This is a genomic window from Geobacillus thermopakistaniensis (genome assembly GCF_000498995.1).
GTDB lineage: Bacteria > Bacillota > Bacilli > Bacillales > Anoxybacillaceae > Geobacillus > Geobacillus thermoleovorans.
On sequence record NZ_AYSF01000029.1, the window covers coordinates 1 to 56,715 of the forward strand.

Here is a 56,715-nt window from a genome sequence, read left to right on the forward strand (position 1 = left end):
TGAAAATCATGAAAAAGCAGGCCGAAAAAGCGCTGCACATCGCTGTGCTCGAACCGGGCCGGCCAGCGTTAAAAGGAACAGACAGCGTTTGGCTCTTTGTCCTGTACGCGGCGCTTGCCGCTGGCGTGTTTGAAGAACTTGGCCGCTATGTCGGGTTCCGTTGGCTGCTAAAGCAACATCGCGGATATGGCGATGGTTTATCATTCGGGCTTGGGCACGGCGGGACGGAAGCGGTATTGCTCGGGGTGGTTGGCGCGGTCAACGTCATCGTGCTTGCGAGCCTGATTCAATCCGGATCATTCGACAAAACGATCGCCCCATCGCTTCCGGCAGGACAGGCGGAGCTGATCAAGGAGCAAGTGTTGCACACGCCGTTTGCGATGTACGTGTTAGGCGGCTTGGAACGGCTGTTTGCGCTTACAGTGCACGTGGCGCTGTCGCTCCTCGTTTTGCTCGGCGTGCGCCAGCGGCAGTTCCGTTATGTCCTGTACGCGATTTTGCTTCACACGGCGATGGACGTCTTGCCCGCGCTTTATCAAGCGAAAGTGGTCAAAAACATTTGGGTGGTCGAGGGAGTGCTGCTCATTTGGGCGGTTGCTGCGGTTTCGTTCATCCGCCGGATCAAACCGGCATTCGAACAGGGAGGAGAGGAACGATGATTCGTGTAAAACGGCTTGACCATGTGCAAATTTGCATTCCGTTTGGCGCCGAAGACGAAGCGCGCGCCTTTTACACCGGTGTGCTTGGTTTTCAAGAAATCGAAAAGCCGGAATCGCTGAAAGGAAACGGTGGACTTTGGTACAAAGTCGGCGATATCGAGCTCCATATCGGAGCAGAAAACCGCGACGGCTACAACAGCAAAAGCCACCCGGCGTTTGAAGTGGAAGATGTCGAAGCCGCGCGCCGCTATTTGGAATCACAAGGCGTCGTGACGCAAGACGAAAAACCGATTCCAGGGGTGAAGCGGTTTTCCTTTCGCGATCCGTTTCACAATCGGATCGAGTTGTTAGAAAAAGGATAAGATCGTTTCATAAGCCGTCCGATCGGGCAGTGCTCTTTTGCTCCTTCGCGATAGTAACCTCTTGTCATTCAGGGCATGCTAGAGACGAAGGAGGAATCGAGATGGAGAGAAAAGCGAACAACAAGCGCAACGACAAATCTGTCCGCACCGCTGATGCCCGGACGGCAGGCCGAGCAGCGATGAAGGAACAAACGGTGCAAGAGGCCTACAAGCAACGGGAAGAGCTGACGGCCGATTAAATCAAAAAGCGGGAGAAAGGACGCGTCCTTTCTCTCGCTTTTTTCGTTACGAATGCTCCTCTAAGCTTGCGACCGGCACGCTTTGCTTTTGATTCGGGTTGTCAAGCGGGTGAATCGTTGCTACACCTTTTTGCTGGTCGACATGCTCAATGTAAATGCGCTGGCCGTTGTACGTGACGTTTGCCATCACCGGCGACGACGCGATTTCTTGCGCCCGACGGACATCCATTTCCAACACCTCCTTTTTGCCGATAACACGTATAGTATGACATTTTTGCGATTTGACTATGCATGCGGTCGAGGGTGGAAATGAATAATTCACAGAACCATGTGCTAAATAATCAATAAACGAAACTGATCATCTTTTCCTAGCCGATTTGCGGATTTTAATGTAAACTATTTTTTATGAACGGTTTACATAAAAGGGGGATAGGGATGAAAACCGAACTGACCGTCAAACTGCACGAATGGGAACAAAAAGCGCAAAAACGCCAGCTGCGCCGGGCAGAGGCTTCAGGCGCTACGGTCATCCTGAACGGAAAGCCGATGTTGAATTTAGCGTCCAATAATTATTTAGGGTTGGCGGATGATAGGCGGCTCATCGAAGCGGGCTGCGAGGCGATGAGGGCATATGGGGCCGGAGCGGGCGCGTCGCGGCTCGTCGTCGGCAATCATCCGCTCTATGAGCGGGCGGAAGCCGCGTTGAAACAGTGGAAAAAAGCAGAGGCGGCTCTTATTTTCAACAGCGGCTACACGGCCAACATCGGCGTGTTGACAGCTTTAATTGGCCGAGATGATCTTGTCTTTAGCGATAAGTTGAACCATGCGAGTTTAATTGATGGCATCCGCTTGAGCAAAGCCGCCTGTTTCCGCTATCGACATCATGACATCGATCAGCTGGAATCATTGTTGAAGCAATCTCCGCCCGCGAAGCGGAAATGGATCGTCACCGATGCCGTCTTCAGCATGGACGGCGATATGGCGCCACTCGAGGAGCTGGTTGAGTTGAAGCGGCGTTACCGTGCCGTTTTGCTCGTTGACGAAGCGCACAGCGGCGGCGTGTTCGGACCGAACGGTGAAGGGCTGCTTCACCATTTCGGGCTTGAGAAGGAAGAGGATGTGATCGCCATCGGCACCTTCAGCAAAGCGCTCGGCAGCTTCGGAGCGTATGTAACGGGAGAGCCGTGGCTGGTCGACTATTTGATCAACAGCGCCCGCAGCTTGATTTTTACAACCGCCTTGCCGCCATCGGTCCTTGCCGCCAATGAGGCTGCCATTCATATTGTCCAAGCTGAGCCAAAGCGGCGCGAGCGGCTGCACGCCCTAAGCGAAAGATTCCGCACCAAGCTGAAGCGGCTTGGGTTTGACACAGGCGGCAGCGAGACGCCGATCGTTCCCGTGATCGTCGGTCCGAACGACCGAGCCGTGGCCATGAGCGAGCAGCTGCAAGAAGCTGGCATCGCGGCCGTCGCCATCCGGCCGCCGACCGTCCCTGAGGGGACAGCGCGCATTCGCTTTTCCATCACCGCCGCGATGACGGAAGAAGACATTGATATGGCCGTTGACTGCATCGCTTTGGCGGGGAAGCGGATTGGACTGATTTCGTAGGAGGAAACAGCATCATAATGATGGAACTGATGGAACGTGGGGGAAGAAAAACAAAAAACCAGCCGAACGTTTTTTCGGCTGGTTTCCTTCGATCGGGATGACAGGATTTGAACCTGCGACCCCACGCACCCCATGCGTGTGCTCTACCAAGCTGAGCTACATCCCGAAATGGATGGTGAGACATTTCCGATTATACAAGAAAAGCAGGACAAAATCAATGGCGAATTTTGCGTTGAGTTGGAAAAGGATGCCGTTGAAAGACTAGCGGCATCCTTGTTGCTGACAAGTCTGTTTTTTTCTGTTTTCATGCTCCTTTGAACGTATCTTCCTCTGTCTACCCGCCCCTGCTTTTGCGACAGAGAATTCGCCATTGATTATACGGCAAAGCATGCAAGATGTCCCGCTAAAGAACTCGTGATTGGAAACGAGTTGTTCAGCAGAGACTCTTTTTAAGTTGAGAAACTTTGCAAAATCGACTCGCCTTCCGCCACAAAAACCGCCGATAGGCCGAAAAGAATTGTTTTCCCGTCTTCTACACGCCTTGGAACACGAGCGCGGTGTCAATCGTTCCGATAACAGAATCGAACGTTTCTCCGCAGGCGATGATCGTCTCGGCGTATCGATCATGTTCGAGTGTGCACTGACGGATCGTTTTGTTGTATGGGTCGGCGATCCAGTATTCTTCCACTCCGTAGGCACAGTACAAATCTTTTTTCAGCGTCACATCGATTTTGTAGGTTGACGGGCTGACAACTTCGATGACGATGAGCGGCCGCCCCTTATAGCCGCCGATGATTTTTTCCGGCCGTTCGCAATAGACAGCGACATCCGGCTGGATAAACTCGTTCATCACTTTTCCGTTCTTTTCGAGTTTCACGGATAAGTTTGAAATCGGTTGACATTGGCTTTTTCCTTTGATCATGGAAACAAGATTGTGGCAAACGATTTGATGTTCCCATGACGGGGACGGGGACATGTTGATGGCTTCTTGCATGCTCCTCACCTCTTTTTCATTTCTTTTTCATTATACTTGAAACCGTTCTCCCTTGCCTACAACAGGTTGTTGAGAAAAAAGAAAACGCTAGGTTGCCGGGCAGCGTTCAAGTATACTAAAAAGAAAAGAGGAAAGGAGGCCGTTTTGATGCCGATGCCGGAAAAAGGGCAGCCGTTCACCTATGCGCAATACATGATGCTCGACGAAGATGTACGATATGAGGTCATTGACGGCCAAGTCTTCAACATGTCTCCCGCNTTTTCGGCGAGGTTTTTTTGATGCCGATGCCGGAAAAAGGGCAGCCGTTCACCTATGCGCAATACATGATGCTCGACGAAGATGTACGATATGAGGTCATTGACGGCCAAGTCTTCAACATGTCTCCCGCTCCGACGCCGAAACATCAGGCAGTGCAACGTGAATTGTTGGTGGAATTTGCGACATATTTGCGGGGGAAAGAATGCACCGTATTTGGCGCTCCGATCGACGTTTGTTTGGCGGAGAGAGATGATCCGGAACAAATTCGCGAATGGGTTGAGCCGGATCTTGTCGTTGTCTGCGACAAAAACAAAATTCGTGAAAAACGAATTGTTGGCGTGCCGGATCTCGTTGTGGAGATTATTTCAAAATCAACGGTGCGCAAGGATAAAATCGTCAAATTTCACCGTTACGAGCGGGCAGGGGTGAAAGAATATTGGATTGTCGATCCGATGAATGAGACGATTGATGTCTATGTGCTCGAAGAAGGGAGATTCCGCCACCAAGGGATGTATGTCCGCGATGATACGATTCCTGTTCGCATGTTTCCCGGATTTGTGATCGAATTGAAAAACGTATTTGCCGAAGAAGAATAAGAAAAACGGCTGCTGTTCAAACAGCAGGTTCAGGCTGTCGTCTTGAAGAGGAGTTGTTTTTCCGGCGGTCCGCTTGGCGAGGCAAAGCGCCCCCGTCGGAAACCTCAGCTGTTTGAAGCGTTTGGGCATAGAAACGGAAAAAATAGGCGATACTAACCATCGGTGATGCTTGTGTACAACCAAGAAGAACTGGTCCGCTTTGTCGAAGAAGCGAAGCAGTACGCCCGCTACGGAAAAGTAGCCGATTACATCCCCGCCTTGGGCAAGGCCGATCCGAACGAGCTGTCCATTGCGATCTACACGCCGGATGGGCGGGTCGTGGATGCTGGCGATGTGACAGTCAAGGTGACGCTGCAAAGCATTTCCAAAATTATTGCGCTCGCCCTTGTGCTCATCGACCGGGGCGAGGATGAGGTGTTCCATAAAGTCGGCATGGAGCCGACGGATTATCCGTTTCATTCCATTGCCAAATTAGAGGAAAAGCCTGCCAAGCCGCTGAATCCGATGATTAACGCCGGCGCGCTTGTCGTCACGTCGATGATTCAAGGCGGCTCGGTGTCCGAACGGCTGGAACGGCTGTTAGCGTTCGTCCGCCGTCTCGCTGGCAACGAACGCATTTCGTACTCCGACGAAGTGGCCCGCTCCGAATTTGAAACAGCGTTTTTAAATCGTTCGCTTTGCTATTTTCTCAAGCAGCATCGTATCATTGATGAAGATGTCGAAGAGCTGATGGAATTGTACACGAAACAGTGCGCCATCGAAATGACGTGCATCGACTTGGCGCGCATCGGCTTGGTGCTCGCGCTTGACGGACGCGATCCGCATTCGAGTGAGCCGCTCATGCCGCTTGATGTCGCCCGCATTTGCAAAACGTTCATGGTCACGTGCGGCATGTACAACTCATCAGGTGAATTTGCCATCAAAGTCGGCATTCCGGCGAAAAGCGGCGTCTCGGGCGGCATTCTCGCTGCCGTGCCCGGGCGGTGCGGCATCGGCGTTTTCGGCCCGGCTCTCGATGATAAAGGGAACAGCTTGACCGGGGTGAAACTGCTCGAGCGGCTGTCAAAAACGTATTCATTAAGCATTTTCTAAGGAGGAAATCACGATGAAAACATTTACGGTCCAGTTTCACCGCGAAGACGACGTCGAAGCGATGAACGTCGGCAAGTTGAGCCAAGAGGATTTTGACAAGGCGACCGAAGGCGGGACGCGGCATCTGTTTGACCTTGACACGAACATCGGCTATTTCGTCTTTTTTGACGCCGAGGACAACGAAGGCAAGGTATCGTATTTAATGCTTCAATACGAAGAAGACAGCGAAGACCCGAGCGCGTGCTACAGCTTTGAGCTGAAAGACTTTTACGAATTAATGGCGCTTTACTTAAATGACCTTGAATTCGCCGACGAAGAAGAAATGGCGGAAGATGGCGAAGAGGAATACGGCCCGATTCACCATTTAGCCCATTTGCTTTATCATATCGTCGAGGAAGGGAAGACGGTGGAGGTGTGAGGCATATCCCAAGCCAAACGGCTTGGGGTTCTTTGTTTATAGGGCAAAAAAAGAATTTGGGGGCTTGACGAACGATTTTACGGCGATGTAAGATGGTTTTGTAATCGATTACATAATAAGCCGACAAAGCGGACAAGGGGCGCGATGCTGATAGACAGGCTGTCTTCATTGAAAAGGAGAAACGTAAAACGATGCCCGCTTTTCGGCTTTTGGCGAGAAAAGGACAGACAAGCGAAAACGAGGATGATTCGCCCATTTGTATGTAATCGATTACAAACAATCGATGCATAGACAAGCAGTGGGGGATGCCAAGTCAAAAGTCAATGGATGTCATGTCCAGGAGGTGATTGGGGCAGTCGAAGCAACCACTATACGCGATGCCATGCGGTGTTTGACAAATCCAAAATTTAAAGGGGGAGAATGACGATGAAAAAGACGTTAAAAACATCGGCTGTTTTGTTAGCGCTTACGATGGGGCTCGCGGCATGCTCCGGCGGCCAAAGCGAGAGCCAGACGGGCAAAGACAGCAAAAACGAAGAAGGGAAAACGAGCCAGTCTGAAAAAGTGAAAATTGTCTATGCCCGCGGCCAAGATTCCACGAAAGCCACTGAAAAAATCATCGAAGCGTTCGAGAAAACGCACCCGAACATCGATGTGGAATTTCGCGAAATGCCGGCTGACACCGGGAAGCAGCATGATGCGTATGTCACGATGTTAAATGCGCAGTCGTCGGAAATCGATGTCATGGATCTCGACGTCATTTGGCCGGCTGAGTTTGCTCAAGCGGGTTATACGCTGCCGCTCGACCGCTTTATTGAGAAAGACGGCATTGACCTCGGCAAATACAACCAAGGGGCGCTTGCGGCCGGCAACTTCAATGGCAAGCAATGGGCGATGCCGAAATTCATTGATGCCGGCATGCTGTTCTATCGCACCGACCTGGTGCCAAAGGACAAAGTGCCGAAAACATGGGATGAACTCTTAAAAGAGGCCAAAGAACTGAAAGGAAAAGGCGGCACGAAATTCGGCTATTTGATGCAGGCCAAACAATATGAAGGATTGGTGTGCAACGCGGTTGAATTTATCGCCTCTTATGGCGGGCAAATCGTCGATAAAAACGGGAATGTCGTGATCAACAGCCCAGAAACGATCAAAGGGCTGAAGAAAATGGTGGAAATCGTCAAGTCCGATGTTGTGCCGAGCAACATCACCACCTTCACTGAACCAGAATCGCATACCGCGTTCATTGAAGGACAATCGCCGTTTATCCGCAACTGGCCTTATCAATACGCGCTAGCGAATGACAAAGAACAATCGAAAATCGTCGGCAAAGTCGGCGTGGCTCCGCTTCCGGCCGGAGACAAAGGTTCGGCTGCCGCGCTGGGCGGCTGGATGACCGCGATCAACAAATATTCGAAACATCCGAAAGAAGCATGGGAATTTGTCAAATTTATGACGGGGCCGGAGGGGCAAAAAATTTCCGCGATTTACGGCGGTTTAGCGCCAACGCTTCCCGAATTGTTTAAAGATCCGGATGTCTTAAAAGCCAATCCGTTCTTTGCGGAAGAAGGATTTGTCAATGCGTTGAACGCCGCTGTGCCGCGCCCGGTCGTCCCGAACTACCCGGAAATTTCGGAAATCATCCAAATTAACGTATCCAAAGCGCTGGCCGGGGAGCTGACGGTCGAACAAGCTGTGGCCAATATGGAAAAAGAAATGAAAGCAGCCTTGAATAAGTAAGGAGAATGACTGGGCCGGCGCGCCGCAGCCGATCCGAATCCGGCTAACGCCGGCCAATGCCCCATCAGCCAAACAAAGAACGCAATTTTGTTTGACCACTTTCGGTTCATTAGCCTTCAGGCCGCCATCTGCCCGGTGCTGAAGGCTAATATCCTTTTCTAAGCAGAAGGGAGAGAACAGCGATGAGGAATGAAAAGCGAATGGAGCGCCTATTAGGCTATTCGCTTGTCGCGCCGGCCATGCTGCTCATTTTGGCGATTGCCATTTGGCCTGTCATCCAGTCCTTTTATTACAGCTTGTTCGACTATCGGCTCAACGACCCGACCAAATCGTCGATTCACTGGAGTTACAGCCTCGATCTGGAAGGATATCTACAAAACTATCCGTTCCTCAAAAGCGCTCTTAAGCAGGAAATGGCGGCTGCGGATGGACAAACGAAACAAACGTTGGCGCAAATCGAACAAAAACTCGCGAAACTGGACGCGGCGATCCGTTCCAACGATCAAGTGGCGAAGCAATATGACAAAGTGAACGAAGTGCTCGACAATTTCGAGACGCCAAGCGATGAGCTGAAGATCGCCGAGCTGGACAAACAGACGGCCGAGCGGCTGACCGACACGGTTCATGATGTCGTAAAGACGCTCAAAGAGATGAAAAAAGCGGGCGAACTGCAGCAGGCGGATAAAGTCGTCGGCTTGGCCGAAGGGCTCGAAGGGGTCGTGATCGAGCCGAACTTTGTCGGCCTCAAGCATTATAAGGACAGCTTCAGCGACATGCGCTTATGGAAAGCGTTATGGAATACGACGTTCTTTACGGTGGTGTCGGTCGCCATTGAGCTGGTGTTAGGGCTCGGAATTGCGTTGCTCATCAATAAGGCCTTTTTTGGCCGCGGGCTTGTGCGGGCGACGATTTTGATTCCGTTTTTCGGCTTGGTTTTACATATGGCGTCNGCCATTGAGCTGGTGTTAGGGCTCGGAATTGCGTTGCTCATCAATAAGGCCTTTTTTGGCCGCGGGCTTGTGCGGGCGACGATTTTGATTCCGTGGGCGATTCCTACCGCCGTATCCGCGCTTATGTGGAAATTTTTATACGATGGACAAAACGGCATTGTCGCCAAATATTTCGAAACGGTCGGCCTTGTCGACCGGATGGGGGATTTGTTGACGACGGAAGCGGGGGCGATGTTTGCGGTCATTTTTGCCGATGTATGGAAGACAACCCCCTATATGGCGCTCTTGCTGCTGGCCGGGCTGCAAACGATCCCGAGTTCGTTGTATGAGGCCGCTTCCATCGACGGAGCCACCAAATGGCAGCAATTCACAAAAATCACGCTGCCGCTGTTAAAATCAAGCATTTTAGTCGCGTTGTTGTTCCGCACGCTCGATGCGTTCCGCGTGTTCGACTTGATTTATGTCTTAACCGGCGGAGGGCCGGCGAACTCGACGGAAACGATTTCCATTTTAGCGTATAAAGTCATGTTCTCGCAGACGAATTTCGGTGCGGGATCGGCGCTCGCTGTCATCGTGTTTCTCTGCGTGGCGGTGATTTCCATGATCTATATTCGCTGGCTTGGGAAAGATTTGTTGTCTGATGGCTCCAGCGTCAAACGATAACGAAGGGGTGAGACGATGCAAAAAAAAGCCGGTCCGTTCTTTTACGTGTTTTTGGCCCTGTTTGTGTTCTTTGTGATGTTTCCGTTTTTATGGGTTTTGCTCAGTTCCATTAAGCCGCTTAGCGAATTGTTTGGCGACAAAGCGTTCGATTGGTTTACGAGCCATCCGACCTTAAAATCCTATGTGTCGGTCTTTGTCAATTACCCGTTTTTGCGCTATTTATGGAACAGCACGGTCGTGGCGACCATTACGACGGTGTATACGGTCTTTGTCGCCGCGTTTGCGGCTTATGCGATTGCGCGCCTTGAATTTAAAGGCAAGACGGTCATTCTCGGCTTGGTGTTGGCTGTATCCATGTTTCCGCAAATTGCCACCATTTCTCCGATTTACATGTTTGTGAAAAAATTCGGGTTGACGAACAGCTACTTGGGATTGATCATTCCGTATACGACGTTTGCCTTGCCGTTGTCGATTTGGCTGTTGGTCACCTTTTTCCGCAAGATTCCGTTTGATTTGGAAGAAGCGGCGAAAATGGACGGGGCGACGCCGATGCAGACGTATTTTAAAATCATTTTGCCGCTCGCTGTGCCAGGGGTGTTTACGACGTCCATTCTCGTCTTCATTGCCGCATGGAACGAATTTTTATTTGCCTTGACGATCAATACGGCGGAAAAATACAAAACCGTTCCGGTCGGCATTGCCATGTTCCAAGGCCAGTATACGATCCCGTGGGGCGAAATTTCCGCGGCCACCGTGATTGTGACGATCCCGCTCGTCATCATGGTGCTGTTGTTCCAGCGCCGCATCGTCTCTGGGCTCACGTCCGGCTCGGTAAAAGAATAAGGAACGAACGTGAAAAAGGATGCCAAGCGAGCATCCTTTTGTTTTTTGGGGTAATGCCCATTTTGAAACACGAAACAGAGGAGGAGCAGTTCTATCCGCTCCACTCCGTTCATATGTTAATGACAGACGGCTAACGGGGAGGGATGCGTAAAGGCCAAAGATGATATGGTTAATATTCAGAATATTAACAAAATGGACGGTGGCAGCCGTGAAAGGGGGTGGAATTTGTTTTTACTCTTTTTTGCACCAATCAAGGGGAGGGGAAGGCGTGCGATTTGACCGTCCGTTTGAACAGTATGCGCTTGGCGAGCGCCACCGTTCGCGCGGGCGAACGATCACCGAAGCTGATATTGTGCAGTTTTCGGCTGCATTTTAGCTTTGAACGCNATGTCATCGCGAAAAACATCGCCGAAAAGGAGATTTTTATCCGCTGCACATGGATGGGGAATACGCCAAGCGGACGCCATTTGGCGAGCGCATCGCCCATGGGATGTTGACGCTGTCGGCGGCGACGGGGCTGTGGATGATGGAGCCGGGAGTGGTCCTGGCGTTTTATGGCATCGATTCACTTCGTTTCGTTCGTCCCGTCAAGATCGGTGATACGATTTACGTGGAATCGGAAGTGAAGCGTTTGACGGAACGGGGCGAGGAAGCCGGGCTCGTCACGGTGCATCAGCGAATCGTCAACCAGCGGGAAGAAACGGTCGTCGATGCCGTTGTGCATGTGCTTGTTGCGCGGGAAGGGAAAGCTCCATGACGGGCTTGTGGAACGGCATTACGGTCTGACAAAGAAACGAGTCCATGACGGTTTGTTTTTGGAAGCGCTAACATTATGTTCGTTTTTTTGCTATCATCCATTTGTTTTTCCGTTTCCATGAGATGCGCGCACTTTGATTGCGTGAAAGGGGTGTTGTGAATGGCTGTAACGATGATGGATGCGGCGGAATTGAAACGCCAAAAAAAGCGGGCGGCGATTTCCAGTGTGGTCGGTACGACGATTGAATGGTACGATTTCTTCCTTTACGGGACGATGGCCGCTCTCGTGTTTCCACAATTATTCTTTCCACAAGGAGATTCGTACGTCGCACTGATGCAATCCTTTACCACCTTTGCTTTAGGATTTATCGCCAGGCCGGTCGGCGCCGCGATTTTCGGCCATTTCGGCGACCGCATCGGGCGGAAGGCGACGTTGGTGGCCACTTTGTTGCTGATGGGGTTGGCGACCGCGCTGATCGGCCTGATGCCGACATATGAGCAAATCGGCCTGTGGGCGCCGGTGCTGGTGACCGCGCTGCGTCTCATTCAAGGCATTGGCGTCGGCGGGGAATGGGGCGGCGCTATTTTGATTGCGATGGAATGGGAAGAAGGCAAACGGCGCGGGCTGATGGCTTCCCTGCCGCAAATGGGCGTGCCGTTCGGGTTGTTGTCCTCTTCCCTTGTGACGACGCTGATGCTTGCGGCGGGCGGCGACAGCTTTTATGCGTGGGGATGGCGCGTTCCGTTTCTCATAAGCTTCCTTCTCATCGCCATCGGGCTGTACATCCGGCTGAAAGTGCTCGAATCGCCGCTGTTCCAAGAAGCGATGAAAAAACAAGAAACGAGCAAGATGCCGGTCGGCGAGGTGCTGGTTAGGCATCCGCGCGAAATTCTATGGTCAGCGCTTGCGCGGGTGATTGAAAACGGGTCATTCTACATTTTTGTCACGTTTATCGTCAGCTATGGGACGACATTTTTGGGGATGGAAAAAAGCATTTTCGTCAATGTGACGATTATCGCGGCCATTATCAATGCGCTTTCGATCGTCTATTCCGGCCATTTATCCGATCGGTGGGGCCGCCGCCGCGTCTACATGACGGGCACGATTTTGTTGATGCTTTGGGCGTTTCCGTATTATTGGCTTGTCAATACGAAAAGTGTCGGGCTGATCTTCTTGGCGACGGTCGTGGCGATGGTGTTCCACGGCATGCTGTATGGCCCGCAGGCGGCCATGATCGCGGAAAACTTCCCGACGCGCTTGCGCTACAGCGGCGCTTCGCTCGGCTACCAGTTGGCATCGATCATCGCCGGCGGCCCAGCGCCGCTCGTGAGCACATGGCTTTTGCACAAATACGGCAGCGCCACGGCCATCTCCTTCTATATCGTCGTCATGGGCTTGATTTCGCTGGCTGGGGTGAAAATGCTTCAAGACCGCGCGCGTCAGGCGATTGATTAGATTAATCAGACTGAACTCCATTATGGGCGCCTTTGCGTTCAGGCAAGGGCGCTTCTTCCTGTCGCCTGCTAAGGATGCCGATGGACGGATATGTTTGCCTTATACGTTCATGCTCATGATTATGGTTTTCTGCTTGAATCCGAATGTTTCATACAGTTTCATCGCTTGATTTCCTGCATATACACGTAAACGAATCTCTGAATATCCATCCTGTTTAAGATGTTCGATGCCAGCTTCTATTAATTTCCTTGCAATTCCCTTTCCCCTAAATTCTTCTAACACAAACAATTCGTAGATAAATCCATATATTTTCTCAGTGAGCGGGTCTTGGCTTGCTCCGATTAAAATCCAACCCATGAGATGATTGCCTTCCGTTGCGATCAAATAATAGCTTCCTTTCTGCAATAATGGCTCAATCAGTTGTTTGGCTTTTTCATCTGACGGTTTTGCCTCGCCTAATGTGCCATCGAATAATGCTTGTGGTGTAAGTGATAAAATCTTTTTATATTCCGAATCGTTTGGTTTTCTAATTTCCATAAAATGACGTTCTCCTCTCCCAATATTTATAAATCCATTGTTTGTTAGGCCTTTTTAAGCACTGGACTTAGATAGAAAGAGGCTTTCATCAGTCATTATAGCAAAGAACGGGGTTACCAACGACAGTGTCTTTAACAGAGTCTAGAGGGATGGTGAAAAACGACCCATTTTCCGAATCCATTCTTTCGGACTGGCAAAGAGGGGCGATCGCACAAGGTTTCTCAAGTTGAGAAGAGGACGACTTTTGCGGTTTTTTCACTAAATCACTGGCCTTCTAGATTTGAACGCTCTCCCACCTACGCTTGCGCTTGGAGGTGGGGGCATCGATTCATCCCATACTTACGCTTATGCGTGGAAGTGGAGGTCTTCCCGGTGCGGGATGATAAAAATCCATTTCTTTATATGAGAAAGGGGCAAACCATGTCTAAGACGGATCGAAAAAACAACGCTTGACAACCGCCCTGTCTTTCATATACGATGAATATGTAATCGATTACATAACTGAGAGGACTATAACGAATGGCAAGCATAAAAGACGTGGCGAAACGGGCGAACGTATCGACGGCCACCGTGTCGCGCGTGCTGCGCAACGCGGGCAACGTCACTGAAGAGACAAGGCAGCGCGTGCTCGAAGCCATTGAAGCGCTGAACTACCAGCCGAACGTGCTCGGCCGGTATTTGCGGCGGATGGAGACCGAGACGGTGCTCGTCGTCGTGCCCGATATTACGAATCCGTTTTTCTCGAAGGTGCTGCGCGGCATTGAAGCGGTCGCCCTCGAGCACGGCTATCAGGTGCTGCTTGGCGATACGCAAAACGATGTCCGGCTTGAGGAGCAGTATTTGAATTTGCTGCCGCAGCGGCAAGTCGACGGGATGATTTTTTTGACCGCCCGCATCGGCAAAGAGCTGGTGGAAGAGATGGCGCGGCAGTTTCCGATCGTCTTGGCGTGCGAGTATTTGGAAGGGGCGGACATCCCGACCGTTTCGATCGACAACATCAGCAGCGCCCGCAAGGCGACAGAACACTTGATCCGTCTCGGCCATCGCCGCATTGCCCACCTGTCCGGGCCAATGAACATCATTTTAAGCCGCGACCGGCTGCGCGGCTACCAACAGGCGTTGGCGCAGCATGAGCTTGAGGCGGACGCCGCGCTCGTGCAGGAAGGCGATTTTACCTATGAGTCCGGATATAATTTAACGTTGAAGCTGCTCGCTCTTGAGAAGCCGCCGACAGCGATTTTCGCCGCCAACGATGAGATGGCGATTGGGGCGATCAAAGCGGTTCGCCATCGAGGCGGACGCGTTCCCGACGATGTGGCCGTTGTCGGATTTGACGACATTCAAATGGCCTCGATTTTTGAACCGAGCCTCACGACGATCGCCCAGCCGATGTTTGAGATCGGGCAAAAGGCGATGGAATTGCTGCTTGCGCTCATTGAAGGAACGAGCGCGCGGCGGCGTCAGCTTGTTCTTCCCGATCGGCTCGTCATTCGCGATTCGTGTGGAGGAGAGCGCTCTGAGCAAAGGGGCTGACAGCGCTCTCTGTTCGGTGCGGGGGAACGGGCGGATTTTTTTGCACGGTGATGTAATCGATTACATCACTTAGAAAACGGACGGCGAATCGGTGGAGCATATGGGACAGAGAAAACAAATGAGCGCAAGGGGGAAAAGGACATGGGAAACACACTTCCAATCCGCCTCGGCTTGATCGGAGCCGGAGGGATTTCCAATGAACACATCAAGGCGGCGCTAAACCTTTCGGAGCGCGCCGTCTTGCAGGCGATTTGCGACGTCAATGAACAAGCGGCCGCGGAAAAAGCGAAAACGTACGGCATCCGCAACGTGTACCGCGACTACAAAGAGCTGCTCGCCTCTCCTGATGTCGATGCCGTCATCATCACGGTGCCGAACTTTTTGCACGCCCAAGTGTCGGTCGACAGTTTGCGGGCCGGAAAACACGTTCTTTGCGAAAAGCCGATGGTGACCAAAGCGGAAGAGGCGGACGCCATCATCCGCGCCCGAGACGAATCAGGCAAGCAGTTTATGGTGGCGCTGAACAACCGCTTCCGCCAAGCGGCGCAATGGCTTCATGAGCGAATCCAATCTGGCGCGTTCGGTGAGATTTATTACGCGAAAACGGGTTGGGTGCGCCGCCGCGGCATTCCCGCATGGGGGGCGTGGTTTTTTGACCGCGAACGCTCCGGCGGCGGCCCGCTCATCGATTTGGGCGTCCATATGCTCGATGTGACGCTTTGGCTGCTCGGGAACCCGAACCCGGTCGCGGTGACGGGGAAAACGTACGCGAAGTTCGGCCCGCGCCGCCAAGGGGCATGGCCGGGAACATCGTTTGCGCCTGATGCCGCCTATACGGTCGAAGATTTCGCCTCGGCGTTCATCCAGCTCGAAAACGACGCGACGGTGCTGCTTGAGACGAGCTGGGCGTCGCATATTGAAGAAGAGCGGGCATATGTCGAGTTTCTTGGCACGGAAGGCGGCGTGCGCTGGGAGTGGAATATCGCCGGAAACCGCCAAGAAGTGAAATGGTTCCGCAACGAACACGGCGTTCCGGCCGATGTCACGCTCCATTTTGATGATCAAAGCGAACGGGTGGCGCTCCTTGACCATTTCTTGACGAGCATCGCCGAGAACACGCCGCCGCTTTGCACCGCTGAACAAGGGCTTACGATCGCCAAAGTGTTAGAAGCGATTTACGAATCGTCCGACCAAGGGCGGCAAGTTCGCATCGAATGGTGAGAAACGCTCCATGAATCGCACTGGCGTCCCAACGAGTCGCGAACATGGGGAAACATTCCAAAAAACACTCGGCCTAGCCGCATACAGGCAGGCCGAAAGAACCAAGGGGGATTCATGAATGACCACACCCATCCGCGTTGTCGTCTGGAACGAATTTCGCCATGAAAAGAAAGATGAACAGGTAAGAGCGATTTATCCGGAAGGAATGCATACCGTCATCGCGAACTACCTAGCCGAAGCAGGGTTTGACGCCGCGACCGCTGTGCTCGACGAACCGGAGCACGGCTTGACCGACGAGGTGCTCGACCGGTGCGACGTCCTCGTCTGGTGGGGGCATATCGCCCATGATGAAGTGAAAGATGAGGTTGTCGAACGCGTCCACCGCCGCGTGCTGGAAGGAATGGGGCTCATTGTCCTTCATTCCGGCCATTTCTCGAAAATTTTCAAAAAGCTGATGGGGACGACATGCAATTTGAAATGGCGCGAAGCCGATGAAAAAGAGCGTCTCTGGGTCGTCGCCCCGGGCCATCCGATCGTCGAAGGGATCGGGCCGTACATCGAGCTTGAGCAGGAAGAAATGTACGGCGAGTTTTTCGACATTCCGGAGCCGGACGAAACGATTTTCATCAGCTGGTTTGAAGGCGGAGAAGTGTTCCGCAGCGGCTGCACGTTTACGCGCGGGAAAGGGAAAATTTTCTACTTCCGCCCTGGCCATGAAACGTACCCGACGTACCATCACCCGGATGTGCTGAAAGTGATCGCCAACGCCGTCCGCTGGGCCGCGCCGGTCAACCGCGGGGAAATCGTCTTCGGCAACGTCAAGCCGCTTGAGCCGATCAAAGCGAAACAAGGAGGAGTGACGCAGTGAAACCGATCAACGTCGGCATTATCGGCACGGGCTTTTCCGCTTCTTCCCATATTGAGGCGCTCCGACGCCTGCCGTTGGTGAACATTGTCGCCATCGCCTCAAGCAGCCAAGAAAAAGCGGAGGAAGCCGCGCGCCGGTTCGGGATTCCGAAAGCATACGGCGACTACCGCGCTTTAATTGACGACCCGGACGTCGAAGCCGTTCACAACTGCACGCGCAACGTTTCGCATTTTCCCATCAACAAGGCGGTGCTTGAGGCGGGAAAACATTTATTGTCGGAAAAGCCGCTCGCCATGGACAGCGAACAGTCGGCGGAATTGAAGCGGCTCGCTGAACAAAGCGAAAGCCTTAGCGCGGTCTGCTTCAACTACCGCCACTACCCGCTCGTTGTCGAGGCGAAAGAGCGGCTTGCCCGTGAGGCGAAGCGTGTCCATTTCGTGTACGGCGGCTATGTGCAAGACTGGCTCTTGTATGACACCGACTACAACTGGCGGCTTGAGCCGGCGCAAAACGGCCCGTCGCGCGCCATCGCCGACATCGGTTCGCACTGGTGCGACACAGTGCAATACGTGCTCGGAAAACGCATCGTCGAAGTGTTCGCCGACTTGCGCACCGTCCATCCGGTTCGCTACAAGCCGAAACAGGAAGGGAGCACGTTTACATCCGGCCACAACCAAGACGCGGAGCCAGTCCAGATTGACACCGAAGACGGCGGCAGCGTAATCGTTCATTTTGACGACGGCACCCACGGGGCGTTTACGATTTCGCAAGTGAGCGCCGGCCGCAAAAACCGGCTCTATTTTGAAATCGCCGCCGATGAGATGACGCTCGCCTGGGACCAAGAGCACCCGAACCGCCTCTGGGTCGGGCGCCGCAGCGGCCCGAACGAAGAAATCGTCCGCGACCCGGCGCTTTTGTCGCCGCCAGCCGCCGCTTACGCCCATTACCCGGGCGGCCATGAAGAAGGCTGGCCGGACGGGCTGAAAAATTTGTTCCGTGATTTTTATGGCGCCATCATCCGGAAACAATGCGGCGAGGCGCTTGGGGAACTGCCGTTTGCGACGATCGCCGACGGCCACCATACGATGTTTTCGGCTCATTTTTCGGCACTTTCGGNGAACAAATTTTTCAGCCGCCGCTTACGCCCATTACCCGGGCGGCCATGAAGAAGGCTGGCCGGACGGGCTGAAAAATTTGTTCCGTGATTTTTATGGCGCCATCATCCGGAAACAATGCGGCGAGGCGCTTGGGGAACTGCCGTTTGCGACGATCGCCGACGGCCACCATACGATGAGGATCGTCGACGCCATTTTGGAAAGTCATCGCACGAAACAATGGGTGCGGGTGGCGGAATAAGCGTGGGAGTTCGTTCGATCCGCTCGTCCGACGAGAAGCAACAACAGCGCGGCGCGGCGGCCGTCCGGCCGTTGCGCGCCGTCAAAAGGGGGAGAATGACAAAATGAAAGTAGGCGTATTCACCGTCTTGTATCAGCAGCTGCCGTTTGAGGAAATGCTCGACAAAGTCGCCGCCATGGGCATCGAAGCCGTTGAGCTTGGCACCGGCAATTACCCGGGCAGCGCCCATTGCGATCCCGACGCGCTGTTGGATCAGCCGGAAAACATCAAAGCGCTGAAAAAAGCTGTCGCCGACCGCGGCCTCGTCATCAGCGCGTTAAGCTGCCATGGCAACCCGCTTCATCCGGACAAAACGTTCGCGAAACAGTCACATGACACGTGGCGGAAAACGGTCAGGCTCGCCGAGCAGCTCGAAGTCCCGGTCATCAACGCCTTCTCCGGCTGCCCGGGCGACCATCCCGGCGCCAAATACCCGAACTGGGTCACATGCTCCTGGCCGCCGGATTACTTGGAAATTTTAAAATGGCAATGGGAAGAAGTCGTCATTCCGTACTGGCGCGAAGAAGCCGCGTTCGCCAAGGAGCACGGCATCACGCAAATCGCTTTTGAAATGCATCCGGGCTTTGTCGTCTACAACCCGGAAACGCTCCTCAAACTGCGCGAACATGTCGGCGACGCGATCGGCGCCAACTTCGACCCGAGCCACCTGCTTTGGCAAGGCATCGACCCGGTTGAGGCGATCAAACTGCTCGGCCGCGAAAAAGCGATTTTCCATGTCCATGCGAAAGACACGTACCTAGACGAAACGAACATCCGCAAAAACGGCGTGCTCGATACGAAACATTACAGCCAAATCCTCGACCGCTCATGGGTGTTCCGCACCGTCGGCTACGGACAAAGCGAAAAAATGTGGCGCGACATCGTCAGCGCCCTGCGCGCCGTCGGCTACGACTACGTGCTGTCGATCGAACATGAAGACATGCTCGCTTCGATCGATGAAGGGCTGTCCAAAGCCGTCGCGCTTTTGAAAAAGGTGCTGTTCAAAGAAGAACTGCCCGAGATGTGGTGGGCGTAAAAAATAGCGGCAAGGGAACACGATCCCTTGCCGCCTGCCGTTTCAGCGTCAAGCGCGAAAAAGATCATCCAACGCCTGCCAAGAGGCGCACCTGCTTTAGACCACTTGCGCCGTCTCGCGGCCTACGCGCCCTTTCATGAACAGCAGCCGGTGCCCGTCCACCGTCAAATCGATCATCGCGCCATCCAACACATCATCGCCTGACTTTTTTCCGTTTGCCTGCAAGTACGCGACCCGGTACCACTTGCGCCCGTACTCAAAATACATGTACCGCCCGCGCCGGAAATCGATCCAAAACTTCACCCGCTCGCCATTTACGTTCTTCCATACATACCCCCACGCCCGGTCTTGGCGGATCGGCGCCATTTTTGGACGCGCGGAATTGATGGCTTCATAATACAGGCGGTGTTTGATGTCAAACAGCACCATCCCGTTTGCCTCCTTTTGGACATGATACTATATGTATAGTGCCAAACGGGCAAAAATAGACATGCTGGCTCACTCATTTCGTCTCAGCATTCGCCCTGCGAGCAACCGAACGGCCAACGTCAACAGAAACATTGTAACGAGTGAGTATTCCCACTTCCAACCATGATATTCGATCAAATCCGTATGCCGTTCAAAGACAACCTCAAGGGCCGTCAGCACCGCCGCATACCCCGCGCATTGCGCCGCCACACCCGGCCAGCGCGCTCGGCGCGAGGTGGCATAGACGTACACACTGACAACCGGATAGAGAAGATATTCAAAAATGACGCTGTTATTTATATAAGAAGCAAAAAAACGGACCGGATACTCGAGGAGCCCGGCCCCCGCTACGATCGAACCGAAAAAACTCGCTGCATACGCATTCAGCAAAAACGACACCCATACATCCCGCGCCGGCAAAAAGCGGAAACTCAACAGCAAAAGCCCCGCCCCGACCGCGACAAGCAGCCAAAGAACGAAACGCTCCATATGATCCTCCACACTCGAATGATGTCGATTTTTCAAAAATCATGTCGATTTTTATTATGACACGCGGGAGGGGGGAGTATGTGAAGTGTTTAATTTATTATTTTGCGATCATTGGTGCCAGCTTTAAATAAGGAGAGAGAAGGGGGAATTGTTTCTATGAAAAGGATGTGGAATTTAGTAAAATAGTAGTATAGCTTTATAAATGGGGGAATGGATATGCCAATATATAACAAACTCGTCCGCGACCGCATCCCAGCCATTATCGAACAAGCAGGGAAAACATTCACAACTCGCATACTTGGCGATGAAGAGTATCGGAAAGAACTGCAGAAAAAAGCGTTTGAAGAACTTGAAGAATACGTCCAAGCAGAAACGGACGAGGCCGCTCTTGAAGAGTTGGCGGATGTGTTGGAAATTATTCATGCTTTGGCCAAATGCCACGGCGCTTCGATCGAACAAGTCGAACAAATCCGGGCGGAAAAGGCAGTGAAACGCGGCGGCTTCCAGGAGAAAATTTTCTTGATTGAGGTCCATGATGAGTAAGGTGGAGTTAATTTCCAGGTATCTCCTCGATAAGCTGCAGGAACAGATAAGCCGCTCGTCAACCATATACATATTGACATCGTTTGCGATGAAGTCCGGGGTGCGCCTCCTAAACGGCGGCCTAAAGGCGGCTGCGGAGCGGGGGGCAGATATAAAAGTTTGCGTCGGTGACTACTTGTTTGTCACTCAACCGGAAGCGTTGCGTGAATTGATTTCGATTCACCCGGACATTGAGGTGCGTTTGTATCGGAGTGAGGGAGTTTCGTTCCATCCGAAGGCGTATTTGTTCGAAGATGCAGAAGGCGGCTATTTTATTGTTGGTTCCTCCAACTTGTCCCGCTCGGCGCTCACTGACGGGGTCGAATGGAACCTTGGGCTGGATAAGAGCGTTGATGAAGGGGTATTTGCGGAAGCGATGGAGCAGTTTTTAAAGCTGTTTTACGCCCCGGAAACCGTGCCGGTCAATGTCGAAACGATCGCTGATTATGAAAAACAATGCCAAGATTACCATCAGCGCCACCCGAACTTGGCGCGTACATGGGTTGAAGCAGAAGAAATCGAACTGATGCTCCCGGCGGAGCAGAAAGAAATAGAGGTGAGCGACGAGTCTCCCGATTTTGTCCGCGAGACAGCGGCGCCGTATGGAACGATTCAGCCCCGCTTCGCCCAGGTGGAGGCACTTCAACGTCTGGAAGCCACCTATGAAGAAGGGTATGACAAAGCGATGGTTGTCATGGCGACCGGGCTCGGAAAGACATACTTGGCCGCCTTTTTTGCCCGCCGTTTTTCACGGGTGCTGTTTATCGCCCACCGCGAAGAAATTCTCCGCCAAGCCAAGCGGTCGTTTGAGCGCGTGATGCCTGACCGGACGGGAGGGCTGTACGATGGCAATCAAAAAGAAGGAAATGCCGACATGGTGTTTGCTTCGATCTTTACATTAAGCATGAAAAAACATTTGCATGCATTCCAGCCGGATTCATTTGACTTGATCGTTGTGGACGAATTCCACCATGCGGCGGCCTCTTCGTATGAGCGGGTTCTCCGCTATTTCCGCCCAAGATTTTTACTCGGCATTACGGCTACCCCGGACCGGAATGACAATAAAGACGTATACGCTCTTTGCGACGGCAATGTCGCGTACCGCATTGATTTTATCGAAGCGGTGCGGCGCGGTTGGTTGGCTCCCTTCCGTTATTACGGAATCTACGATGACATAGACTATTCGCAAATCAAATGGCTCGGCAACCGCTATGATGAGGAACAACTGCTCCAAGCGCAGCTTCGCGAGGAGGTGGCGGAGAAAATTTTGCGAGCGTGGGAGCAGTATAAGAAAACGAGAACACTTGTCTTTTGTTCATCCGTTCGGCAAGCCGATTTTTTGTCCAAGTATTTCCAACGCCATGGCTATCGAACCGTCAGCCTTCACTCAAAACAGAGGTCTATTTCGCGCAAGCAGGCCATTGCCATGTTGGAACGCCGTGAACTGGACGCCATTTTCACCGTCGACTTGTTCAATGAAGGGGTTGATATTCCTTCTGTCGATACACTTTTGTTTGTGCGGCCGACAGAATCGTTAACCGTCTTCACCCAACAAGTCGGGCGCGGGCTGCGGCTGTACGAAGGCAAGGACTATTGCGTGATTATTGATTTAATCGGAAACTATCGGAATGCGGATGTCAAATTGCGCCTGTTCGATACACAGCGGGGCGAAACGAAGAAAAAGGCGCGAGAATCCGTTGTGCCAACAGTTCCGGAAACGTGCGAACTGCATTTCGATGTTCAAGCCATCCATCTTCTCGAGGAGATGCAGAAAAAACGCCAGCCGCGCAAAGAGCGGCTGCTTGCCGATTATCGGCAGTTGAAACAGGAGCTTGGCAGACGGCCGACTTATTTGGAACTGCATCTTCATGGTCGGAGCGAAGCGGCGGAGTATAAATCAGAGTTCGGATCTTACGTCGGGTTTTTATATTGGGCAGACGAGTTGTCCGATCTAGAAAAGGACGTGTTCCGAAAATACGAACCGTGGCTTGTTGAAGTGGAACGTACGGTGATGTCAAAAAGCTACAAAATGGTTGTTCTAAAAGCCATGCTTGAACGTGGACCGTCCGGATGGCACCAACCAATTACACCGCAAGAGGCTGCCCCGTTTTTCCATCGGTACTTAACGGAAAAAGAATACCGAAAGCGCATCGATTTTTCCGACGGAGAAACGAAGCGCCTCTGGGAATATGACCAAGAAAAGGTGAGCCGGTTGATCGCCCGCATGCCGATGACGAAATGGAGCGGCAGTTCGAATGGGCTGATTTCCTTTGCAAACAACGTTTTTGCGCTCCAATTTGCCATTGAGAACGAGCATGAAGAAATATTGCACAACTGGACAAAAGAGATTTGCGAGTATCGGTTGCATGTGTATTTTGAAAGGAAGGGGGGATGAGAAAACTCCTCTCTTTTTTATGGTAGTTTACGGTGATTGCAAGAAAATACTGTCGGGCATCAGATTCGGGCAAGTTAGGCGGCCAGGCATGGATATGATTTATGATTTAGTATAGAAACGATGAGAAAAGAGCGGCTTAGGTTACTCGATAGAGGGACTGTTATCGTTTATTACTGATCCATTTTTGGTGGTTGATGCGAAGGAAAATATTATTCACGTAAACTCTGCAGCAGAACGATGGATAAAGAAATTAGACTTAGAAATGCTAATGAGGTATTCTTTGGCGCACGTGTATCGGGGAACGTGATTTTGGGATAGAAACTAATACCCTTAATCGGAGATCGTGATATTGAATAACCAAGGAGGGAGATTGCGATGACTTTCGCCGCACCAATGAGCTCCAAAGAAGCACGGCAAATGATTCGGAACAATGAATGGGTGAAACCGACAGCGGGTGTCGCAAACGGCTATACACAGGCTAATTTAGTTGTGCTGCCGAAGGAGTTGGCGTTTGAATTTCTTCTGTTTTGCCAGCGCAATCCGAAACCTTGTCCGGTATTAGATGTGACCGAGTCGGGATCATGGGAGCCAAGCATGGTGGCGCCAGGAGCAGATTTGCGTGTAGACTTGCCGAAATATAGGGTTTATCGAAATGGCGAACTGACAGAGGAGCGGACGGATATCATCGATCTTTGGGATAAGGACATGGTCGGCTTTCTGCTCGGGTGCAGCTTTACGTTTGAACATGCCCTGGTGAACAATGGCATCCCGGTTCGCCACATTCAAGAAAATTGCAATGTCCCGATGTATAAAACGAATATCCCGTGTGTAAAAGCGGGAAGATTTGAAGGGCCGATGGTTGTAAGCATGCGCCCGATTCCCCATAAGGATGTTGTCAGGGCGGTTCAAGTCACGAGCCGCTTCCCGTCTGTTCATGGTGCCCCTATTCATATTGGCGACCCGAAACTTATAGGGATTCATGATATTTATAAGCCTGATTTTGGGGATCCGGTCACCATCCGTGAGGGGGAAACCCCGGTATTTTGGGCCTGTGGGGTCACCCCTCAAGCGGTTGCTATGGAAGTAAAGCCGGATATCATGATTACGCATGCCCCAGGACATATGTTTATTACCGATCTGCGCGATGAGCAGCTTGGGGTTTTATAAGCCGAACTACCTGCTCTGGTTGGTGAATATCCGAAGTAGGAAGCTGTGAGGGTGCGGCTGCACGATGGCTTTGCAGCAGCACCTGCTCACCCCACTAGCGGTGAATGCTTCGCGTATGGTTATGCGGTGGACCATTCCTTTTTTAATGTTTTGAAAAATAAAAATTATTGATTGACTTGCTTGCCAAAACGGTTTATGCTGATGTTATGACTTTTAGAAAGCAGAGGAGAGATGAGCGATGAGCGTAGTGCAGGAAAGAAGAGGGTATTTTGGTGAGTTTGGTGGCAGCTTTGTTCCGCCTGAACTGCAGGAAGTGCTTGACTACTTGGAAGAGCAGTTTCTGAAATATAAAGATGACCCGGAATTCAATGAGGAGTTTCGAACCTACTTGCGGGAGTATGTCGGCCGTGAGAGTCCGCTGACGTTTGCGGCGCGGTTGACGGAGCGGCTCGGCGGGGCGAAGATTTATTTGAAGCGTGAGGATTTAAACCATACCGGTTCGCATAAAATCAACAACGTGATTGGGCAAATTTTATTGGCGAAGCGGATGGGCGCGAAGCGGGTCATTGCGGAGACAGGCGCAGGCCAGCACGGGGTGGCGACCGCTACCGCATGCGCCATGTTTGGCATCGATTGTACCATTTATATGGGAGAAGAAGATACGAAGCGCCAGGCGCTCAATGTGTTCCGCATGGAGCTGTTAGGGGCGAAAGTCGTGTCGGTCTCGAAAGGTCAAGGACGATTGAAGGATGCCGTGGACGAGGCGCTGAACGATCTTGTGCAAAACTATAAGACTACATTTTACTTGCTTGGTTCGGCGGTTGGTCCGCATCCGTACCCGTCGATGGTGAAACATTTTCAGTCGGTTATTAGCGAAGAGAGCAAGCGGCAGATTGTAGAGAAGGAAGGACGTCTTCCGGATGCGGTAGTGGCCTGCGTCGGCGGGGGAAGCAACGCCATCGGGGCGTTCGCCCACTACTTGGATGAACCGAGCGTGCGGCTCATCGGTGTCGAGCCGGAGAAGGCAGCGACGCTAACGAAGGGCGTTCCGGCCGTGTTGCATGGATTCAAGTGTTTGGTGCTCCTTGATGAAAATGGAAACCCGCAGCCGACATACTCGATTGCCGCCGGGCTTGATTACCCGGGCATTGGTCCGGAACATAGCTACTTGAAAGTGTCCGGGCGGGCTGAGTATTATACGGTCACGAACGAAGAAGTGCTTGAGGCGTTTCAACTGCTGTCTAAAACAGAAGGAATCATCCCAGCTCTCGAGAGCGCCCATGCGGTGGCGTACGCTATCAAGCTTGCGCCGACGTTAAGCAAAGACCAAATCATCATTGTGAATTTGTCGGGGCGCGGGGATAAGGATGTTGAGCAAGTGTTTTCCATGTTGCAATCGTGAAGAAAGCAGGCGGTTGTTCACGACGGTGTTCGCGTGAAGCCGCCTGCTTATTTGTAATCATCTTCCGCCGAGAAAATCTCGCTTTTACCCGTAAATGTAAGTCGGGATGAATCCGGGCTTCCTTTGCGAATCTCCCTATTGCCCCCAATGGGCAAAAAGTATACAATGGATGTAAATAGAACAAACGTTCTTTTTGAGGAGGGAGGGCTATGCACAAAGCCTATCGCTTTCGGCTGTATCCCACCCGAACACAGGCAAAACTCCTCAACGAGACGATTGGGTGCTGCCGATTTGTGTACAATCACTTTTTGGCCGAGTGGAAGGAGACGTATGAAACCACGGGAAAAGGACTCGGCTACAACGAGTGTTCCAAACGATTGACAGCTTTGAAGAAAACCCTTCCATGGCTGAAAACCCCTGATTCAACCGCCTTGCAAAACGCACTGCAGCAGTTGGCCGAGGCGTTTGACCGGTTCTTCGAGGGAACGGCGAACGCTCCCCGCTTCAAAAGCAAAAAACACCCGAACCAATCGTACACCGCCCAGTGCAACTACCCAAAGAACGGACGCCCTACGATCGAAGTGGACGGCCATCGGTTGAAACTTCCCAAGCTCGGATGGGTGAAGTTCGCCAAAAGCCGCGAGGTGGAAGGCCGCATTCTCTCCGCCACGATTCGTCGAAATCGAGCGGGGAAGTATTTCGTCTCCATTCTCGTGGAAACGGATATTCCCCCATTGCCCCAAACCGACAAGAAAGTGGGCGTCGATTTGGGGTTGAAACAGATCGTAGTGCTTTCCACAGGCGAAACGATCGAACACCCCCGGTATTGGCGCCGGTATGAAGAAAAGCTCGCCTACTGGCAGCGGGTGATGGCTCGTCGAAAGCCAGGCGGTTCGAACTGGGAGAAAGCCCGTTTGAAAGTGGCCAAGCTTCATGAAAAAATCGCCAACTGCCGGAACGATTTCCTGCACAAACTGTCCACCCGCCTCATCCGCGAAAACCAAGTGGTGTGCGTGGAGGACTTGCGTGTTAGGAACATGCAAAAGAATCGCAAGCTGGCTAAATCCATTTCCGATTCCGCGTGGGGGAGTTTTCTTCGCATGCTCGAGTATAAAGCGACATGGTACGGGCGGACGGTGGTTCGTGTTGCGAGCACGTTTCCCTCGAGTCAATTGTGCTCGTGCTGCGGGCATCGGCACGTCGAGGTGAAATCGCTTGGCATTCGCGAGTGGGTGTGCCCCGCCTGCGGAGCCGAACATGACCGGGACCATAACGCTGCCCGGAATATTCTAAATGAAGGGCTTCGACTGCTGTCGTTGTAGGGCGGCTGAACCGTGGGACGCACGGGGATGGCTTGGCGGACATCCTGCCGCGGGGCGGGTGTTCCCAAGAATCTCCCACCTCGAAATGCGGGCGGGAGAGCGTTCAACTGAACGGAGAGGGATTATAAGGCCGCTTGTTTGCAGCGGCCTTAGTTGAGCGCTTCAATGAGCCGCAGCCTTGGTATCACAGTGAGGCGCTAACTAATCGCCACTCCTGCGCTCGCATATCCCGTGACGGAAGCGGCGATTGAAAGGCCGGAAGTGGTGATGAAAAACGCCATGAGCAGCCGGTCGCCAGTATTGACAGGCACGTTTAATCCTGTGATGATGCCGCTGGCGTTTTGGGCTAGGGAGATGGGAAAGGTGATTGATGGCGTTAATGTAATGAGCGTGCCTGGAATAGGCGAAAATACGTTGCTGGATGGAGAAGTGGCGATATACAATTGAGCGCGGATCGTAGCTGTTCCTAAAAGCGCTGTGCCTGTTGTAGCGGAAAAATTGGCTGCGACAGCAGTAATGATTCCTGAACGCGGGATGGTAAAGGAAAAATTCGATGTGCCGCCAAGGTTTATCGTTCCTCCCACTAAACTGATGCTTGAAGCAGCGTTTCCAAATCCGATCAAACTTGTGGTGTCGGCCAACCCGGCTATAGTGGCGGTCAAGACAACCGTTGTTCCTGAAGCGAATGGAATGATGGCTCCTGCTCCAGCCGGTCCCGTCGGCCCTGTGGGTCCTTGAGGTCCTGTGGGTCCAGTCGGCCCTGTAGGTCCTTGAGGTCCTGTGGGTCCGGTCGGCCCTGTAGGTCCTTGAGGTCCTGTGGGTCCTTGAGGTCCGATGGGTCCCGTGGGTCCTTGAGGTCCAGTCGGTCCTGTAGGCCCTGTGGGTCCCGTGGGTCCTGTTGGTCCGGTATAGATTTTTACAATCGGCGGCCATGTTCCGCATAAAGGGGAAAGACATTTTACTCGAATAGGACGTCGGTCAGACAAGCGGCATAACCTCCCTTCATCACGATTCATCGGTTTGGTGGAACGTGCTTTCGGCGGCGAGAATGGATTGCAGCAAACATTCGTTGTGCAAAACCGCGGGATGCTGAGGAACGTATTGTTTGGCTTTTTCGTTATGTTGGTATGCTAACTCGTACTCGCCCATGTAAAAGTGACATACACAAAGCTGCAAGTGGGGAAGCCAAGTCCAACAAGCATGATGAACAAATCCCCAGCTGTCGGAAGGCATTGTGAGCTGAGTGGCTAAATGGTACCAAAATGCGGCAAGACGATATTGCTTGCGCTGAAGAAAGTAATAGCCCAGCCGGCAGCAGCATTCAGCCCGAGGGGTATCGTATTCGAACGATCGGAGCGCATATCGCAATGCCTGTTCTTCATCACCAAGCGCATCAAAACAATCCGCTACCTTTCCGCAGGCGGCGATGCAATCTTCCACCCACCCTTTTTTTGTCTGCAAAAACTGTTCATAATACTGAATGGCCCGCTCGTATTGTTGATGGTCGAACAGTTCGTTGGCAAAGTAAAACAGATCTCTTGGGGAAAATTCTTTTCCTTGTGCCAACTGTTTCTCATAGATTTGCAAATTTCGATCTGAAGCGCAGCGGTTCGGTTGATGAATAATGGTAATATCGCTGTTGAGAATCGTTCCCCATACTTCTAGATATTCATGAACCATCCCATGCCATCGGAAGCCGCTGGATCGTTTGACGAGACGATTTCGGCGGACGCTAGAGATCGTCTTTCCATATTCATCTTGGGCAAGGCTGTAAATCATGGTGACGGAGTCGATGTCAGAAGAAAGGGTGCGCTTCAATGTGAGGAATTTGGTCTGCTCTTCTGCCGGCAAGATGTCGTCTGCGTCCAGCCAAAAAATATAGTCCATGGTGGCGTGGGAAAAGGAGAAGTTTCGCGCCGCCGAGAAATCATTGCTCCAAGGAAAGTCGATGACTCGTGCGGTGTAGGAGCGGGCGATTTCTTTCGTGCGATCCGTTGATCCTGTATCCACAATCACGATTTCGTCTACGAGATGTTGGACGCTGTCCAAACAGCGGGCAAGGACGTCTTCTTCATTTTTGACGATCATGCAAAGACTGATGGTGATCAATTTCCTTGCACCTTCCTTTCGGCCATGTTGCTGTTTCACTATATGCATCATGCGGGAACGTGCTTATGCCAATGCCGCACATGGCGCTGTGAAAATCGAGGAAAAAGGGCGGAGTGAAGAAAATCCCTTCATCCCCGCAATCAATGGGGGATGAAGGGACTGATTTGCTTCGCGGTTGACCTTAGTTGTGAATGAGCGCCCTGCTGTAAGGCGGTGCTCCCGTAATCCTCTTGCTTTGAAACGCCAGCCTCAATCGGGAGGGGTTACACCGCTTCAACAGGAATAAATTCCCATTTATTTACATCAAATAATCCTTGGTCGGTCAGCTTGAGCTCTGGGATGACCGGCAAGGCGAGGAAGGACAATGTGATGAATGGGTTGAACGAGCCATTGGCGCCGATGGCTTTAAGGGCTTTGTCAATCTGCTTCAATCCGCTTAGCACCTCGGTATAGTCTTTTCTTGTCATTAGACCGCCGATCTCAAGCGGCAGGCTGGCAAGCACCGCTCCGTCTTTGATGACCGCCAAGCCGCCGTGCTGCTCGCGGAGCTGTTCGATGGCGGCGGCGAGGTCGCGATCGTTTGTTCCGGCGGCGATGATATGGTGTGAGTCGTGCGCGATCGAAGAAGCGATGGCGCCTGCCTTGAATCCGAAGCCGCGGACGATGCCAAGGCCGATGCCGAGGCCGCGATGGCGTTCGACGACCACAAGCTTCAGCAAATCCCGCTCGATCGACGGGCAGAAAGCCCCTTCCTGGACATCAACGTCCGTGATGAGGTGGTTCGTATGCAAATGGTTCGGGATGATCTCGATGACATGGGCTTTCGTTCCTCTTTTCATCGGGATGCGAAGATCGGTTTCGTCCACTGCTTGGCAACGGATGGAGTGAAGCAATGGCTGTTCAAGGCTTTCTGCCGATCGTTCGGCCGGAAACACCGTCTGTCCATGTTGGGCCACTAGTCTTCCCGCTTTGAAGACGTGGGTGATGTTCAATGTTTCCAAATCCTCAACGAACAAAAAGTCGGCGTCATACCCCGGGGCGACAGCGCCCTTCGTCGACAACCGGTAGCACTCGGCGGCGTTTAACGTGGCCATTTGGATGGCCAGAAGCGGGTCGAGCCCGGCGCGAATGGCGAGCCGCACATTATGGTCGACGCTTCCTTCGAACCATAAGTCATCAAGATGTTTGTCATCCGTGCAAAACAGAAAGCGGCGCGCGTTGTGCTCAGTGACGGCAGGAAGAAGTTTTTCGAGGTCTTTAGCGACTGATCCTTGGCGAATGAGCACGTACATGCCGCGGCGAATGCGTTCAAGCGCTTCGTCGACGGTGACGCATTCATGATCCGTATGGATGCGGGAGCTTCGGTAGACGTTGATGGCGTTGGCATCAAGGCCGGCCAAGTGGCCGTCGATCAGGCGGTTGGCGTTTGCCGCGAGCGCCAGTTTGTCGAGCATCGACGGGTGTTGTTCCCTTAATGACGGATAGTCCATCACTTCCGCCAATCCGAGAACGCGTTCATCGTTGAAAAACGGCGCCAGTTCCGCGGCGGATAAGATGGCTCCGGCATGTTCAAATGAGGCGGCCGGCACGCACGACGGCAACATCATATACACATCGAGCGGCGTCCGTTTCGCATCATCGAGCATAAACTGGATGCCGTGGATGCCGGCGACGTTCGCGATTTCGTGCGGATCGGCGATCACCGTGGTGACCCCATGCGGGAGAACGACGCGGGCGAATTCGCTCGGGGGCACCATTGATGATTCGATATGCACGTGTCCGTCAATCAGCCCCGGGCATACATAACGCCCTTCGGCATCGATCGTTTGCTTTCCCTCATAGCGGCCAATGCCGACGATCATCCCCTCAGCAATGGCGAGATCCCCTTCGATGATTTCGCGCGTAAACACGTTGACGATTTTTCCGTTTTTGATGACGAGATCGGCCTTCGTTTGTTTTGCGGCGGCGGCGATTTGCTTCTGTAATGTCGAATGCATGTGGCTCATTCTCCTTTCTTCATGCTGCTCCTCTGATCGCCGGTGAAAGTTGGTTTCATTGTAATGAGCTAGATGGCAAGTTGTCAACCGCTTTGGTTCGTTTTTTGACATATGTATGGCACTGCTGTTTTCACACTCTTTACAACGTAACAATGTTATGTTACACTTATGGTGGTGAAGGAGGTGAGCAGCTCATGGAACAAGAATTGATTTCGAAAAAAGAACTGCTCGAGCTGACTGGCATTTCGTACGGCCAGCTGTACCGCTGGAAGCGGAAAAAGCTCATTCCGGAAGAATGGTTTATTCGAAAATCGACATTCACCGGGCAAGAGACGTTTTTCCCGAAAGAAAAAATCTTGGCGCGCATTGAGAAAATCAAAGAATTAAAAGATGAGCTGTCGCTTGATGAGTTGGCGGGCATGTTTGCGCCTGACCCGGCAGCGGTCGTCTTGACGAAAGAGGAAGTCATAAAACGTCACATTGTTTCGAATGTTGCGCTGCAATGGTTGAGCGACCAGTTGGGCGATCGCCAGGACGTTTCGTTTGGGCAGCTTCTTTCCCTTTACATCGTTGACCGGCTTCTTCGTTCCGGTGAGATCAGCATAGAAGAAGGAAAGAACATATGGATGATGTTCGAGAGTCATTATCCAAAATTGCAAGGGAAATCATGCGAGCTGGTCGTGCTTCGTAAAATGGGGGTGACGGTCTGCCTTCTGCTGGAAGAAGCGGCCGGCTTGTATGTGGAAAAAGGGGCGAAGCTCGTTGCGCGGCTGCACGTGCCAACGTATATCGAAGAGTTGAAATTGACCATTTCGGAGGGATAAAAAGGATGGAGCGGCGCGATTTAGTTATTGCCGGAACCGGGCATGCGTCCGGCGGGCTGTACAACTTGGTGAAATTGTCGGGGAATGGAAAGCTGTATGGCGACATCGATTGCCTAGAGATGCAAGTGCAAGGAAATGCGACCGTGGAAGGAAGCGTGAAAGCCAACACCGTTCATATTGCCGGGAAAGGCCATGTGACAGGTGGGATCGAGTGCGAGTGGATGAAAGTGAGCGGGAGTGTGAAAATTGGAGAACATGTGCAATGCCAGGAGGCGACGGTTCGCGGCCACGGCTTGGTGAAAGGCTCATGCACGGCGGAGACGGTTCGTGTCCATGGCGAGCTCGACGTTGGCGGTGACTGTTCGGCCGAGCGGATGGAGGTCGAAGGGCATTTCACGGTCGGCGGGCTGTTGAATGCCGGCTATATCGAAGTGAAGCTGTTTGGCCCGAGCCGCGCTAAGGAGATCGGCGGGGAAACGATTATGGTAAAGCGGCAAGGAAGTTCGCTGTTCAAAAAATGGTTTTTCCCAGCTGAGTTGACCGCCGATGTCATTGAAGGGGATATCGTTCATCTCGAGCATACCACGGCGAAAACAGTGCGCGGCAATCGCGTGACGATCGGGCCAGGATGCAACATCGAGCGGGTCGAATACCGAGAGGCATTGGAATGCGATGAAGAGGCGAAAATCGGGACGATAGAGAAAGGATGAGAACGATGGCGGTCAGAAACTTAACGATCAACGGCTCGGCGTTTGCTTCAGGCGGCACGTTCCATCACGTGACGGTCCGCGGCGATGCGACGATTCGGGGCGATGTCGAATGCGATCGCTGTAAAGTGTTTGGCTCGGCAGACATGAAAGGAGCGGTCACCGCCCGCAAGCTTCGCCTGTTTGGCCAAGCGAACATGGACGGTTCAGTGCGTGCGGAGAAAATGGATGTGTTTGGGGAAGCAGACATCCGCGGCCATGCCCATCTGCAGCATCTTCAGTTGCGAGGGATGGTGCAGGTGGAGGGGAGCGTGGAAGCGCATGCGATTCGCGGCTATGGCGAGCTGTCGGTGTCGGGAAGCTGCGAGGCGGAAACCGTTTCGTTGACAGGTGTCGTGCGAATCGGACAGACGTTGAATGCGGAGCAGGTGGAATTGTCGTTGTATTTTGCCGACAGCTCGATCAAGGAAATCGGCGGTCGGACGATTCGCATTAAACGAGGCAAAACATGGAAGGCTGTTCATTGGTTGACACGTCTTTCCCCATTGACCGCTACGTTAGTGGCAGACGCGATTGAAGGCGATGAGATTTATTTGGAACATACAAAAGCCGCGGTCGTCAGGGGCGAGCGGGTGACGATCGGCCCGGGCTGCGAGATTGGGCTTGTTGAATATCGGATGGCGTTTGCCCAAGACGAACATGCCGCGGTGAAAGAAAAAAGACAGAGGTAGAGGAAGATGAAACGGATGGAGAATACGGAAACGAAAACAGGATTGGTCGTGATCGCGCTGTTGCTCGGCATTTTTGTCGCTTCGATGGACAATACGATTGTGGCAACAGCGATGGCGACGATTGTCGCTGATTTAGGCGGGCTCAAGCAGTTTGTTTGGGTGACGTCGGCGTATATGGTGGCCGAGATGGCCGGGATGCCGATTTTTGGGAAACTGTCCGATATGTACGGGAGGAAGCGGTTTTTTCTGTTTGGGATGATTGTGTTTTTGCTTGGATCGGTGTTGTGCGGCATGGCGCAAACGATCGTGCAGCTCAGCATTTTCCGCGCCATTCAAGGAATCGGCGGCGGGGCGCTTGTGCCGATCGCGTTCACGATTATGTTTGATATTTTTCCGCCGGAGAAGCGCGGGAAGATGGGCGGGCTGTTTGGAGCGGTGTTTGGCCTGTCAAGCATCTTCGGTCCGTTGCTTGGCGCGTATATTACCGATTATCTAAACTGGCGCTGGGTGTTTTACATCAACATTCCGCTCGGGATTGTCGCATTTTTGTTGCTTTGGATTTACTATCGCGAGTCGCCGAAGCATTCGAAGCAAAGCATTGACTGGCTTGGCGTGATGACGCTCGTTCCAGCGATCGTCTGCCTGATGTTTGCGTTGGAGCTTGGCGGACAGAAGTATGACTGGGACTCGGCCGTGATCATCGGGCTGTTTTCCGCGTTCGCGTTGTTGTTTCTCGCTTTTTTGTATGTGGAAACGAAGGCACAAGAGCCGATCGTGTCATACCATATGTTCCGCGAGCGCCTGTTTGCTTCAACGACCTTGGTCGCCTTTTTCTCCGGCGCAACGTTTGTCGTCGCCACCGTGTACATCCCGATTTTTATCCAAGGGGTGACGGGCGGTTCGGCGACGAATTCCGGGCTGATTTTGTTGCCGATGATGCTTTCGACGACTGTATCGGCCCAGCTCGGCGGCTTTTTGGCTGGAAAAACGAGCTACCGCAACGTGATGTTCGGGTTTATGCTGCTGTTTGCGGCCGGGATCGGGCTGCTTGGCACGATTGATGAGCATACAACGCGGCTTACGGTGACGTTTTACATGATCATTGTCGGATTAGGGGTGGGCGCCTCGTTTTCCGTGCTCGGCATGGCGGCGATCCATCATTTTTCCGAAGCGGAGCGGGGCGCGGCCAGCTCGACGAATTCGTTTGTACGGTCGCTCGGCATGACCGTCGGCATTACAGTGTTTGGAATCATTCAGCGAAACTTGTTCACCAATCAATTGGCCGAGCAGTTTCGCGGCATGGCGCAAGGAGCGCCTGGAGCGAACATTCACGACCCGCGCGCGATGTTGTCGCCAGAAGCGCGGGCGCACATCCCGGCTCCCGTGCTCGATCGTTTGACGGAAGCGCTGGCCTCTTCGATCGCCGATACGTTTTTATGGGCGCTCATTCCGGCGGCGCTCACGATCGTTTGTGTGCTTTTGATGTCCAACGATCGGCTCGCAGCGTGGACGGGTGCGCGGGAAAGAGCAAGTGAGAAATAAGAGGGGCATGATTGGAAGAGGGATAGAGTCAATGAAGCGGACGGGTGCTCATCATGCGGTTGGGGTGGCGCCGTCCGCTTGTGGTTTATTTCGAACTTATAGGAAACGATTTTTGACATTTTGACAAGCATGTTGTTCGTTTTGCAGGATTCTCTCCTGTGGGCAGCGAAATGGAAAATGTATGATTTTGCTGGGCTTTTTTGAAACATATGTGAAGCTGTCGGAGGAAGAAGAGCAGCAACTGCAAAGAGAGGTGAAAACGATGGAAACGAAAGAAAAAGAGAAAGTGTTGGAATTGATCATTTCCTATGAGCAGAAAGGGAGAAAAGAAGGAATGAAAGAAGGAATGAAAGAAGGAATGAGGCGGCTGATTGAGACTATGGCCCGCAAAGGGATGACAAATGATGAGATTGCCCGGTTGGTGGATCTTCCGGTCGAAGAGATCGAACGGTTGCTTCGGGAATGAGCGGATGGCTTCTATTTCTGAAAATGGCGGAGTCAGAGAGAGGCAATTATATTGTCTGTTGCATCACTGTACAGATTTCAGGCGAAAACTCGGACGATAGATGCAATTGTATGCGGCTGCCAAAAGATCATGAATACGATGCCTTGCCGATGAAGGCAAGGTGTATTTTTTTGCTTTCATTGAAGTGAAAGTCGAGACAAGTGGTGTGATGGTGTTTATAGGGAATGTTGAACCATTGCAGTATAATAGGATTGTACATTCAATCGATAAGGAGATTTGCCCTATGCTTCAAGCAATCGTCTTGTTTCTTTTGGCCGGCATGGCTGAAATTGTCGGCGGTTATTTAATTTGGTTACGGTTGCGAGAAGGGAAACCGCTTTATTGGGGAATTTTTGGCGGGCTGGCGTTTGGCGTTGTACGGTGTCATCGCTACCTTTCAGTCGTTTCCGTCATTCGACCGGGTGTATGCTGCTTATGGAGGGGTGTTTATTGTTCTTTCCGTACTGTGGGGATGGCTCGTTGATCAGAAAACGTCGGATCGGTACGATTGGATCGGCGCGGCGATTTGTTTAGCAGGCGTTTCGGTGATGCTATGGGTGCCGCGCCAATAACGTTTTTTAGGAAGATGGGCAAAAATGTGATCAATATCACTGCGTTCCATCCTTATGGGCGCTATTATACATATAGGGGTATATGTTTTGCGAGGGGGTTGTTGCCCAAACTCGCCTATAGGGGGATGGACGAAACCACATCATTTTTAGGGAGGATGATGAAGATGAGAAAAATCGTCATTGTCGGCGGAGTGGCGGGAGGAGCGACAGCGGCCGCGCGCCTTCGCCGGTTGAGCGAAGCGGATCACATTGTCCTATTTGAGCGCGGCGAATACATTTCGTTTGCCAACTGCGGGCTGCCCTATTATATCGGGGGTGTGATTGAGGAACGAAGCAAGCTGCTCGTGCAAACCGCGGAGGTGATGTCCAAACGGTTCTGTTTAGATATCCGTCCGTTGAACGAAGTAACTGCCATTCACCGCGACCGCAAAACCGTTTCCGTCCGGAATGTAAAGACGGGGGAAGAGTACGAAGAAACATACGATATTCTCATTTTATCGCCGGGGGCAAAGCCTATTGTGCCACCGATTCCGGGAATCGAAGAGGCGGAAGCGTTGTTTACGCTGCGCACAGTGCCGGATACAGACCGCATCAAAACGTATATTGATGAACAAAAGCCGCGGCGTGCTGTCGTGATCGGCGGCGGGTTTATCGGGGTGGAAATGGCCGAGAATTTGATACATCGCGGCATCCATGTGACGTTGATCGAGCGGGCCAATCAAGTGATGGCGCCGATTGATTATGAAATGGCGGCCATTGTTCATGGCCACATGAGAGAGCATGGGGTGGAGCTTTTGCTGGAAGATGGGGTGCGGGCCTTGGAAGAACGCGGCCGTCGTGTCGTCTTGACAAGCGGGCGCGTGATCGAAACGGACATGATTATTTTGGCCATCGGCGTCGAGCCGGAAAGCTGGCTGGCCAAGGAAGCGGGATTGGAATTAGGGGTTCGCGGCGCGATCAAAGTGAATGAACATTTGCAGACGTCCGACCCGTCGATTTATGCCATTGGCGATGCGGTGGAAGTGAGACATTATATTCACGGTTTTGAAACGTTTGTTCCGCTCGCCTGGCCGGCCAACCGGCAAGGGCGGCTTGTCGCTGACCACATTCACGGCTTTGACGTGAAATATAGCGGCACGTTGGGAACATCGATTGCGAAAGTGTTTGAACTAGCGGTCGCGGCGACAGGGCTGAACGAAAAAATGTTGCGGGCGCTTGGCGTCCCTTATGACGTTGTGCATATTCATCCTCTCAGCCACGCCGGGTATTACCCGAACGCCGAGGTGATGACGTTCAAATTGGTGTTTGATCGCGAGACCGGGCGCATTTACGGAGCGCAAGCTGTTGGAAAAGAGGGAGTTGACAAGCGGATCGATGTGATCGCCACCGCGATCAAAGGGGGATTAACGGTTCGGGATTTGCCGGACTTGGAACTCGCTTACGCTCCGCCGTTCTCTTCGGCCAAAGACCCGGTCAATATGGCTGGGTATGTCGCCTCCAATATCATGGATGGACTTGTCGAGACGGTGCAATGGCATGAGATCGACCGTATTGTCGATGATGGCGGCGTTTTGATTGATGTCCGCACAGAGCAAGAAACGTCGCGCGGCATGATCCGCGGTTCGATTCCTATTCCATTGGACGAATTGCGTGACCGTTTGCATGAGCTCCCGAAAGAAAAACCGATTTATGTCACGTGCCAAGTCGGGCTGCGCGGATATATCGCTGCTAGGATTTTGAGGCAGCACGGATTTCGAGCGATCAATGTAGATGGCGGCTACCGGTTATACGCCGTCGTCAAACAGTAACGAATCGAACGTCTTGCCCAAAGTGGCAGGGCGTTTTTGATATACTGGTGAACTAGTGAAAACATTCGTGAGAAAAGGTTTGAAGATGTCAGAAGCAAGGAACATCTCCTTTTCCATGCTTTTCATAACAAAAAGATCAGGGAAATCCCCTATGGGTATATGAGTTGAAAATATATACAATGTAGTTAAGTTAATTAAATCAATTTGAAAACGAATACAAAGGAGTGATAAGTGATGGCTCGTGTATATGATGGAAAAGTCGTTATTGTTGGAGCAGGCTCAGCAGGGATTTCAATCGCAGCCCGTCTGTTAAGAAAAAATCGTCAATTGTACGGTCAAGTGTTGCTCATTGATCCATCAGATAAACATTATTATCAGCCACTTTGGACACTTGTTGGCGGTGGAGCAGCAAAAGCAGAAGATTCCGTTCGCGAGCAAGCGTCGCTCATTCCAGAGGGAGCAAAATGGTTGAAAGAAGCGGTCGATACGTTCATGCCAGAACACAATACCTTGAAAACGAGAGAAGGCTCAGAAGTGCGTTACGACTATTTAGTCGTAGCTGCCGGAATTGAAATCTATTGGGATCAAATCAAAGGGCTAAAAGAAACGATTGGAAAAAACGGAGTTTGCAGCAACTATTCCTATGATTACGTGCAAAGCACATGGGAGAACATCCGTAACTTCCGTGGCGGTACAGCGATTTTTACCCAACCGAGCACACCGGTAAAATGTGGAGGGGCACCTCAAAAAATTATGTACCTAGCTGACGATTATTTCCGTCAATCCGGTGTGCGCGACCAAACAAATATCATTTTCGCTTCAGGCTTGCCAAACATTTTCGCTGTAAAAAAATACGCCGATACGCTTGAACAAGTCATTCAACGAAAAAAGATCGAAACGAAATATCGTGTCGAGTTAGTTGAAATTGACGGAGAGGCGAAAAAAGCGACATTTGAACATCTCGATACGAACGAGCGCTTCACATTAAGTTTTGATATGATTCACGTTACACCGCCAATGGGATCACCAGCTTTTATTAAGAAAAGTCCATTAGCGGATGCGGCCGGATGGGTTGATGTTGATCCGTATACGTTACAACATAAAACGTATGAAAACGTATTTGGCGCAGGCGATTGTACAAACTTACCGACATCAAAAACAGGAGCGGCAATTCGAAAACAAGCGCCTGTTGTTGTTGAAAATTTGCTCGCACTCATGAACGGAAAACCGTTACAAGCTCGATATGATGGCTATACATCATGCCCGCTTGTGACCGGTTATAACAAATTAGTTTTAGCTGAATTTGATTATGATAAAAATCCCCAGGAAACGTTTCCTTTTGATCAATCGAAAGAACGGATGAGCATGTATATGTTAAAAAGAAATCTGTTACCCATTATTTATTGGAATGGAATGTTAAAAGGGCTCATGTAGGAAAGGGGGATGAACGATGTCGTTACAGCCTATATTGCAACTGCTTGAAAAGGATGAGCAACGGGAAGCGCTCCATTACTTTATTGAAAAACTCCCGCAGCTAAAAGAAGCGACAGAATCAATGGAAGAAAAAATCACATTCATCCAACATGTCATGAACGATAAACAAACGCTTGAGTCGTTGTTTGCTGAATGGGAAGCAAAAGCAGCACCGTTTCGGTTGACGTCCGAACATTTTGAAGCGATTGCAACACTCATTCAATTGTTGCCGACACTTGTACAATGGTTGCAAAAAGCAGAAGAGTTGATCTTGTTCGCTACAAGCATCATGAATGATCACGAGTCGATGGCGTATTGGACGAAAGGAATCAAAGATATTGTTCCAATTGGAAAAGGACTAAACATCTTAAAAGAAACGAACGAGCGCTTTGCTTGCGAGCGTGATTCGACAACTGTATCACTTTTACGCATATATCGTTTGTTAAAACATCCAATCGTTCAAGATGGAGTGAAATATATAGAAACGCTGCTTGATGTAGCAAGCAAACATAAATAATGAGGGGGATGCATATGTTCTTTCGTTCATTTTTTTATGAACAATTAGCTCATATGTCTTACTTAGTTGGATGCCAACGAACAGGTGAGGCAATCGTTATTGACCCAGGTCGCAGCATTGATTGGTATATCGATACAGCGAAAAAAGAAGGATTGCGAATAGTAGCTGCAGCAGAAACACACATTCATGCTGACTTCGTTTCAGGAGCCAAAGAATTAGCGAAACGTTGTGGAGCAAAACTGTATTTATCGGATGAAGGAGATGAGAACTGGAAATATCAATATTTAAATGAAGTTGATTACGAGCTTGTGAAGGAGGGAAGCATTTTTACAGTAGGAAACGTTGAGTTTCAAGTGATTCATACACCAGGGCATACACCAGAACATATTTCGTTCATCTTAACTGATAAAGGCGGCGGCGCAAAAGAGCCGATGGGCATTTTTACAGGTGACTTCGTTTTTGTTGGGGACGTTGGCCGTCCGGACCTGCTTGAAAAAGCAGCAGGGATTTTCGGCACAGCGGACATTGGCGCTCGTCAAATGTTCCAATCGCTAAAAAAATTCAAAGCGCTCCCAGATTATTTAAAAGTATGGCCGGCGCACGGAGCAGGAAGTGCATGCGGGAAGGCACTTGGTGCTGTTCCTTCTTCAACGGTTGGATATGAAAAGCTGACCAACTGGGCGCTAAAAATTGAAGATGAAGAAGAGTTTGTGAAACTATTGCTTGCAGGGCAACCGGAGCCGCCAAAATATTTTGCAATGATGAAACAAGTGAACAAAATTGGTCCTGAATATTTGAATGAAGAAGAAGTACCAGCGTTGCCAACACGTGAGCAACTCGAGGAGTATCAATCAAACGGAGTGTTTATTTTAGACGTTCGTCCGCCTCAAGAATTTGCGAATGCACATTATGCAGGGTCCATCAACATTCCTTTTAACAAATCATTTACAAACTGGGCAGGTTGGTTCATTAACTATGACCAAGACATTGTGTTGATTGCAAGTCAAGAAGATGTACAAGCGATTCGCAAAGCGCTTGCTTATATTGGATTGGACCGCATTGTTGCGTACATTGAACCAGTCGTTGCATTAAGCGGTGAAGTAGAGAGATATGAAGAAATTGATGTGCAACAATTGCGTCAATATTTACAAGACGAGCATTATCACCTTATTGATGTGCGCAATCAAGCAGAATGGGACGAAGGATATATTGAAGGGGCACAACATATTATGCTCGGCACGCTTGCTGATCGTTTAAACGAGATTCCAGAAGGAAAAACGTACATTGTTCAATGTCAATCAGGTGCACGCTCAGCAATTGGCGCAAGTATCTTACAAGCAAAAGGGGTAAAACAGGTGCTGAATTTAAAAGGTGGGTATTTAGCGTGGGTGCAAGAAAAACTTCCAATTGCCAGAAAAGCATAAGGACTGATTTCATCAGTCCTTTCTTTCAATTTTTTCTTTTGACTCCTATAATAGGGAAAGGGGGGTGAAAATGAAATTTTTGGATAGAATTTTTACTTACATTCAAGACGGGATCATTGTAATGGATCATGAGCGAACAATTGTCGAAATGAATCCAGCTGCTAAGCGACTCACTGGGTGGCAACTTGGCGAAAAAGTACCATATTGCTCGTTTTGTCAAAAGCGTGATGTACGTCAAGGTGAAGAGCGATGTTATTTAATTTCCACTGAAGAAGTGCCGTATTTTTTATCTGAAATGCCAACTTATCATGGACACTTAATTGATGTGGAAATGAGCACAGCGCTTATCCTTGAACAAGACGGTGCAAAATATTATTTGCTTGTACTTCGTGACCAAACGGTGAAGAAAAAAGAAGAAGAAGTACTTCATTCCAAATGGATGGTGAAAAAACTAACAGAAGCAAAAGAGGAAGAACATAAACGTCTCGCACAAGAATTGCACGACGGTGTTGGTCAGTCACTCTACAGTATTTCTATTGCTTTAGATAATATCATACAACGTATACAGGATGAAAAGTTACACGCATATGTCAAAGAGGTACGCGAAGAACTTTGTCGTGTCATGGAGGATGTGAAGCTATATGCGCAACAACTTCGTCCGAAAAGTTTAGACGCACTTGGGCTCATTCCGACCATTCAATCGCTCATTCATTCATTTGAATCAAAAATGCCAAATATGTCGTTTTCACTTCAAACGAATGTATACACGCGCTTGTCGCCAACAGTGGAAATTAATCTTTACCGTGTCATTCAAGAAGCATTGCATAATGTCATGAAGCACGCAAAGGCAACAGATGTATGTATAACAATCGAACGAGTGGGGCAAGAATTACACGTATCTATTAAAGATAACGGAGTTGGTTTCGAGGTTGAAGAAAAACGCGAAGGACTTGGCTTAAAACATATTCAAGAGCGTATTTCCCATTTAGGTGGAGAAACAATAATTACGTCTGCACCAATGAAAGGAACAACGATTTTTGTATGTGTACCAATAGAAGGGGGTGAAGAAGATGAAAGTGTTAATCGTCGATGATCATGATTTAATTCGCAAAGGCATTCGTCTACTTCTCGAAGGGTTTCCAGATGTTGAAGTCGTTGGAGAAGCAAGCAACGGTTGTGATGCGATTACGCTTGCGTTGAAGCATCATCCTGATGTTGTTTTGCTAGACCTTTCTATGCCGACAGGGCTTGATGGATTTACAACCGCAAAGACAATCATGGATGAACTGGATACCAAAATCGTTGTTTTAACCATGCACGATGAAGAAATATATGTGCAAAAAGCCCTTCAACATAACATTCATGGCTACTTGTTAAAAAATAGTCAAACGAACGATTTGTACAAAGCATTGAAAGCGGTATGTCGAGGAGAACGGTTTTACCGTACACATATCCCACAAGAGAAACTAGAAAAAATAATCATGGAAAAAGAACTGAGATCTCCTCTTACAAATCGTGAGCGGGAAATTGTTCGGTTGACATTTTTAGGATATACCAATAATCAAATTGCGAACAAATTAAAAATCAGTCCTAAAACAGTTGAAAGCCATAAAGCGAACATTATGCAGAAGCTTGGTATTAAGGAAAAACATGAGCTCATTCAATACGCTTTAAAAAATCAGATTGCAGATTTAGTATAATTTATAAATTTTAGTGATCATTCTATGCATGTGATTTGAGATAAGGGGTCCCGATTCTTTGCTTTTCACAATAAATATGTGAAAAATGTCACAAATTATTCGCATTTGTAAGGGATAAGACGAGGATGTTTTGTGGGATAATAAAAATGACTAGTTTGTGATATTTATCATAAAATTTGTTGTGCATGAATGTCGATGGGAGAGGATGATCGTGGGGAAACGGCAAGAAATATGGCTTGTATGGATTAGTTTTTTGGCGGCGGCAGCCGTGTTTGTTTCGTTGATCAGCCGACTATTTTCTTAGGGGGGATGAACCGTGCGCGAATACGATCCGGTGTGGTTCAGCCGCGTATTGACCGAGTTAACATTAACGTTCCATATTATTTATGCCACGATCGGCGTCGGGATTCCGCTTATGATCGCCATCGCCCAGTGGGTCGGGATCCGCAAAAACGATATGCATTATGTTTTGCTCGCCCGCCGTTGGACGCGCGGCTTTGTCATTACAGTGGCGGTCGGCGTTGTGACCGGGACGGCGATCGGCTTGCAGCTGTCGCTTTTATGGCCGCATTTTATGCAGCTGGCTGGCCAGGTGATTAGTCTGCCGCTGTTTATGGAGACGTTCGCGTTCTTTTTTGAGGCAATTTTTCTCGGTATTTATTTGTACACATGGGATCGATTCGAAAACCAGAAAAAACATTTACTTTTGCTTATTCCGGTGGCGGTCGGTTCTTCGGCGTCCGCGATGTTTATTACGATGGTGAACGCGTTTATGAACACACCGCAAGGGTTTGCGCTGAAAAACGGTGAGATTGTCAACATCGACCCGATCGCGGCGATGTTCAACCCAGCGATGCCGACGAAAGTCGCCCATGTGCTGGCGACGGCGTATATGACATCGGCGTTTGTTCTTGCTTCGATTGCTGCTTGGCGTTTGCTCAAAGGCAACAGGCACATTTATCATCGCAAGGCGCTTCATTTAACGATGAAAGCGGCGTTGATTTTTTCGATAGCGAGCGCCCTTGTTGGCGATTTGTCAGGAAAATTTTTGGCTGTCTATCAGCCGGAGAAGCTCGCGGCCGCTGAATGGCATTTCGAAACGAGTTCCCATGCGCCGCTTGTGTTTTTTGGTATGCTTGAAGAAGACGGTGAAGTGAAATACGCGCTGAAAATTCCATACGCCCTTAGCGTCCTAGCCCATAACCATCCCGGCGCCATTGTGACCGGACTGAATGACATTCCAAAAGATGAGCGGCCGCCGCTGTACATTCATTATTTATTCGATATGATGGTGGCAATTGGCGTATTTTTAATGTTGGTCGCAACGGCGTATTGGCTCGGGTCGGTTTTTCGGTGGAAATGGACGACGAAAAAATGGTTTTTTGGCCTGTTAGCGGCGGGAGGGCCGCTGTCAATGATCGCGATTGAGGCCGGATGGTACTTGGCGGAAGTCGGACGGCAGCCGTGGATTTTGCGCGGCTATATGAAAACAGCCGAGGCCGCGACATCATCTACCCATGTCGATATGATGCTTGTCTTGTTTTGCCTGCTATACCTCGTGTTAGGAATCGCAAGCGTAATAGTCCTTGTTCGTTTGTTCCGCCGCAACCCGGTTGAGCGGGAATTGGCGGAGGGCAATGGCAACGGGGAGGTGGCACTATGACGCTTGAAGTTATTGGCATTTCGGTGTTATGGCTGTTTCTGTTTGGTTATATTATTATCGCTTCGATCGACTTCGGGGCTGGTTTTTTCAGTGCCTACAGCCATTGGGCGAACAAACAGCATATTTTGCATCGCATCATTCAGCGCTACCTTTCGCCGGTGTGGGAAGTGACGAACGTTTTTCTCGTCTTTTTCTTTGTCGGCATCGTCGGCTTTTTCCCGAAGACAGCTTATTATTACGGATCGATTTTGCTCGTTCCGGCCAGCCTTTCGATTATTTTGCTTGCCATCCGCGGTTCATACTACGCGTTTCACACGTACGGGGGGACGGAGCGGAACTGGTATTTGCTCGCTTACGGATTGACAGGATTGTTCATCCCGGCATCGCTGTCCATCGTCTTGACGATTTCAGAAGGCGGATTTGCTGAAAAAAACGGAGACTCCCTGATGCTTGATTACGGCAAGTTGTTTGCCAGCCCGCTGTCATGGAGCATCGTGCTGTTAAGCGTCACAAGCGTTTTGTACATTTCCGCTGTGTTTTTGACGTATTATGCAGACGCGGCCGGGGATGAACGAGCGCGAGCGCTGTTGCGCCGCTATGCTCTTATTTGGAGCGGGCCGACGATGTTATCAGCACTGCTCATTATTTACCAGCTGCGCTACCATAATCCTGAACATTACGCAAATTTGTGGAACATGGCCTGGATGTTTGGCGTTTCTTTTCTCTTTTTTGCGCTCACCGTTTGGCTTCTTTGGCGGCAACGGCGGTTCGGCTGGGCGTTTATTGCGCTTTTGTGTCAATATGCGTTCGCCTTTTACGCCTACGGTATTTCGCACTATCCGTATTTGCTTTACCCGTATCTGACAATTTACGACGGGTTTACGAATGAGACAATGGCCATTGCGCTGATCGTTGCGTTTATTGCTGGCTTGTTGCTTTTGATTCCATCGCTCTATTTGCTGATGCGCCTCTTTTTGTTTAACAAAACGTACGTCAAAGGAAAATGGGAAGGAGGAAAAGGATGATGCAAACGTTTTTGATCACGTATGCACCGATGATTATCGTTGGACTGTCGGTCGTCGTCTCGTTCTGGGTGGGCTTGAAAGATGTGTGAGTGAATAATTGACTTCTTTCTCATACTTCTTTATCATTCTAAACCGAGAAGCCCCCACTTCCACGCATGAGCGTAAGCGGAGGATGAATCGGTATTCGTCATCGATCTCCCTCTTGCCTCCCACGAATCAAAAGGTGTAATAATGAAAGATATGTCTCAACACTTTTGGGACATACTCTTAGAAGGTAGGTGAAAAATAGCTGTCACGTGCAAATCAGCGGTATTTCGCCAAAAAAGAAAGATCGTCTCGCAAGGTTTATCTAATTGAAAAACGTCTGGGATCAGCAACCTTTTGTACTAAATCACCAGCCCTTTAGGAGGTGAAAGTAATGTCTAAAAAAATCGGGATCAAGGAAAATTTATATCAATTTATTTTATTAGTCGTTACCAATTTATTTGTTGGATCAATGGTAGGGATTGAACGAACTGTTCTACCGTTATTAGGTGAGGAACAGTTTGGTTTGGCTTCTACAAGCGCAGCTCTTTCCTTTATCATTAGTTTTGGTTTTTCTAAGGCGATTGTAAATTATTTTGCAGGGCAAATTGCTGATAAGTTTGGCAGGAAAAGAGTTCTCTTGTTAGGTTGGGTCGTTGGTTTATTTGTACCTATTCTCACTATTTTCGCACATGCATGGTGGGTAATTGTATTTGCAAATATTTTGTTAGGTATTAACCAAGGACTGACTTGGTCAATGACAGTTAATATGAAGATAGACATTTCCAAAGCGAACCAAAGAGGAACGGCAGTAGGTTTAAATGAATTCGCGGGATATTCTGGTGTGGCAATAATGGCTGCAGTATCAGGTTATGTTGCTTCTTCCTACTCATTAAGACCAGAACCATTTTATTTAGGGATCGGTATTGTCATTATTGGAATTTTATTATCTTTAATTGTAAAGGATACTGGGCAACATCTAAAGATTCAAATTCGAGATAATGCTACAAAAAATGAGAGCATTAATAATTTATCATCCAAAGAGGTATTTAACTTAACAACATGGAAAGATAAAAACCTTTCTAGTATTAGTTTTTCTGGATTGGCAACGAATTTGAAAGATGGGATGGCTTGGGGGCTATTTCCTTTATATTTTACTACTGTAGGTTTAAGTGTTAGCCAAACAGGTACAATAGTAGCTGTATATCCAGCCGCATGGGGATTTTTTCAGTTGTTTACGGGAGTATTGAGTGATAAAGTCGGAAGGAAAAAATTAATTACCTATGGAATGTGGACACAAGCATTTGCCCTTTGGTTTATCTTATTTGTTAACAGTTTTTCTTTATGGATTTTAGGTGCTATTCTTTTAGGTTTGGGTACAGCAATGGTTTATCCGACCTTGCAGGCAGCAATTGGTGATGTTGCATCACCTAACTGGCGCGCATCTTCAATGGGAGTGTACCGTTTTTGGAGAGATAGTGGTTATGCGTTCGGGGCGTTAATTGCTGGAATAATAGCAGATTTATTAGGAGTCACATGGGCAATCGAGATCGTGGCCTTGCTACCCTTTCTTGCTGGAGTCTATTCACGTATGCGGCTGGATGAAACTTTGAAAACAGTGGCAAAGTGATGTCATGCCCGTTCGGAAGAAAAGCTCAGCAACTTTCCTGACAAGGTAAGTCGCCATGTCCACGGCATCTTCCTGATTGACCAGGCGGTTGCGGCGATGAAGATGCATCTGAATCAATGACAGTTGAGCAGAGACAAAAAAGAAAATGGCGGCATATGGTTTTTTGAAGTCTGGCTTGATTCTGTAGAAAAATGAAAGTGCTCTTGTATAGGGACTCTTCCTTTTGAAGGATAGGTGGCACTTCATTCTATTTGGAGATCCGCAGATAAGGGCTATTTTTTGCTTGTTTTATTTTATCTAATACCACTGGTTGACAACGTCTAGATTGGGGGCTAATATACCCATAGGAGTAGTTGTATAAAAATTCATTTGCATTGTTTTCAATTGATGATAAAGGAATGAAAGATTTTCTCGTCATTGGAGAGCATCCAACGTTGGGAGTGCGGAACATGAATGATGTCATTGATGTGGGGCCTTTGCTTATTCGCACGAGCTGGCTCATTTGGTTAGTTGCTGGAGCTGGGGGGTATTTGTTTTGGCGTGTTGTCTGGACGGGTTCAAGCGAACAGCGGAGATGCATACAACAATTGTTAATAGACGGCGTGTTCGTTTACTTGGTTGTTTGGAAAATCAGCCCAGTATTAATGGATCCTTCTTTGTTATGGCACAATCCGCTTGGGGTGTTGTATTTGCCAGGTGGAGATCGAGGTGTGATGCTTGGGGCGGTGACGGCTGCCGCCGTGACTATATTTCGCACCTATCGCCAAAATATTCCTATGCATTTGTTGGTGAATTCGACGATAGTGGTTTATTTAGGGGCGCATTTTGTTTACTATTTGTTCGAACGGCAATACGGACCGCCGTTGGTTCATTTTTTGTTTGCTCTCCATCCGATTCACTTATATCAGCTGTTCCTTGCCGCCGTAGTGATGTTGTGGACGATTTGGCAGCGAAATCCTCTTGAAAGGGCGGAGTATACGTATCTATTTTTAACGATATGGGGAGGCGGGCAATGGATGATTTGGATGATAGCGAAGTGATGGGATATCGGACAGGAGTTCGAAACTCGAAATAAAGATGTGCTGCTCTTTTCTTGAAATGTGACTGAATTGAAAGGATGTCGATCCATATGTCAGTGATATTCGCTTTCGTTGCAGGAGCGCTTTCTTTCTTTTCCCCTTGCATTTTTCCCCTTGTTCCTGCCTATGTTGCTCATTTGACAGGCACTCCAATAAGGGAAAACAGAATCCGGGTCGGAAAACGGGAGATCCTCATGCGCTCTCTTGCGTTTATTGGCGGATTCAGTGTCATTTTTGTACTGATGGGAGCGACGGCAAGTGCGATTGGACAGATGTTGGTTCAATATCGCGAGTTTATTGAAAAACTTGCCGGTTTGTTTATTATCATATTCGGTTTGCAGATGGCTGGCATTCTCTCTTTTCGTCTGCTGATGAAGGAAAAACGTTGGGACACAAGCACAAGTAAGGCAAAAGGATGGTTAAGTTCCATATTTGTCGGAATGGCGTTTGCGGCTGGATGGACGCCTTGTGTAGGATTGACACTGTCATCCATTTTACTATTGGCTAGTTCAACGGAAACGTTATATAGCGGGATGGTGCTTCTCTTGGTTTATTCTTTAGGGTTGGGTGTGCCATTTTTGCTTCTCTCTCTTGCCATGACGAAATCACTGCAAATCGTAAAAAATGTGAATCGTTGGCTTCCACTGTTATCGAAGGTTAATGGCTGGTTGCTCGTTGTACTCGGCGTTTTGCTTTATACTGGGCAAATGGCGAAAATTAGCGCCTTGTTATCGAGTTATTCTATTTTTTCCTTTTAACAACGCAAGGGGGGAGAAGGTTGAAGAAAGCAACAGTGGTATTGGTACTTCTGATTTTGACAGGGTGGGCGATCTATGATACGTTGTCCAAAAACATGGCTTCTTCGGTGAAAGATGGAGGAAAAAGCGAAGGCCAAGTCGCCGAGGGAATTGAAGTGGGAAATCGAGCGCCAGATTTTGTATTGCGGACGCTGAATGGGGAGGAAGTGAGACTATCAGATTTTCGCGGAAAAAGAGTGATTGTGAACATATGGGCGACTTGGTGTCCGCCTTGTCGTGCGGAAATGCCGGATATGCAAAAGTTTTACGAGCAGTATAAAGATGAGAGAGTGGAGATTGTCGCGGTCAATTTAACCCAATCGGAAAGGCAGCCGGAACATGTCGCGCGCTTCATTCAGGAGTATGGAATTACGTTTACTGTCGTTCTTGATGAAAAAGGAGAGGTATCCCGCCAATACGAAGCTCAAGCGATTCCGACAAGCTATCTCATTGATTCGAAAGGGATCATACGGAAAAAAATGATTGGACCGATGAGTTATGACTGGATGGTGGATCAAATGGAATCGATCCAATAAGCACATCGTCGATAGAGAAAAGGGGAAATAATGGATGAAAGAGACGAAACAGCAACCGACAGAGGACTCCAAATATATTCAGCAACACTTAGCCAATGAACGGACGTTTCTCGCCTGGATTCGCACCTCGATTGCCATTATTGGAATTGCTTTTTTAATGATCAATTTGCATGAAAAATCAACGAGCAACGCATTGTCCACGGCCATTGTCCGATTGATTGGAGCATTGGCGGTGGTGATTTCCATCTGCACGATTGTGTTTTCTGCCATTAGTTATGTCGTGAAGACGAAACAAATTAATGAACAAACGTTCCGGCCATCGCGCCCGCTGATTTGGTTTTTGGCTTCTCTGTTGCTGCTGATCACCGGATTGTTTGGATATTATTTTTTTACCTTGCTTTAACAGCGGCTTTTTGGCCGCTTTTTATCATCCTGAACCGAGAAGACACCCGCTTCCACGTGTGAGCATTGGTGTGCGTGGAGGACTTGCGCGTTAGGAACATGCAAAAGAATCGCAAGCTGGCCATGTCAAGACAAGGTGCGGTTGCGGTCGATAAGCATATATATATTTATCATGATGCCAGCGCCGAAGCTTTGTTGATTCAACGGGGGGATGGTCATGTTTATCCACATTGTTCAACCTGGAGATACGCTTTTTTCAATCAGCAGGCGATACGATTATCCGCTGGAAAGTCTGCGCCTTGTCAATGGCTTAGTTGAAACGAATATTGTTCCTGGTCAAGCATTGCTTGTTCCCAGCTATACGTATACAGTGCAGTCAGGGGACACACTAAGCGCCATCGCACGGAAAGCATTTGTGACGGTCGAACAGTTGCGGGCAGCCAATCCGGCGGTGGATCCGTACAGAATGCATCCGGGAATGAAAATTTATATTCCTGATATTTCCTGGTATCAAGCCATAACGTTAGCCTATTACACTCTCCGCGAACCGAACTTAGATCGGACGCTCGTGCGAGATTTTGCCCCCTATTCATCGTACATTGCCCTGTTCGAATATCGCTTTGCCCCTAATGGCGACATTGTCACTACGCGGGATGACGCCGCAGCGATTGAAACAGCATGGCAAAACCGCGTGACGCCCATTGCGGTAGTGACGAACCTAACATCGGAAGGATTTAGTACGAGACTGGCAAGCCAAGTGCTGAACAATCCGGAAGCAAGGGCGAATTTGGTCGAGAACATCTTTTATTTAGTGTCACGAAAAGGCTATGGTGGCGTCAATATTGACTTCGAGCAAGTTCGCGGCGAGGATCGTGATTTGTTTACTGGCTTTTTGCGTCAGTTGCGCGATCGGTTAAAACCGGCTGGATATGTTTTGACGATCGCCGTTCCAGCGAAAACGAGCGAGGAGATCCCTTGGCTAAGAGGCTACGATTACGGCGGCATTGGCGCTGTCGTCGACTATATGTTTATTATGGCGTACGATTGGCACCATTTAACAAGTGAACCTGGCCCAGTTGCACCAATTGGTGAGGTGAGATCGACGCTTCAGTTTGCCGTCGAGCGCGTGCCCCGAAAAAAAATCTTGCTCGGACTCCCGTTATATGGATACGATTGGATCATTCCGTACCGGCCTGGGACATTGGCGGATGCTCTCTCCAACCAAGAGGCGGTTTTAACCGCCATGCGTTACCAATCACCGATTCAATATTCGTTTCAATATGAATCGCCGTTTTTTCGATATACTGATGAACTTGGAAACATTCATGAGGTATGGTTTGAAGATGTCAGAAGCATGGGACAGAAAATGAAATTGGCCCGCCAATTTCAGATTGCAGGCGTTGGGGCATGGGAGTTGAAGTTAAGATTTGCGCCAGGGCCATGGTTGTTGAGGAAATTTTTCACTGTAAGAAAGGTATAATGTTAAAGATGGGAAATGGTTTTGACAGTCATGAGAAGGTTGGGCGAAAGCCGCTTTTTTGCTAATAACTCGGAGCAGAAGGTAGGCGGATGTTTCCTTATAATGCACAGAAGTAAAATATTTACAGGTAGGTCCTCGGTATGGATCTCTGATAAAGGGGGATGAACTTATGTTTGATGTTGCATTTAAGGGTCACCAAGTGAATCACTGTCAAACCCGAGGCAAAAATATGGAAAACAATTTTGCACGCTTTGAAAGCAGCCTTTGTTTTGCTGCTTTTTTATTTTTTTAGAATTGGATGCGTATTTTCCTGTTGACAAAAGACAAACAATTCGATAATATTATATCTGTAACATACATATACACGTATATGTATATAACAAAAACGTGTATATGTGTATAAATTTGAGGCAGACAATAAAACATAATTAACGAAAAACATAAGGAGGTTGTTTGCATGAAAGTGGCAATCATTGCAGCAAACGGCGGGTTGTTTGATGCGTACAAGGTGTTCAACATCGCGACAGCTGCTGCGGCGGCAGACGCGGAGGTCGGGGTGTTTTTCACATTTGAAGGGTTGAATCTCATCCATAAAGAAGCGCACAAACAATTGCCGATTCCTGAAGGGAAAGAACATTTTCAACAAGGGTTCCAAAAAGCGAACGTTCCATCGATTGCCGAATTGCTTCAAATGGCGCAAGAGATGGGTGTGAAGCTGATCGCTTGCCAAATGACGATGGATGTCATGGGGCTTGACAAAGACCAATTCGTCGATGGCATTGAGGTGGCGGGGGCGGCGACGTTCCTGCAGTTTGCGAAAGACGCCGATATTACATTGGCCTTTTAATAAGGGAGAGGAGGAAGGAGAATATGGCACAAGTCACTGTCTATACAACAACGACATGCCCGTATTGTGTCATGGCGAAAAACTTTTTGCGCGCTCAAGGGATTCCGTTTAAGGAAGTGAATGTCGAGCTCGATCCGGAAGCGGCGCGGAGGCTGGTGGAAACGACCGGGCAAATGGGCGTGCCGCAAATCGAGATTAACGGCCGCTGGGTGCTCGGGTATGATCCGGATGCCATTATGGCATTGTGGAATCAGGCGAATCATCGTTGAGAATAACGGACCATTGACGAAACTATGAGATCAGGAGGGGATATCGTTGGCAAAAACGATTTCGGTCAAAGAGATCGCCAATAAGATCATTCGCGGTGAGGAGCTGTTCATTGTGGACGCTCGCAACCCCGAAGATTTTGCTGACTGGCGGATTGAAGGGAGACATGTCGAGGTCGTCAATATTCCGTATTTTGAAGTGTTGGATGGCATTGAACCATATTTGGACCGTTTGCCAAAAGATAAAAGCAAAACGATTTATGCCGTTTGCGCGAAGGGCGGCTCGTCGGAGTTTGTGGCAGAACAGTTGGAAGCGGCGGGCTATACGGACGTTTATTCAATCGAAGGTGGCATGAAGGCATGGAGCGAACATTTGGAACCAGTGAAAATCGGCGAGCTGAAAAGCGGAGGAACGATTTACCAATTCGTCCGCCTCGGCAAAGGGTGTCTCTCGTATCTCGTCGAATCGAACGGCGAGGGGGCGTTGATCGATACGAACCGCATGACTGACGCATACGTCCGTTTTGCCAACGAACACGGCATTACAATCAAGCATGTGCTCGATACGCACTTGCATGCCGACCATATTTCTGGCGGGCGCAAGTTGGCGGAAGAACTGGGTGCAACGTATTACTTGCCGCCGAAAGACGCGGAAGAGGTGACGTTTACCTACACACCGATTCAAGATGGCGACCGCATCCGCGTCGGCCATGTCGTGATTGAAGCGTTGTATTCGCCGGGGCATACGATCGGCAGTACATCGTTTATTGTGGACGATCAATATTTGTTAACCGGTGATATTTTATTCATCGACTCGATCGGGCGCCCGGATCTTGCCGGGAAAGCGCAAGACTGGGTCGATGATCTGCGGGAGACGCTTTACCGGCGTTACAAACAGCTTGCAGATGATTTGATTGTATTGCCGGCGCACTATATGGGGCCGAATGAAATGAATAAGGATGGCAGCGTGGCGGAACGGTTGGGGGTTCTTTATGAAAAGAATCATGGTTTAAATATTTCTAGCGATGAAGAATTCCGCCGAACGGTCACGGAGAACTTGCCGCCGCAGCCGAATGCTTACAAGGAAATTCGGCAGACCAACATGGGGAAATTGCATCCGACGGAAGAGGAACAACGGGAGATGGAAATCGGTCCAAACCGTTGCGCCGTTCGGTAGGGAAAAGGAGCCGGCGTTTTCCAATGCCGGCTTTTTTCCTCTCTTTACGAGTATAATGAAATTGAAGTGAGGAATAGGAGGGAAAAGGATGACAGGGCATCGTTTTCATTACGAACATGCTGAACGATTATTGGATCCGAAGCGCAAGGAATGGATCGACCCGCAACAGGCGATTTCGATGTTGTCTGTGAAACCGAATGACACGATCGTGGATCTTGGCTCGGGGAATGGCTATTTTACGATTCCTCTCGCGCAGGCGACAAACGGAAAAGTGTACGCGGTCGATGTGCAGCCGGAAATGATTGAATTGTTAAAACAGCGAGCCGAGAAACTAGCGATCACCAACATCGAATATCGGGTGGCGGATGTCGCCTCGACCGCCTTGCCTTCCCATTCGGTGGACAAAGGAATCATGGCGTTCGTCTTTCATGAAGTGGAACGAAAAGAAGCCGCCATTGACGAAATTCGCCGCGTGATGAAGCCAAAAGGGCAGTTTCTGTTGATCGAATGGGAAGCGATTGAAAGCGAAATGGGGCCGCCGCTCCATGAGCGGATTCCGTCGGATGAACTGTTTTCCTATGTGAAACAAAAGGCGGGCAACGTGGAACTTATCCGTTTTCACCCGGCTGTCTATGGTCTTTTGATTCGCTGGGAATAACCAATTGTTGAGGAAAATATTTCTTATTGTCATTATACCGTATAGGGTATATAATGATCGTGCATAGGGTGAATAGAGGGGGTGAACCGTTGATCGTCATCAGTTTGTTATTCTTTCTCATTCTTTTGGGCGCAGCGTTGTATCGACGCTACTATCCTGTAAAACATATCCCATGCCTTCCGGTAGAAGAGGTACCGGACGGCTTGCTTCTTCTTGACTTGCGCGATTATAATGAAAGCAACGGCTCCATATTTGGCCAAGCGTTGCATATTCCGGTGGCGTATTTGAAACGGCATGTTCGGCATATCCCGCGAAAGCCGCTTCATATCATTGCCCAGGATGCCATCGAAAAAAACGTCGGCATCCGGCTGTTGCGCTGTTATGGCTATGAGGTGAAAAGCTATTCGGTCACGGCTTGTGATTGTCAAGAAAGGGGGCGAACGAGCCGATGGAATATAACAAAGAGATCAAAAACCGCTTAAAACGGATTGAAGGACAAATTAAAGGCGTCCTTGGCATGATGGAACAAGGGAAAGACTGCAAGAGCGTCGTTTCCCAGCTTTCAGCGGCGCGCAATGCCATTGACCGCGCCATTGCGGTGATCGTCAGCACCAATTTGGAACATTGCCTGCGGGAAAACATGGAAAAAGGAGAAAACACAGATCACCTTGTCAAAGAAGCCATCGAACTATTGGTCAAAAGTCGTTAACACGTTGCTCAACAAAAACAAAAAGGTGTTGACAACGTTCTTTTTCTTGTAGTAACATACCCATAGGGGTAATGGTAATAAAAATCTGTTGTGAAGGAGGTCATCATCATGAACGTAGCGAAAGTATTGGATGCGAAAGGATTGGCTTGCCCGATGCCGGTGGTGAGAGCCAAAAAAGCGATGGACGAATTGCAATCGGGAGAAGTGCTGGAAGTGCAAACGACCGATAAAGGGGCGAAAAACGATTTGCCGGCATGGGCGAAAACAAGCGGCCATACGGTCATTGAGATGAAAGAGGAAAACGGTGTGTTGACGTTCTGGATTCAAAAAGGATAATTTTTTAGATTTTAATATACCCATATATGTATATTTAGAGAGGAGGCAGCCAGATGACACAGCCGAAGAAAAAGACGACGATCATTTTGTTCAGCGGCGACTACGATAAGGCGATGGCGGCTTACATCATCGCCAACGGCGCCGCTGCCTACGACCATGACGTGACGATCTTTCATACGTTCTGGGGGCTGAACGCCTTGCGGAAAGAGGCGCCGGTTCCCGTGCAAAAAGGGTTTCTTGAAAAGATGTTCGCGAAGATGATGCCGCGCGGCGCGGACCGCATGGGGCTGTCGCGCATGAATTTTGCCGGCATCGGCCCGAAGTTGATCAAAAAGGTCATCAAAAAACATAACGCCATGCCGCTTCCGCAGTTGATCGAGATGGCGAAAGAACAAGGCGTGAAACTCGTCGCTTGCCAAATGACGGTCGATTTGCTTGGGCTGAAGCCGGAAGAATTGATCGACGGCATTGAGTTTGCTGGCGTCGCCGCGTATTTGGCTGATGCGTCGGAAGGAAATGTGAACTTATTTATTTAAAAATGAGGGAAGGGTATGTCACAAACCATCATCAACATCGTATTGTTCGTTTTGCTTGCTTGGTTTCTTGCCAGCCGCTTCATCCCGCCGAAAGGGGTGCGGATGATCACAACAGCGGAATTGAAACGCCGGTTGAAAGAACCTGGCGTGCAATATATTGACGTGCGCACTCCGATGGAGTTTCGCTCTTTCCACTTGCCGGGCTTTCGCAACATCCCGCTGCACGAATTGACAGCACGCGTTCACGAACTATCCAAAGAAAAAGAAGTGGTGGTCATTTGCCAAAGCGGAATGAGAAGCCAAAAAGCAAGCAAGTTGTTAAAGAAAATGGGATTTCAGCACGTAACGAACGTCAAAGGCGGTTTAAGCGCCTGGCAATAGAGGAGGATGACGATGAAAACAATCACACCGAAAGAGGTAGAAGAACGGCTTCGAGCTGGAGAGCCACTTCGGATCATTGACGTGCGCGAGCCGGATGAAGTCGCCACAGGAAAAATTCCGGGAGCGGTCAACATTCCGCTCGGCTTGATTGAGTTCCGCATGCATGAATTGGACAAAAATGAAGAATATATTCTTGTCTGCCGTTCCGGCG

Annotated in this window: 58 protein-coding genes, 1 tRNA gene and 6 pseudogenes (1 of these 65 only partly in view); 55 read left to right on the plus strand and 10 right to left on the minus strand. The window is 49.9% G+C overall.

Annotated elements, in window-relative coordinates; genetic code table 11:
- The 3 genes from T260_RS135320 to T260_RS1000000139910 all read left to right on the plus strand — a co-directional run.
- The coding region (locus tag T260_RS135320; protein ID WP_023633429.1) for a YhfC family intramembrane metalloprotease at positions 1 to 659 on the plus strand (659 nt) is incomplete at its 5' end.
- On the plus strand, positions 656 to 1,021 hold the full coding sequence (locus T260_RS135315; RefSeq protein WP_014196160.1) for a VOC family protein: 366 nt from the start codon (positions 656 to 658) through the stop codon (positions 1,019 to 1,021). The genes T260_RS135320 and T260_RS135315, both read left to right, overlap by 4 nt.
- A 101-nt stretch (positions 1,022 to 1,122) precedes the next feature.
- A complete protein-coding gene (locus T260_RS1000000139910) occupies positions 1,123 to 1,260 on the plus strand; it encodes a hypothetical protein (RefSeq protein ID WP_011231615.1) in 138 nt (45 codons plus the stop codon).
- Between the two features lie 46 nt (positions 1,261 to 1,306).
- Here T260_RS1000000139910 and T260_RS135310 read toward each other — a convergent pair whose 3' ends face one another.
- Entirely contained in the window at positions 1,307 to 1,489 is a 183-nt protein-coding gene (locus tag T260_RS135310; RefSeq protein ID WP_011231614.1) for a small acid-soluble spore protein H, read from the minus strand.
- Positions 1,490 to 1,695: 206 nt separating this feature from the next.
- Here T260_RS135310 and bioF point away from each other — a divergent pair, with 206 nt between their 5' ends.
- Positions 1,696 to 2,868, plus strand: a complete 1,173-nt coding sequence (gene bioF, locus T260_RS135305; RefSeq protein ID WP_011231613.1) for an 8-amino-7-oxononanoate synthase — start codon at positions 1,696 to 1,698, stop codon at positions 2,866 to 2,868.
- A 92-nt stretch (positions 2,869 to 2,960) separates the two neighbouring features.
- On the opposite strand, the gene T260_RS135300 is transcribed toward bioF, so the two are convergent.
- Both T260_RS135300 and T260_RS135295 read right to left on the minus strand, forming a co-directional pair.
- Positions 2,961 to 3,034, minus strand: a tRNA-Pro gene (locus T260_RS135300).
- A 366-nt stretch (positions 3,035 to 3,400) separates the two neighbouring features.
- Entirely contained in the window at positions 3,401 to 3,862 is a 462-nt protein-coding gene (locus T260_RS135295; RefSeq protein WP_023633430.1) for a Uma2 family endonuclease, read from the minus strand.
- Positions 3,863 to 4,140: 278 nt separating this feature from the next.
- On the opposite strand from T260_RS135295, the gene T260_RS135290 reads away from it, so the two are divergent.
- From T260_RS135290 to T260_RS135265, 9 genes and pseudogenes are all read left to right on the plus strand, one after another.
- On the plus strand, positions 4,141 to 4,716 hold the full coding sequence (locus tag T260_RS135290; protein ID WP_014196157.1) for a Uma2 family endonuclease: 576 nt from the start codon (positions 4,141 to 4,143) through the stop codon (positions 4,714 to 4,716).
- 165 nt (positions 4,717 to 4,881) lie between these two features.
- On the plus strand, positions 4,882 to 5,808 hold the full coding sequence (gene glsA, locus T260_RS135285; protein ID WP_023633432.1) for a glutaminase A: 927 nt from the start codon (positions 4,882 to 4,884) through the stop codon (positions 5,806 to 5,808).
- Between the two features lie 13 nt (positions 5,809 to 5,821).
- Positions 5,822 to 6,226 carry a hypothetical protein gene (locus T260_RS135280; protein WP_023633433.1) on the plus strand — a complete coding sequence of 135 codons (405 nt, stop codon included), beginning with the start codon at positions 5,822 to 5,824 and terminating at the stop codon, positions 6,224 to 6,226.
- 426 nt (positions 6,227 to 6,652) lie between these two features.
- Positions 6,653 to 7,966, plus strand: a complete 1,314-nt coding sequence (locus T260_RS135275; RefSeq protein ID WP_013144972.1) for an ABC transporter substrate-binding protein — start codon at positions 6,653 to 6,655, stop codon at positions 7,964 to 7,966.
- A gap of 182 nt (positions 7,967 to 8,148) precedes the next feature.
- A pseudogene (locus tag T260_RS1000000140935) lies at positions 8,149 to 8,874 on the plus strand (carbohydrate ABC transporter permease); the annotation flags it as partial.
- Positions 8,875 to 8,907: 33 nt separating this feature from the next.
- A pseudogene (locus T260_RS1000000140940) lies at positions 8,908 to 9,579 on the plus strand (carbohydrate ABC transporter permease); the annotation flags it as partial.
- A 15-nt stretch (positions 9,580 to 9,594) separates the two neighbouring features.
- Positions 9,595 to 10,422 carry a carbohydrate ABC transporter permease gene (locus T260_RS135270; protein ID WP_011231606.1) on the plus strand — a complete coding sequence of 276 codons (828 nt, stop codon included), beginning with the start codon at positions 9,595 to 9,597 and terminating at the stop codon, positions 10,420 to 10,422.
- A gap of 268 nt (positions 10,423 to 10,690) precedes the next feature.
- Positions 10,691 to 11,179 (plus strand): annotated as a pseudogene (locus T260_RS01000000137835) (MaoC/PaaZ C-terminal domain-containing protein).
- A gap of 159 nt (positions 11,180 to 11,338) precedes the next feature.
- A complete protein-coding gene (locus T260_RS135265) occupies positions 11,339 to 12,634 on the plus strand; it encodes an MFS transporter (RefSeq protein ID WP_023633435.1) in 1,296 nt (431 codons plus the stop codon).
- Positions 12,635 to 12,733: 99 nt separating this feature from the next.
- Here the strand turns inward: T260_RS135265 and T260_RS135260 are convergent, their stop codons facing one another.
- Entirely contained in the window at positions 12,734 to 13,171 is a 438-nt protein-coding gene (locus tag T260_RS135260; RefSeq protein WP_023633436.1) for a GNAT family N-acetyltransferase, read from the minus strand.
- A gap of 519 nt (positions 13,172 to 13,690) precedes the next feature.
- Here T260_RS135260 and T260_RS135255 point away from each other — a divergent pair.
- From T260_RS135255 to T260_RS135235, 6 genes and pseudogenes are all read left to right on the plus strand, one after another.
- The gene (locus T260_RS135255; protein ID WP_023633437.1) at positions 13,691 to 14,704 is read left to right on the plus strand and encodes a LacI family DNA-binding transcriptional regulator; all 1,014 of its coding nucleotides are present in this window, start codon (positions 13,691 to 13,693) and stop codon (positions 14,702 to 14,704) included.
- A 141-nt stretch (positions 14,705 to 14,845) separates the two neighbouring features.
- Positions 14,846 to 15,925, plus strand: coding sequence for a Gfo/Idh/MocA family protein (locus T260_RS135250; protein ID WP_014196144.1), 1,080 nt, complete (start codon positions 14,846 to 14,848; stop codon positions 15,923 to 15,925).
- A gap of 118 nt (positions 15,926 to 16,043) precedes the next feature.
- Positions 16,044 to 16,793, plus strand: a complete 750-nt coding sequence (locus tag T260_RS135245; protein ID WP_011231598.1) for a ThuA domain-containing protein — start codon at positions 16,044 to 16,046, stop codon at positions 16,791 to 16,793.
- Positions 16,790 to 17,959 carry a Gfo/Idh/MocA family protein gene (locus tag T260_RS135240; protein ID WP_023633438.1) on the plus strand — a complete coding sequence of 390 codons (1,170 nt, stop codon included), beginning with the start codon at positions 16,790 to 16,792 and terminating at the stop codon, positions 17,957 to 17,959. Before T260_RS135245 ends, T260_RS135240 begins: the two co-directional genes overlap by 4 nt.
- Positions 17,925 to 18,149, plus strand: a pseudogene (locus tag T260_RS1000000139400) (gfo/Idh/MocA family oxidoreductase); the annotation flags it as partial. The gene T260_RS135240 and the pseudogene T260_RS1000000139400, both read left to right, overlap by 35 nt.
- A gap of 103 nt (positions 18,150 to 18,252) precedes the next feature.
- On the plus strand, positions 18,253 to 19,224 hold the full coding sequence (locus tag T260_RS135235) for a sugar phosphate isomerase/epimerase family protein (RefSeq protein ID WP_020279282.1): 972 nt from the start codon (positions 18,253 to 18,255) through the stop codon (positions 19,222 to 19,224).
- 96 nt (positions 19,225 to 19,320) lie between these two features.
- Here T260_RS135235 and T260_RS135230 read toward each other — a convergent pair whose 3' ends face one another.
- Complete coding sequence (locus tag T260_RS135230; protein WP_021321796.1) at positions 19,321 to 19,653, minus strand: hypothetical protein; 333 nt, start codon at positions 19,651 to 19,653, stop codon at positions 19,321 to 19,323.
- 69 nt (positions 19,654 to 19,722) lie between these two features.
- Entirely contained in the window at positions 19,723 to 20,181 is a 459-nt protein-coding gene (locus tag T260_RS135225; protein WP_023633441.1) for a CBO0543 family protein, read from the minus strand.
- A 216-nt stretch (positions 20,182 to 20,397) separates the two neighbouring features.
- Between T260_RS135225 and T260_RS135220 the strand changes: the two genes are divergently transcribed.
- The 5 genes from T260_RS135220 to tnpB all read left to right on the plus strand — a co-directional run bounded on the left by T260_RS135220 (position 20,398) and on the right by tnpB (position 27,049).
- Positions 20,398 to 20,724, plus strand: coding sequence for a nucleoside triphosphate pyrophosphohydrolase (locus tag T260_RS135220; protein WP_023633442.1), 327 nt, complete (start codon positions 20,398 to 20,400; stop codon positions 20,722 to 20,724).
- Positions 20,717 to 23,158, plus strand: a complete 2,442-nt coding sequence (locus T260_RS135215) for a DEAD/DEAH box helicase family protein (protein WP_023633443.1) — start codon at positions 20,717 to 20,719, stop codon at positions 23,156 to 23,158. The genes T260_RS135220 and T260_RS135215 overlap by 8 nt, the downstream gene beginning before the upstream one ends.
- A gap of 375 nt (positions 23,159 to 23,533) precedes the next feature.
- Positions 23,534 to 24,325, plus strand: coding sequence for a putative hydro-lyase (locus tag T260_RS135210; protein ID WP_023633444.1), 792 nt, complete (start codon positions 23,534 to 23,536; stop codon positions 24,323 to 24,325).
- 238 nt (positions 24,326 to 24,563) lie between these two features.
- Positions 24,564 to 25,727: a tryptophan synthase subunit beta gene (gene trpB, locus T260_RS135205; protein WP_023633445.1), complete on the plus strand. Its 1,164-nt coding sequence runs from the start codon at positions 24,564 to 24,566 to the stop codon at positions 25,725 to 25,727.
- Positions 25,728 to 25,936: 209 nt separating this feature from the next.
- Positions 25,937 to 27,049 carry an IS200/IS605 family element RNA-guided endonuclease TnpB gene (tnpB, locus tag T260_RS135200; protein ID WP_023633446.1) on the plus strand — a complete coding sequence of 371 codons (1,113 nt, stop codon included), beginning with the start codon at positions 25,937 to 25,939 and terminating at the stop codon, positions 27,047 to 27,049.
- A gap of 197 nt (positions 27,050 to 27,246) precedes the next feature.
- Here the strand turns inward: tnpB and T260_RS1000000140155 are convergent, their stop codons facing one another.
- The 3 genes from T260_RS1000000140155 to ade form a co-directional block, all read right to left on the minus strand.
- Positions 27,247 to 27,711, minus strand: coding sequence for an exosporium glycoprotein BclB-related protein (locus T260_RS1000000140155; RefSeq protein ID WP_231293743.1), 465 nt, complete (start codon positions 27,709 to 27,711; stop codon positions 27,247 to 27,249).
- 343 nt (positions 27,712 to 28,054) lie between these two features.
- A complete protein-coding gene (locus T260_RS135195; RefSeq protein WP_031212257.1) occupies positions 28,055 to 29,209 on the minus strand; it encodes a tetratricopeptide repeat-containing glycosyltransferase family 2 protein in 1,155 nt (384 codons plus the stop codon).
- A 212-nt stretch (positions 29,210 to 29,421) separates the two neighbouring features.
- Positions 29,422 to 31,155, minus strand: coding sequence for an adenine deaminase (gene ade, locus T260_RS135190; RefSeq protein WP_023633450.1), 1,734 nt, complete (start codon positions 31,153 to 31,155; stop codon positions 29,422 to 29,424).
- Between the two features lie 194 nt (positions 31,156 to 31,349).
- Between ade and T260_RS135185 the strand changes: the two genes are divergently transcribed.
- From T260_RS135185 to T260_RS135120, 16 genes and pseudogenes are all read left to right on the plus strand, one after another.
- Entirely contained in the window at positions 31,350 to 31,979 is a 630-nt protein-coding gene (locus T260_RS135185; RefSeq protein ID WP_023633451.1) for a YhbD family protein, read from the plus strand.
- Positions 31,980 to 31,984: 5 nt separating this feature from the next.
- The gene (locus T260_RS135180) at positions 31,985 to 32,689 is read left to right on the plus strand and encodes a polymer-forming cytoskeletal protein (protein WP_023633452.1); all 705 of its coding nucleotides are present in this window, start codon (positions 31,985 to 31,987) and stop codon (positions 32,687 to 32,689) included.
- 5 nt (positions 32,690 to 32,694) lie between these two features.
- Positions 32,695 to 33,417 (plus strand): polymer-forming cytoskeletal protein, encoded by a 723-nt coding sequence (locus T260_RS135175; RefSeq protein ID WP_031212259.1) that lies wholly within the window; start codon positions 32,695 to 32,697, stop codon positions 33,415 to 33,417.
- Between the two features lie 15 nt (positions 33,418 to 33,432).
- A complete protein-coding gene (locus T260_RS135170; protein WP_023633453.1) occupies positions 33,433 to 34,959 on the plus strand; it encodes an MDR family MFS transporter in 1,527 nt (508 codons plus the stop codon).
- Positions 34,960 to 35,140: 181 nt separating this feature from the next.
- The gene (locus tag T260_RS135165) at positions 35,141 to 35,425 is read left to right on the plus strand and encodes an RpnC/YadD family protein (RefSeq protein WP_013524037.1); all 285 of its coding nucleotides are present in this window, start codon (positions 35,141 to 35,143) and stop codon (positions 35,423 to 35,425) included.
- Positions 35,426 to 35,708: 283 nt separating this feature from the next.
- Positions 35,709 to 36,036: pseudogene (locus T260_RS01000000137840) on the plus strand (YnfA family protein).
- 164 nt (positions 36,037 to 36,200) lie between these two features.
- The gene (gene cdr, locus T260_RS135160) at positions 36,201 to 37,844 is read left to right on the plus strand and encodes a CoA-disulfide reductase (RefSeq protein ID WP_011231576.1); all 1,644 of its coding nucleotides are present in this window, start codon (positions 36,201 to 36,203) and stop codon (positions 37,842 to 37,844) included.
- Between the two features lie 234 nt (positions 37,845 to 38,078).
- Entirely contained in the window at positions 38,079 to 39,278 is a 1,200-nt protein-coding gene (locus T260_RS135155) for an NAD(P)/FAD-dependent oxidoreductase (protein WP_011231575.1), read from the plus strand.
- A 16-nt stretch (positions 39,279 to 39,294) separates the two neighbouring features.
- Positions 39,295 to 39,834, plus strand: a complete 540-nt coding sequence (locus T260_RS135150; protein WP_023633454.1) for a hypothetical protein — start codon at positions 39,295 to 39,297, stop codon at positions 39,832 to 39,834.
- 14 nt (positions 39,835 to 39,848) lie between these two features.
- Positions 39,849 to 41,258: an MBL fold metallo-hydrolase gene (locus T260_RS135145; RefSeq protein ID WP_011231573.1), complete on the plus strand. Its 1,410-nt coding sequence runs from the start codon at positions 39,849 to 39,851 to the stop codon at positions 41,256 to 41,258.
- A gap of 70 nt (positions 41,259 to 41,328) precedes the next feature.
- Positions 41,329 to 42,351 (plus strand): PAS domain-containing sensor histidine kinase, encoded by a 1,023-nt coding sequence (locus T260_RS135140; RefSeq protein WP_011231572.1) that lies wholly within the window; start codon positions 41,329 to 41,331, stop codon positions 42,349 to 42,351.
- Entirely contained in the window at positions 42,329 to 42,958 is a 630-nt protein-coding gene (locus T260_RS135135; protein WP_023633455.1) for a response regulator, read from the plus strand. Before T260_RS135140 ends, T260_RS135135 begins: the two co-directional genes overlap by 23 nt.
- Positions 42,959 to 43,274: 316 nt before the next feature.
- Entirely contained in the window at positions 43,275 to 44,621 is a 1,347-nt protein-coding gene (locus T260_RS135130; RefSeq protein ID WP_011231570.1) for a cytochrome ubiquinol oxidase subunit I, read from the plus strand.
- A complete protein-coding gene (locus T260_RS135125; RefSeq protein ID WP_011231569.1) occupies positions 44,618 to 45,646 on the plus strand; it encodes a cytochrome d ubiquinol oxidase subunit II in 1,029 nt (342 codons plus the stop codon). Before T260_RS135130 ends, T260_RS135125 begins: the two co-directional genes overlap by 4 nt.
- Positions 45,643 to 45,735 (plus strand): cytochrome bd oxidase small subunit CydS family protein, encoded by a 93-nt coding sequence (cydS, locus tag T260_RS1000000140715; RefSeq protein WP_013145009.1) that lies wholly within the window; start codon positions 45,643 to 45,645, stop codon positions 45,733 to 45,735. Before T260_RS135125 ends, cydS begins: the two co-directional genes overlap by 4 nt.
- A 329-nt stretch (positions 45,736 to 46,064) precedes the next feature.
- The gene (locus T260_RS135120) at positions 46,065 to 47,300 is read left to right on the plus strand and encodes an MFS transporter (protein ID WP_023633456.1); all 1,236 of its coding nucleotides are present in this window, start codon (positions 46,065 to 46,067) and stop codon (positions 47,298 to 47,300) included.
- Positions 47,301 to 47,305: 5 nt separating this feature from the next.
- Here the strand turns inward: T260_RS135120 and T260_RS1000000138530 are convergent.
- Positions 47,306 to 47,509 (minus strand): annotated as a pseudogene (locus T260_RS1000000138530) (IS982 family transposase); the annotation flags it as partial.
- 240 nt (positions 47,510 to 47,749) lie between these two features.
- Between T260_RS1000000138530 and T260_RS135115 the strand changes: the two are divergent.
- From T260_RS135115 to T260_RS135045, 15 genes are all read left to right on the plus strand, one after another.
- Complete coding sequence (locus T260_RS135115) at positions 47,750 to 48,340, plus strand: hypothetical protein (RefSeq protein WP_031212265.1); 591 nt, start codon at positions 47,750 to 47,752, stop codon at positions 48,338 to 48,340.
- Positions 48,341 to 48,429: 89 nt separating this feature from the next.
- The gene (locus T260_RS135110) at positions 48,430 to 49,137 is read left to right on the plus strand and encodes a cytochrome c biogenesis CcdA family protein (RefSeq protein WP_011231566.1); all 708 of its coding nucleotides are present in this window, start codon (positions 48,430 to 48,432) and stop codon (positions 49,135 to 49,137) included.
- Positions 49,138 to 49,157: 20 nt separating this feature from the next.
- Positions 49,158 to 49,712, plus strand: coding sequence for a peroxiredoxin family protein (locus tag T260_RS135105; RefSeq protein WP_023633458.1), 555 nt, complete (start codon positions 49,158 to 49,160; stop codon positions 49,710 to 49,712).
- Positions 49,713 to 49,746: 34 nt separating this feature from the next.
- Positions 49,747 to 50,115 (plus strand): YidH family protein, encoded by a 369-nt coding sequence (locus T260_RS135100; protein WP_011231564.1) that lies wholly within the window; start codon positions 49,747 to 49,749, stop codon positions 50,113 to 50,115.
- Positions 50,116 to 50,331: 216 nt separating this feature from the next.
- Positions 50,332 to 51,594, plus strand: coding sequence for a glycoside hydrolase family 18 protein (locus tag T260_RS135095; RefSeq protein WP_023633459.1), 1,263 nt, complete (start codon positions 50,332 to 50,334; stop codon positions 51,592 to 51,594).
- Positions 51,595 to 52,051: 457 nt separating this feature from the next.
- Positions 52,052 to 52,441: a DsrE/DsrF/DrsH-like family protein gene (locus tag T260_RS135090; protein ID WP_011231562.1), complete on the plus strand. Its 390-nt coding sequence runs from the start codon at positions 52,052 to 52,054 to the stop codon at positions 52,439 to 52,441.
- Positions 52,442 to 52,464: 23 nt separating this feature from the next.
- A complete protein-coding gene (locus T260_RS135085; protein ID WP_013145011.1) occupies positions 52,465 to 52,710 on the plus strand; it encodes a glutaredoxin family protein in 246 nt (81 codons plus the stop codon).
- A gap of 46 nt (positions 52,711 to 52,756) precedes the next feature.
- Positions 52,757 to 53,884 carry an MBL fold metallo-hydrolase gene (locus T260_RS135080; RefSeq protein WP_014196120.1) on the plus strand — a complete coding sequence of 376 codons (1,128 nt, stop codon included), beginning with the start codon at positions 52,757 to 52,759 and terminating at the stop codon, positions 53,882 to 53,884.
- An 88-nt stretch (positions 53,885 to 53,972) separates the two neighbouring features.
- Entirely contained in the window at positions 53,973 to 54,542 is a 570-nt protein-coding gene (locus tag T260_RS135075) for a class I SAM-dependent methyltransferase (RefSeq protein WP_023633461.1), read from the plus strand.
- Between the two features lie 89 nt (positions 54,543 to 54,631).
- On the plus strand, positions 54,632 to 55,024 hold the full coding sequence (locus T260_RS135070) for a hypothetical protein (RefSeq protein WP_014196118.1): 393 nt from the start codon (positions 54,632 to 54,634) through the stop codon (positions 55,022 to 55,024).
- Positions 54,991 to 55,251: a metal-sensitive transcriptional regulator gene (locus tag T260_RS135065; RefSeq protein WP_011231557.1), complete on the plus strand. Its 261-nt coding sequence runs from the start codon at positions 54,991 to 54,993 to the stop codon at positions 55,249 to 55,251. Before T260_RS135070 ends, T260_RS135065 begins: the two co-directional genes overlap by 34 nt.
- 108 nt (positions 55,252 to 55,359) lie before the next feature.
- Entirely contained in the window at positions 55,360 to 55,587 is a 228-nt protein-coding gene (locus tag T260_RS135060) for a sulfurtransferase TusA family protein (protein ID WP_013145016.1), read from the plus strand.
- A 53-nt stretch (positions 55,588 to 55,640) separates the two neighbouring features.
- A complete protein-coding gene (locus T260_RS135055) occupies positions 55,641 to 56,123 on the plus strand; it encodes a DsrE/DsrF/DrsH-like family protein (protein WP_013524024.1) in 483 nt (160 codons plus the stop codon).
- Between the two features lie 15 nt (positions 56,124 to 56,138).
- Positions 56,139 to 56,504 (plus strand): rhodanese-like domain-containing protein, encoded by a 366-nt coding sequence (locus tag T260_RS135050; RefSeq protein WP_014196117.1) that lies wholly within the window; start codon positions 56,139 to 56,141, stop codon positions 56,502 to 56,504.
- Between the two features lie 12 nt (positions 56,505 to 56,516).
- Positions 56,517 to 56,715, plus strand: the 5' portion of a protein-coding gene (locus T260_RS135045) for a rhodanese-like domain-containing protein (protein ID WP_021321728.1). The gene runs 98 nt beyond the window's last position; only the first 199 of its 297 coding nucleotides appear in the window; the start codon lies at positions 56,517 to 56,519; its stop codon lies beyond the right edge, outside the window.

Excerpts from the sequence above, each read along its gene's own strand:
- T260_RS135180 (WP_023633452.1), top strand. The coding sequence starts at position 31,985 with ATGGAGCGGCGCGATTTAGTTATTGCCGGAACCGGGCATGCGTCCGGC.
- T260_RS135110 (WP_011231566.1), top strand. The coding sequence starts at position 48,430 with ATGTCAGTGATATTCGCTTTCGTTGCAGGAGCGCTTTCTTTCTTTTCC.
- T260_RS135290 (WP_014196157.1), top strand. The coding sequence starts at position 4,141 with ATGCCGATGCCGGAAAAAGGGCAGCCGTTCACCTATGCGCAATACATG.
- T260_RS135185 (WP_023633451.1), top strand. The coding sequence starts at position 31,350 with ATGGAACAAGAATTGATTTCGAAAAAAGAACTGCTCGAGCTGACTGGC.
- T260_RS135225 (WP_023633441.1), bottom strand. The coding sequence starts at position 20,181 with ATGGAGCGTTTCGTTCTTTGGCTGCTTGTCGCGGTCGGGGCGGGGCTT.
- T260_RS1000000139910 (WP_011231615.1), top strand. The coding sequence starts at position 1,123 with ATGGAGAGAAAAGCGAACAACAAGCGCAACGACAAATCTGTCCGCACC.
- T260_RS135140 (WP_011231572.1), top strand. The coding sequence starts at position 41,329 with ATGAAATTTTTGGATAGAATTTTTACTTACATTCAAGACGGGATCATT.
- T260_RS135120 (WP_023633456.1), top strand. The coding sequence starts at position 46,065 with ATGTCTAAAAAAATCGGGATCAAGGAAAATTTATATCAATTTATTTTA.
- bioF (WP_011231613.1), top strand. The coding sequence starts at position 1,696 with ATGAAAACCGAACTGACCGTCAAACTGCACGAATGGGAACAAAAAGCG.
- T260_RS135165 (WP_013524037.1), top strand. The coding sequence starts at position 35,141 with ATGATTTTGCTGGGCTTTTTTGAAACATATGTGAAGCTGTCGGAGGAA.
- T260_RS135095 (WP_023633459.1), top strand. The coding sequence starts at position 50,332 with ATGTTTATCCACATTGTTCAACCTGGAGATACGCTTTTTTCAATCAGC.
- T260_RS135150 (WP_023633454.1), top strand. The coding sequence starts at position 39,295 with ATGTCGTTACAGCCTATATTGCAACTGCTTGAAAAGGATGAGCAACGG.
- T260_RS135055 (WP_013524024.1), top strand. The coding sequence starts at position 55,641 with ATGACACAGCCGAAGAAAAAGACGACGATCATTTTGTTCAGCGGCGAC.
- T260_RS135230 (WP_021321796.1), bottom strand. The coding sequence starts at position 19,653 with ATGGTGCTGTTTGACATCAAACACCGCCTGTATTATGAAGCCATCAAT.
- T260_RS135220 (WP_023633442.1), top strand. The coding sequence starts at position 20,398 with ATGCCAATATATAACAAACTCGTCCGCGACCGCATCCCAGCCATTATC.
- T260_RS135145 (WP_011231573.1), top strand. The coding sequence starts at position 39,849 with ATGTTCTTTCGTTCATTTTTTTATGAACAATTAGCTCATATGTCTTAC.
- T260_RS135075 (WP_023633461.1), top strand. The coding sequence starts at position 53,973 with ATGACAGGGCATCGTTTTCATTACGAACATGCTGAACGATTATTGGAT.
- T260_RS135115 (WP_031212265.1), top strand. The coding sequence starts at position 47,750 with ATGAATGATGTCATTGATGTGGGGCCTTTGCTTATTCGCACGAGCTGG.
- T260_RS135125 (WP_011231569.1), top strand. The coding sequence starts at position 44,618 with ATGACGCTTGAAGTTATTGGCATTTCGGTGTTATGGCTGTTTCTGTTT.
- T260_RS135100 (WP_011231564.1), top strand. The coding sequence starts at position 49,747 with ATGAAAGAGACGAAACAGCAACCGACAGAGGACTCCAAATATATTCAG.
- T260_RS135170 (WP_023633453.1), top strand. The coding sequence starts at position 33,433 with ATGGAGAATACGGAAACGAAAACAGGATTGGTCGTGATCGCGCTGTTG.
- T260_RS135250 (WP_014196144.1), top strand. The coding sequence starts at position 14,846 with ATGGGAAACACACTTCCAATCCGCCTCGGCTTGATCGGAGCCGGAGGG.
- T260_RS135175 (WP_031212259.1), top strand. The coding sequence starts at position 32,695 with ATGGCGGTCAGAAACTTAACGATCAACGGCTCGGCGTTTGCTTCAGGC.
- T260_RS135310 (WP_011231614.1), bottom strand. The coding sequence starts at position 1,489 with ATGGATGTCCGTCGGGCGCAAGAAATCGCGTCGTCGCCGGTGATGGCA.
- T260_RS135235 (WP_020279282.1), top strand. The coding sequence starts at position 18,253 with ATGAAAGTAGGCGTATTCACCGTCTTGTATCAGCAGCTGCCGTTTGAG.
- ade (WP_023633450.1), bottom strand. The coding sequence starts at position 31,155 with ATGCATTCGACATTACAGAAGCAAATCGCCGCCGCCGCAAAACAAACG.
- T260_RS135295 (WP_023633430.1), bottom strand. The coding sequence starts at position 3,862 with ATGCAAGAAGCCATCAACATGTCCCCGTCCCCGTCATGGGAACATCAA.
- T260_RS135215 (WP_023633443.1), top strand. The coding sequence starts at position 20,717 with ATGAGTAAGGTGGAGTTAATTTCCAGGTATCTCCTCGATAAGCTGCAG.
- glsA (WP_023633432.1), top strand. The coding sequence starts at position 4,882 with ATGCTTGTGTACAACCAAGAAGAACTGGTCCGCTTTGTCGAAGAAGCG.
- T260_RS135315 (WP_014196160.1), top strand. The coding sequence starts at position 656 with ATGATTCGTGTAAAACGGCTTGACCATGTGCAAATTTGCATTCCGTTT.
- T260_RS135195 (WP_031212257.1), bottom strand. The coding sequence starts at position 29,209 with ATGATGCATATAGTGAAACAGCAACATGGCCGAAAGGAAGGTGCAAGG.
- T260_RS135090 (WP_011231562.1), top strand. The coding sequence starts at position 52,052 with ATGAAAGTGGCAATCATTGCAGCAAACGGCGGGTTGTTTGATGCGTAC.
- T260_RS135065 (WP_011231557.1), top strand. The coding sequence starts at position 54,991 with ATGGAATATAACAAAGAGATCAAAAACCGCTTAAAACGGATTGAAGGA.
- T260_RS135050 (WP_014196117.1), top strand. The coding sequence starts at position 56,139 with ATGTCACAAACCATCATCAACATCGTATTGTTCGTTTTGCTTGCTTGG.
- T260_RS135245 (WP_011231598.1), top strand. The coding sequence starts at position 16,044 with ATGACCACACCCATCCGCGTTGTCGTCTGGAACGAATTTCGCCATGAA.
- T260_RS135280 (WP_023633433.1), top strand. The coding sequence starts at position 5,822 with ATGAAAACATTTACGGTCCAGTTTCACCGCGAAGACGACGTCGAAGCG.
- T260_RS135275 (WP_013144972.1), top strand. The coding sequence starts at position 6,653 with ATGAAAAAGACGTTAAAAACATCGGCTGTTTTGTTAGCGCTTACGATG.
- trpB (WP_023633445.1), top strand. The coding sequence starts at position 24,564 with ATGAGCGTAGTGCAGGAAAGAAGAGGGTATTTTGGTGAGTTTGGTGGC.
- T260_RS135265 (WP_023633435.1), top strand. The coding sequence starts at position 11,339 with ATGGCTGTAACGATGATGGATGCGGCGGAATTGAAACGCCAAAAAAAG.
- T260_RS135270 (WP_011231606.1), top strand. The coding sequence starts at position 9,595 with ATGCAAAAAAAAGCCGGTCCGTTCTTTTACGTGTTTTTGGCCCTGTTT.
- tnpB (WP_023633446.1), top strand. The coding sequence starts at position 25,937 with ATGCACAAAGCCTATCGCTTTCGGCTGTATCCCACCCGAACACAGGCA.
- T260_RS135135 (WP_023633455.1), top strand. The coding sequence starts at position 42,329 with ATGAAAGTGTTAATCGTCGATGATCATGATTTAATTCGCAAAGGCATT.
- cdr (WP_011231576.1), top strand. The coding sequence starts at position 36,201 with ATGAGAAAAATCGTCATTGTCGGCGGAGTGGCGGGAGGAGCGACAGCG.
- T260_RS135060 (WP_013145016.1), top strand. The coding sequence starts at position 55,360 with ATGAACGTAGCGAAAGTATTGGATGCGAAAGGATTGGCTTGCCCGATG.
- T260_RS135260 (WP_023633436.1), bottom strand. The coding sequence starts at position 13,171 with ATGGAAATTAGAAAACCAAACGATTCGGAATATAAAAAGATTTTATCA.
- T260_RS135155 (WP_011231575.1), top strand. The coding sequence starts at position 38,079 with ATGGCTCGTGTATATGATGGAAAAGTCGTTATTGTTGGAGCAGGCTCA.
- cydS (WP_013145009.1), top strand. The coding sequence starts at position 45,643 with ATGATGCAAACGTTTTTGATCACGTATGCACCGATGATTATCGTTGGA.
- T260_RS135210 (WP_023633444.1), top strand. The coding sequence starts at position 23,534 with ATGACTTTCGCCGCACCAATGAGCTCCAAAGAAGCACGGCAAATGATT.
- T260_RS135085 (WP_013145011.1), top strand. The coding sequence starts at position 52,465 with ATGGCACAAGTCACTGTCTATACAACAACGACATGCCCGTATTGTGTC.
- T260_RS135255 (WP_023633437.1), top strand. The coding sequence starts at position 13,691 with ATGGCAAGCATAAAAGACGTGGCGAAACGGGCGAACGTATCGACGGCC.